This is a genomic window from Hoylesella nanceiensis DSM 19126 = JCM 15639, assembly GCF_000379965.1.
GTDB classification, from domain to species: domain Bacteria; phylum Bacteroidota; class Bacteroidia; order Bacteroidales; family Bacteroidaceae; genus Prevotella; species Prevotella nanceiensis.
Genome location: NZ_KB904327.1, coordinates 634,384 through 692,054 on the forward strand (window position 1 = coordinate 634,384; position 57,671 = coordinate 692,054).

Here is a 57,671-nt window from a genome sequence, read left to right on the forward strand (position 1 = left end):
TTATTCAAAGTATTTTCTTGCAGCTATGTGCGTTGGTGCCATGGCATTATCTACAGGAACATTTTTAAAAGTACATGCAAATACATCAGCAGCAGTGGTTGCTGGGCAGCCAGTTGATCTAACTTACGCTGCGGACAAGTCTCTTCCTGCAGTGGTATATATTAAATATGTCCAGAATAGTAAGGTGCAAACAGTGAATGTTGAGTCTGATCCTTTCTCTGATTTCTTTGGAGATCCATTCGGATTCTTTGGCAATCCACGTGGCGGACAAGGTGGAACTCAAAAGCGACAAGTGCAAACTCCAAAGAGAGAGGCTAGCGGAAGTGGTGTCATTATCTCTCCCGATGGCTATATCGTAACCAACAATCACGTTGTAGAAGGAGCCGATCAGCTTACTGTTACATTAAATGACAACCGTGAATACAATGCAAGAATCATCGGTACAGACAAGAATTCTGACCTTGCTCTTATCAAAGTAGATGGCAAAAACTTACCCGCTATTCAAATAGGAAACTCTGATGACCTCAAAGTTGGCGAATGGGTGCTTGCTGTTGGTAACCCTTTCAACCTCAACAACACTGTTACTGCAGGTATTGTTAGTGCCAAAGCACGTTCTTTAGGTGCGAATGGTGTGGAGTCATTCATACAAACTGACGCTGCAATTAATAGTGGAAACTCTGGTGGTGCACTTGTAAATACACGTGGAGAGCTTGTTGGTATCAATGCAATGCTCTACTCTCAAACTGGTTCTTACAGCGGTTATGGATTCGCAATTCCAACAACTATCATGACAAAGGTTGTGGAAGACCTCAAGAAATACGGTACTGTTCAACGTGCAGTGCTAGGTATCATGGGTGCAAATGTGCTCGACTGGAAGGACAAACAAAAAGAAGAAGGTAAAGATTTGGACCTTGGAACAAACGAAGGTATATATGTTTCAAAGGTTGAAAGCAATAGTGCTGGCGAAGCTGCAGGCTTAAAAGAAGGTGATGTTATTGTCGCTGTAGATGGTAAAAAGGTTACAAAAATGTCTGAACTTCAAGAGCTCATGGCAGGAAAACGCCCTGGAGACAAGCTAACTATCACTTATCTTCATAACAAGAAGAAAGAAAGCAAAACCGTTACACTTAAGAATGCACAAGGAAACACAAGCATTGTGAAGTCTGCAGACCTTGATGTTCTTGGCGGAAACTTCCGTACTGTAACCGAACAACAAAAAAATGAGCTAAAGATTGCTTATGGATTGGAAGTAATTAAGGTTAATGATGGAGCTTTGAAGAAGGCTGGAATTGGTAAAGGACTTATCATCTTAGATGTTAACGACACACCAATGAAGTCATTATCTGACCTCCAAAATGCAGTAAAATCTGCTTCTACGGCTAAAGATCCCGTTCTTTATATCAAGGGAGTATGGCCTACTGGCAAGAAAGATTATTTCGCAATACAAATCGGTCAATAAGATTTTAGTATCAATTTAAAACCTCAATAAACGAGAAGGCAGATTATTTTGCCTTCTCGTTTATTCTTTTTATACATCTAAACGCGCTAAAACAACAAGAAAAAAGCTACCAAAATGCTTAAAAACACCTATTCAGACAGTTAAGTATAAAGATTATATAAAATGATACAAATAAATCATTTAAAGTTCTTGTCAATATAAAATAAAATCTATATATTTGCAACTAGCACTAAACCTGCAGACAGATGAGACAACTAAAGATATCCAAATCGATTACAAATCGAGAAGATTCTACTCTTGACAAATACCTACAAGAGATCACACAAGAACGACTTCTTACCGCAGAAGAAGAGATTGCACTTGCTCGTAAGATTAAAGAAGGCGACAAAGACGCCCTCCAAAAGCTTACAAGAGCGAACTTACGCTTTGTTGTTTCAGTTGCAAAACAATACCAGCACCAAGGACTTAGCCTTCCAGATCTTATCAATGAAGGCAATATTGGTTTGATAAAGGCTGCAGAAAAGTTTGATGATACAAGAGGTTTCAAATTCATTTCGTATGCAGTTTGGTGGATTCGCCAAAGCATTATGCAAGCTCTTGCCGACCAAAGTCGTCTTGTTCGCTTACCACTTAACCAAGTTGGATCAGTAAACAAGATAAATAAAATATCAAATAAGTTTGAACAAGAGTTCGAAAGAAAGCCTTCTATTGCAGAGATTGCAGAAGAAATTAACTTGTCACAAGAAAGAGTTTCAGATGCAATTAAAGGCAATAACCGCCACGTTTCGATGGATGCTCCATTAACAGACGGCAACGATAACGGATTAGCAGACCTACTTCAAGGCAACGAAGGTCCAGATATTGACACCCATTTATTATTAGAATCGCTTCGTGAAGAATTGAAGTTGGCTTTAAATATATTAGATGAACGTGAGCGTTTCGTTATTGAAGCATTCTATGGAATCAACCAACCGGAGATGACTCTTCAAGAAATTGGCGCTAAAAAAGGATTAACAAGAGAACGAGCACGCCAAATTCGAGAGAAAGCTATAAGGAAATTAAGAAAGAATACACAAAATAAGCTCCTTAAAAGTTATCTCGGCAAATAAGTAAAAAAAGGCGAATTAGACTGTGGTCTCTCACTAATTCAGCCCCAAAGAGCGAACCAATAGAATTAAAATAGAACTCAATTTAAAAGAAAGAAAATAATAAATTGCTGACATAATCGTATGTTTTAAGATTAGAAGTTCATCTAATATTTTCTAGGAACATCATCTTTATAGCAACAGAACATTGTTCTGCGATTTATTCAGCAGGCATATTCAATACAAATAATTATTTATGACAATTGCAATTAACAAGAAGTTAGGTCTTCTTTTATTATTCTTCATCTGCTTTATCAGCGGATTTGCAGCAACAAAACAAACCAAAATATACATGTTTGGCGTTGCAACTTCATTCAATGATTCAACATTATACATTACAGAAATTCAAGAAATAAGCGGTGCTTATATCGATAGTAAAACAAAATTTCTTGTTGAAAGAGACAATTATTCATATCAACTAAGAGATTATCTTAAAGGTATTGGCGAGCAAACTCCGACAGCTACCACCATATTTGCTATCGAAAAGAAAGAGATTGAGAAGAAATACTTGGTTATAAAGAAGAAATATTTAGATCCAGGATTATACCAAGTAAAGCAAATCAACAACGCAAGTTTCACATTCAAGTCCATTACTCCCACTACAACAGAATAGCTTTTGCAATGTAAACTCATTGCTATTTGCACTCAAAGGCTATGCTTTTATGCTGTAATAGCAATACTATTGCAACCTACTTACTAAAGCATTGTTTCAAAAGTAAATAGGTGCTATTTTACAAGTGGAAAAAGATTATAAGCATAAGACATTATCACAATCAATGAAGAAACAAGATATTCACGATTTTAATATCGCTGAGTTAGATATAAGAATTATCTTCGAAGGTGATGGAACGAACAATATTAGTCTCATTCCATCATTTAGTCCTTTTGTAATCAAAGAGTCAAAAGGAGAAAGATTGTTTACTTTCACGGTTTTAGATGAATTAGAACCCATTGCAGAAGACAAGTTAGACAATATCAGAAACTTTGATACTGGCAATGGAGATACCAATGTCGACAAGATCATTGATGGTGGTTATCAGTTCAGTATCAAGAACATCAACAACAAAGAATGTTGTTTATTGATAACCAACGATGATTTTACAGAATGTCATTGCAAACTATCTGGAACCTATACTATGCGTAGTTTTGGTTTAAATAATGCCCTTATTCTTATATATGCCTTTGCAGGGGGATTTAAAGATACCTGTTTAATACACGCATCTTTAGTAAGGCAAAACGGCTACGGCTATGCTTTCATCGCTAAAAGTGGAACAGGTAAGAGCACACAAGTTAGCTCTTGGCTAAGATATATACCCAATTGCGACCTCATGAACGATGATAGTCCTGCAATACGAATCATCAACAACGAAGCATTTATATACGGAACACCATGGAGTGGCAAAACTCCTTGTTATAGAAAGGTAAAAGCTAAGCTTGGAGCAATTACAAGAATAGACCGTGCTTCGGCAAACTCTATCGACCATCTACGTCCCGTTGAGGCTGTTGCATCAGTCCTTCCCGCTATATCTACAATGAAATGGGACAAGGTTATCTATAACAATACACACAAAATCATATTCAAATTAGTAGAATTAACATCACATTACATACTTCATTGTTTACCAAACGAAGAAGCAGCACAAATATGTCACAAAGCAATAGCCAAATAAAAAAACTTCAATTAAGCAATAAACAATTCCTACCCGAAGTTATAAAAGTAATTCAAGAGGGACATACTGCAACCATTAGTCTACGAGGTTACAGCATGCGTCCATTCCTTGAAGACGGAAGAGACAAAGCTATTCTAACCAAACCAACCAACATTAAGGTTGGAGATCCAGTGCTTGCAGAATTAACAGGTCAGCAATATGTATTACATAGAATCATTACAATCAACGGAAACGATGTCGTTCTACGTGGTGATGGCAATTACCTTTGCGAATATTGCACCCTTGATGACATCAGAGCATCAGTGGTTGGATTCTACAGAAAAGGCAGAAAAACAATCGATTACACCAATCATTGGAAATGGAAAACCTATTCTTTCTTTTGGACAAGACTGTTTCCTATCCGCCGTTATCTGCTCTATATCTACAGAAAAGTATTCCTTTAAAAACATCATTCATCAACAATAATATAATAAAATATCAATATGAAGACAAAGAAAGATTTCTCATTAAAAGAAGTTTGTGGCGAATTTATCCTCATTGCAGAAGGAAAAACCAACATAGACTTTAGCGAAATCATCAGCATGAATGAATCGTCTGCGCTTTTATGGAGAGAGATTGAAGGCAAAGAGTTTACCGAAGAAACTTTAAGAGATATTCTTTTAGAGCATTATGAGGTTGAACCTGAAGTGGCATTAGCCGACGTTCAAAAGCTAATTCAAACATGGAGAAACTCGCATTTAATTGAAGAATAAGCAGAATTACATTCTATTTACAGCTCCTTTCCTCGTGAGATGTCCTACAAAATCAAGTAAGATATAAATGAAGAAAGGAGTTTTTATTTTACTATCTCGCCAAAACACATTATCAATTCACCACTAACGAGCCTCAAAAGAAACGAAATCGATTTTAATCACACACAAAAACAAGAATATTCGTACTTTCATCATACTTTCTTTTCTTAAAAAAACACAATACACTTGCATAAAAATAGTTTTTTAAAAGAATAATCTTATCTTTGCAATACTATCGAATAATAGTTTTAATTAATAAAATCAATAGTGTAATGATAAGTAGAACCACCATAAAACGCTGCTATGCGTGGATGTTATTAATAACATTCACTCTTATGTTGTCGTTAAGAGGTATCCACTATCATTATGAAACAAGTCACGATTGTGATGTAAAAACAACAGGAAGCACAGCCTGCACAACAGTCAAAGCAGTATGTAATGTCTGTGATTTCGTGTTCCAAAAAGCTAATGCTATAAAGAACACAGTTTATATCACACCAGCTCCTTACTCTATTGTAAAGTATCTGTCATTCGATACACCTTGTGTTTATCTTAGAATTTTATCGATAAACACCAATTCTCCACCATTCTTCTTAGCATAAAGCATAAAAAGAAGAATGTAACTTACTCGTGTTTTCTTTGTAAATATATCGAAGTAAATGATAGATACGTCCGTTTATACGGGTGTGCCTATATATAATTAAGGTGTAAATAACATCACACTTATTTACTTTGGGTATGTTATGAAAAGATGGCATCATTGTAAGTATTCTACAAACACATTAAGCTTAGACTTTAGCTCAATAGCTATTGGCTAACAGTTGTCGGCTTAAGAAAAACAAATCACATAATTTTTCTATTTCAAGATGAAACAAAACAAGTATCTACTGGCGCTCAGTATACTTGTTCTTTGGGGCTATTCGTCTCACACTTGCTTTGCACAAACACCTACAGAGCAACGTGAAGAAAGTTCCATTGAACTACACTTTAAAGATAAGGAAACCCTATTGCCTGTCTATGACGTAAATGTTTGGATTAATCAGGAGGCTATTCCAAGCAATAGTCAAGGCTTAATTGCACTTCCAAAAGGCATCAAAAAGACCGACGTTATAAAGGTTTCAAGCATTGGATATAAAACTATTCAATTGCATTTTGGCGATATAGAACAACAAAATGGTCAGAATGTCATTCTACTTATTCCCGATACAAAACGCTTAGACGAAGTGGTTGTTAGGGGAACTAAAAGCAGTGTGAGTGTTAACTCTGTGTCATCAACCATCAACTCACAAGCCATTCAAGGCGCAATGGGCAAATCTTTGGCTTCATTACTCGAGAATGTCAGCGGAGTTAGTAGTATTCAAACAGGTACAAGCACAGCTAAACCAGTTATACATGGTATGTATGGCAACCGAATTCTGATGATAAACAATGGCGCAAGACAAACAGGTCAACAATGGGGACTAGACCATGCGCCTGAAATCGATAAGAATAATAGTGCCAATATCAAAGTAATTAAGGGAGCAGAGTCTGTTCGTTATGGCTCAGAAGCATTAGGAGGAATAGTTGTTCTCGAACAAAAAACACTTCCATATCAAGTAGTTAAGCCTTCAGGAGCCATCTCAACACTTTACGGAAGCAACGGAAAACGCTTCAATATTGTTGCAGAAGCAGAGGGAACAATGCCTTTCTTACGGGATATTGCATGGAGATTACAAGGAACATACATCAATTCTGGAGACGCTTCAACAGCAAAGTATGTGCTAAACAACACGGGTTATCGTGAACATAACATGTCGGCAGCCTTAGGATACAAGCATGGTAAACTCAGAATTGAGGGATTTTACAGCTTATTTAATCGAAAAGAAGGTGTAATGCTCAGTGCTCAAATGGGTAGTGAGGACCTTCTTAAGAAACGTATTGCATTGGGACAACCTGCTGTTATCGAGCCTTTCTCTAGAAAGATTGATTATCCTTATCATCAAGTTACACATCACACTGCCATCGGAAAGATATATTATGATGCAGGAAAGTGGGGTAATTTCTATTGGCAAACAGCCTTTCAACAAGACGATAGAAAAGAAAATAGAGTGAGAAGAATGAATCTTTCAAGTATTCCAGCAACGAGTATGCACCTCACTTCTTTTCAAAATATGTTGAAATACGATGTCAACTATGGCGATTGGACAACGGAAGCAGGAGCTTCTTACCTACATATTCGCAACAAAAATAATGAGGGAACGGGTGTAGTACCTGTCATTCCTAATTATACTGAATATGATTTAGGTATCTATGCCATACAAAAATGGCAGCATAAGCAGTGGAATGCAGAGATTGGAATTCGTTTCGACAACCAAGAAACAAAAGCTTTGGGATATGATTACACAGGTAGTTTATACGGTGGACACCACAATTTTAGTAATGTTTCATACAACTTAGGTTTTAACTACCGCCCTTCGGAGAACTGGAGCTTTACTTCTAACCTTGGACTTGCATGGCGTGCGCCTCATGTTTACGAGCTTTATAGCAACGGAAGTGAGCTTGGTTCAGGTATGTTTGTAGTTGGAGACTCTACAATGCGCTCTGAACAAAGTACCAAATGGGTTACTTCAGCAGTGTATAAAAATAGCTTCATCAATGCAAGAGTTGACGCTTATCTTCAATGGATCAATGGTTATATCTACGATGAGCCTAGCAATCAGTTCATAACTGTTATCTCTGGAGCTTATCCAATGTTTAAATATAAGCAGACAAATGCCTTCTTTCGTGGTGTAGACTTTGATATTAGAGTTCAACCAACCAAAGCTATTGAATACCATTTCCTATGCGGTTTGATATGGGCGAATGATAAAAAAACCAACAATTATCTTCCTTTCATTCCTTCATTCCGCTTCGATCACGATATAACTTGGCAAAATATCAATATCGGAAAGATAAAAGCTTATGCACAATTAAAGCACCGCTTTGTTGCAAAACAAACACGTTTTAATCCTCAAAGCGACCTTGTAGCCTTCACACCACCTGCTTATAACCTCTTTGGAGCAGAGATTGGAACAGAATGGAATATTAACAATAACAACAAATTGCGCATTCATTTGGCAGCAGATAACATTCTAAACAAAGAATATAAAGAATATACCAACCGCTCAAGGTACTATGCTCATGACATGGGTCGTGATGTTCGATGCACCATTAGCTGGGTATTTTAAATTAACATAGAAATAAATTATAAACAAATAAATTTGACTATTATGAAGAAAAACATTTTTAAAGCATTCCTTTTCTCAGTGCTATCAATTGCATTTTCACTATCATTTATATCTTGTAGCAATGATCCTGATACCCCAGAGGATCAAACTAAGAATAAATTACACGAAGATCCTGCTAAGGTTGAGGTTGAACTTATTGAGTCTCATATGCACGGAAACTGGAATACTATTGAGACTTTAGGTGGTCCTCATCAAAATCCTGAGAGCAATGCAAAGTACTTACGCCGCATACAAAAGGTGACTTATGAACTTGTTCAGGGTAAAGGTTGGCAAGTAGCAGAGAACAGTGCGAAGAAATTCTACGTGATTCAAGCTGCAGAATATGGTACTCCTGACAACCAAAATCCTGCTCCAATCTACCTAATGTTCATAAAATACTATAACAGTAAGGGTGTACTTATGAATCAACAGTTTATCGATGGAGGTCAAGATAATATTCACCAACATTTCTTTGCAGTTGAAAATGTAAAAGATTTAATGACTGGCAATGCTAAGACTTCAAACATTTCAACTCTCGATAACATTGAATATAAATATGTAGATACCACTCCTTGGAATAAAACTGTTAAGAACGATGGTGCAAAACTAACAGGTTCGACTAATCCATTAGGCTTTAAAGGAGCTGTAAAATTCTTGCAAAACAGAACTACTTTTGATTTAAGAATCCAGCTATATCATGGTTATAGAGGAAAGAAAGATCCTAAAACACAAGCTTTCAGCCCATTTAATGCTCCTTCAGCATATCAAATTCAGCAAGGAACATGGGACATTAACTTCACTATTCCCGTTGTTGTTTACGCTAGCAGAGAAGAAAGTCTAGACGAACTTAGCGAAACATTAGACGCTAAGAACAAGCCTGAAAGCGAATATAGTGAATCAAGCAAAGAGTTTATTCATGCAATAATGAAGGCCTTTAACATCACTTGGCCAGAGGCAGTAGAAGACTATAAGACTCTATATTACACACAAGGACACGTTGAATCGGGTGCTATTTGGTTATAATATCACAATAATGACAACCTAAAAAGATATTAGGTTCACAATAAGAAAGTATTCAGTATAACTTAGCTCTCATTGTATTTCACATAGAATGCAATGAGAGTTTTTTCTTTTTATCCTTCTCTTACCTGCCAATCAGCACCTTACATGTTTTCAATAAGAATGTAATCTTTTTACTAAAGAAAAGTCATTCTTACATATTTTTTGTACATTTGCATCAATAAAAACAATCTACTTATGATGAAAAATAAAATTCTTGTAGCAGCACTACTAGCTTCTACCCTATCAATGAATGCCCAAACAGAAACTCCCAAGTGGGTTACTGATGTTAAAATTAGTGGTTATGGAATTCTAGATTACAATGTAAGCACTCAAAAAGGCAATCATTCGAATGCTTTTAACCTTCGTCTTGGACGTCTTTCTCTCGACGGAAAGTTCCTCAACGACTTTGCTTGGAAAGTCCAATTACAAGTAAATGGAAACACATCTTCATTGGGAAAATCTCCTCGTTTGGTTGATTTATTTGCAGAATGGCAAAAGTATGACTTCGCAAAGATTAAGTTTGGACAGTTTAAAAGACCTTTTACTTTTGACAATCCCTTACACCCTATCGACCAAGGATTCATGGGTGTGGCACAAAGTGTAAGCAGTCTTTCAGGTTTTAGCGATAGAACTGGAGAGCATGCATCAAACGGTCGTGATATAGGTGTTCAGCTTCAAGGAGACTTTCTCAAAACTGCTGAAGGTCGAAATCTACTTCATTACCAAATAGGTGTATTCAATGGAGAAGGTATTAACATGAAAGATGTTGACCAACAAAAAGACATTATTGGTGGATTATGGGTGATGCCTGTTGAAGGTTTGCGTATTGGTGCATTTGGTTGGACAGGCTCTACCACACGAAAAGCAAACTATACAGAAGAGGTTACTGTAGGAACTATAACCACAACACAACACGTTAGCAAAACAGTTACATTGCAAAAACGCAGATATGCATTGTCGGCAGAATATAAAAAGAACGACTGGACTGTACGAAGTGAGTTTATTCACTCTACAGGAGCAGGCTTTGCATCTAGAACTCCCGATGGAAAGAGCAAGCAATCTGTTGCTATTTCTAGCTTAGGAGACCAAGCAGAAGGCTGTTATGCTCTTATAATTGCGCCAATTATAAAGAAAAGATTGTATGCAAAAGCACGTTTCGACGCCTACACACCTACTGGCTCTTGGGGACAATCAAGAAGCCTTTACGAAATAGGTCTCGACTATGACATCGACAAACACTTTAGAATTGCAAGCGAATATGCGATCGTAAAAGATAAGATGTTGGCAAATCCTAACTACAACATCATGGATATTCAAGTGTCATTTAGATTCTAAAACCATTATAAATCAACACTAAACGCTATTACACTCAAGTAATTTATATGCTAAAAGCAAGAAACTTTATCAACAAAAGGAATGATTTTACCTACTAAAAGCAATGCAATTACAAGATAAAAGCAGTGAGTTTACAGTGCAAAAGCAATCCTTTTAAAGAGCGTTTGACGTTGAATTAAGAATAAATGGAGTTGCAACAACAATGCAACTCCATTTTCTTTTATACCTCTAAGAAGTTTTTTAGAAAAGAATAAGAGATCTTTTCTAATAATATTTCATCGCTTTTGTTTCCTAAAATCTTATTTTCATCACACAAAAGCATAAACAAAAAGCCCATAATATCTCTATTCCCCAAACAAGCTGAAAAGAAATACAACACAATTAAAGACTCATCACTAGTCAATCAACCTACCCTCTCTCAATAGCTCACTACAAAAATAGATAGAAGTACAAATAACATCGATACATCTTATTCATATATTTATGTATAGAACTTTCTTTTTTAGCTCTAACCAAATTCTTATTCTATATCAAAAGAAATTATTATAACTTAGAAATTCATTAAAAACTCCATTTAAAGAATTATTAAAAGCACTCAAACACCAGCTTTATTGGCAAAAAAGTTGTACTTTTGCAATCCGTTTATTATATGATTTAAAAGAATACTAAACAAGTATGCAACACGAAGACATTCACAAAGACCTAAAAGAAAAGGCAATTTTCTTAGCAGAGTATGCAGCAACTTTAGAGGCTGTTGGAGCACAAACCTCTCGTACTTCTTATAACACTAAGCGTATTGCAAAGTCGTTTGGCTACTGGTGTAATATGGTTATGCTTCCTAATTCGGTTAGTGTAACCCTACACAACGAAAACAGAGAACATTCATACACATACGTAAAAAAGACTCCTGAGCTAGGTCTTAACTTCAATATCAATATGAAATTGTCACATCTTTCATGGCTTGCATCAGACAATAACTTTTCATTAGACGAGCTTTGGACTCGCTTTAAGAAGATTGTTTCAGAGCCTAGAGAAAGCAGATGGACCGTTTTAGTACTTGCATCGCTTGCCAATGCTGCCTTCTGTAGATTGTTTGATGGTAACTATACCTCTATTGCTATTGTGTTTATAGCTACCTTTGTTGGTTTCTTTGTTCGTCAAGAGTTACTAAAAAGACACTGGCACATACTTGCAGTATTCACAATTTCTTCTTTTATTTCAACTATGATAGGCTCTACCGACTATCTTTTCTTCCACGGAGGAACTGAAGATATGTCACTGGGAACATCAATGTTGTATCTAGTTCCAGGTGTTCCTATCATCAATGGAGTAATGGATATGATTGATCATCATGTGCTAAATGGTATTGCACGACTAACAAAAGCCTTCATGTTAGTGGTTTGTATTGCAGTGGGATTAACCTTTACGGTTATTCTCTTAGATGTAAATCCACTTACAGTAACAAAGGTTAGCTATCCAAATGTATTGCTTGCAGCTGTTAAAGATGGTCTTTTTGCAACTATTGCTGGTTTAGGTTTCGCCGTAATTTCTAACCCTCCACGCAAAGCTTTGCTTATAACTGCCGTGCTTGTATGCGTGGGTCATGGTATAAGATATTTCTTAATGCACCACGAATCGTTGATGCTCGACCAAGTAACTGCATCTAGTATTGCAGGATTATCAATCGGTCTTCTTGCTATTCCTGCAGCTATGAAGATACACTATCCAGCAGAGGGATTCGCATTCCCAGCTCTTTTACCAATGGTTCCAGGTATGTTTGCCTACAAAGCCATTAGAGATTTGATTGGACTAGTGCGTACCCCTGACACTACAAACGATTGTGTTAATATGTTCTTCCACAACGCAACACTCACAATTCTTGTGATGATGGGTATGGTTGCATGCTGTGTTATCCCTATTTTCATATTCCATAAGCAGTCATACTCTGTAACTAGAGACGAATAATAGGTTAGAACAACAACTAGAAAGGAAGAATATTGGAAAGGCCATCGAATGAAATAAAAAGATGGTTTGTGCTCATAAAAAAGAGAATAAAGCATTCGTTTAAGTAAAAAAAATAAGGTATATTTGCAATTGTGATTGAATTAGAAAGACATATAGAAGTGCTTTTGCTGAATAATGACTGTGTTATTATTCCTAATTTTGGTGGATTTATGGTCCATCATGTAGAGGCAAGATATGATGAAAAAGACCATATCTTCTTGCCTCCATATAGAACTTTAGGATTCAATCCACAGCTAAAAATGAACGATTCATTATTAGCTCAATCATATATTGAGGCTTATGACATCAGCTATCCTGAGGCTATTAAACGCATTGAAAGTGAAGTTGATGAACTAAACCAGATACTTGACAACGAAGGCGAATACGAATTAAACGATATTGGCACCCTACATCGAAACGAAATGGGGTCTTTCGACTTCATACCTTGTGATGCTGGAATACTTACTCCCTATCTTTATGGTTTGAGTTCGTTTGAACTTGAATCTCTAAGTTCTATCAAAGCCAAGCGCAACAAGGAAGCTATTGAAGCTGAAAAGGAAACAACTAACATTCCTGCTGGCATACAAGCACTAGAGAAAGCCAATATCTTTGCTAACCAATCGTCTCTTTCTAACAATACAGAAGACGAGCAAGAAGATCAAGAAAAGAGTATTCGCATATCAATAAGCATGCTTCGAAACGCTGCAGCAGTAGCGATTTTATTCGTTGTTCTAATGCTTATCCCCACTCCTTTGTCTAACAAAAAGGACAAATTAATACAGAGTGAACTCAACACAAGTCTTCTTTATAAAATCATTCCAAATGATGTTATCACCGAAAAAGCAGGTGTAAATCCACTTGAGAAGATCGCAAGTAAGCCACAACCTGTAAGTACAAAAGAGGTTAAAGCTAAAGAAGTTGTTGAGGAGGTGAATACTCCAAAGAAACAAGAAACATTCTATACTATCGTTTTAGCAAGTAGAATTACTAAGAAGAATGCTGAAGCTTATACTGAAAGTCTTAAAAACAAAGGACTTGAAAATGCTGAAATGATAGCTAAAGGGGGTCATGTTAAGGTTATTTGCGGTAGATATGAATCTGAAAAAGAGGCATACAAAGCAATGAATAAACTTAATAACAACCCTGATTTTTCAGATTGTTGGGTAACAAAAATTCAAGAATAAGAATGAAAAGAGCAAGATGTCCTAAGTGCGACAACTATATAACTTTCGACGAAACGAAGTATCAAGCTGGACAATCACTTATATTTTCTTGCCCTGATTGTGGCAAAGAATTTGGCGTTCGCATTGGCGTTTCAAAACTAAAGAATACTCAAAAAGAGGAAGTTCTTGACGAAAATGCTAATGAGAAGGGCGCAGGTTCAATTGTAGTTATCGAAAATGTATTCCATTATAAGCAGGTTATTCCTCTTCAAATGGGCGATAACGTGATTGGAAGATATATGAAGAACAGTGGAATTAATTGTCCAATCGAAACTAACGACCCAAGTATTGATATGACTCACTGCATCATAAATGTGAGTAAAGATAAGAAAGGACAACTGAAATACGTTCTTCGTGATGGTCCAAGTTTCACTGGAACATTTGTAGATAACGAGATTTTAGGAGACAGAGAACGTCGAGTGATTGAAGAAGGATCGTTATTTACGATTGGAGCAACAAGCATAATCCTTCGCTCTGCACAAGAAACTGAAGAATAATACTTATCTCTTTAGATTCAAACAAAGAACATAAAACAAACAAAATACAATAAAACTCCTCTATAACATCATTGGTTATAGAGGAGTTTTTCTTTATATCTCTGCTTAAGAACGGCTTTATCCCAAGCGAGATAATATTTCTTTATAATAGAAGAATTCTTCTATTATAAGCAAAAAGTGCCTCAATAAGAAAAGAGCAACAGCTTTCTTACTATTACATTAGAGGTAAGAACACAAAAAATCCCATGAATATTGGAAATCAATATGCATGGGATTAAGTATTTTATTTTGCGTAAGCAACAGAGCGAGTCTCACGAATTACAGTGATCTTCACTTGACCTGGGTAGGTCATCTCATTCTGGATTTTCTCTGCTATCTCACCACTTAGCTTCTCACTTTCATTGTCGTCCATTCTATCTGCACCAACAATGACACGCAACTCACGTCCTGCTTGGATTGCATACGTTTTAGTTACACCTGGATAACTCATTGCTATAGCCTCAAGGTCATTCAATCGCTTGATATAAGCTTCAACAATTTCACGTCTTGCACCTGGTCTTGCACCGCTAATAGCATCACATACTTGTACAATAGGAGCTAAAAGAGTATTCATTTCGATTTCATCATGGTGCGCACCGATGGCATTACAGATGTCAGGTTTTTCCTTATAACGTTCTGCAAGCTTTGCTCCATAGAGCGCATGAGGCAACTCACTCTCCTCATCGGGTACCTTTCCAATATCATGAAGCAATCCTGCTCTCTTCGCTTTCTTTGGATTTAAGCCTAATTCTGAAGCCATAATAGCACAGAGGTTGGCAGTTTCTCGTGCGTGTTGTAATAGGTTTTGACCATAAGAAGAACGGTATTTCATCTTACCTACAATACGAACAAGTTCTGGATGCAATCCGTGTATACCTAAGTCTATAACTGTTCGTTTTCCAGTCTCAATAATTTCGTTTTCTAATTGTTTCTTTACTTTAGCCACAACTTCTTCAATTCGTGCGGGATGAATTCTACCATCAGCAACCAATTGATGAAGAGCTAATCGACAAATTTCACGTCTTACTGGATCGAAAGCAGAAATAACGATTGCTTCGGGAGTATCATCTACAACGATTTCAACACCTGTTGCAGCCTCAAGAGCACGGATATTACGGCCTTCACGACCAATAATACGACCTTTTATCTCATCATTTTCAATATGGAAAACGCTTACTGAGTTTTCAATTGCAGTTTCTGTAGCTACACGTTGTATGGTTTGAATAACAATTTTCTTAGCTTGTGCATTTGCATTAAGCTTTGCTTCATCCATAATCTCATTGATATAGCTTGCAGCATTTGTCTTTGCTTCGTCCTTTAAGCTCTCAATTAGACGATTCTTTGCATCCTCTGCGCTCAAACCTGATAGCTCTTCAAGCTTCGCACGCTCTTGAGTTTGCATCTTTTCTAATTCTGCTTGCTTTGTAACAAGAATCTTCTTTTCATTGTCGACACGAACTTGTGCTTGTTCAACTTCTTGCTTTCGTCTCCCAAGTTCTTCTTGACGTTGATTCAAAGACAGTTCTCTTTGTTTGAGCTTGTTTTCGCTTTGCTGTATCTTTTGATTGCGTTGCTGTACTTCACGCTCTAACTCTGCTTTCTTATTAAGAAACTTCTCTTTCACTTCAAGTAGTTTCTTTTCCTTTATAACCTCAGCATCCTTAGTGGCATTGGCTATCATTTCATTGTATTTTCCTTTTATAACGTATCGAAAAAGGAAAAAACCTGCGCAACCACCAATAAGTAATGTGATGATTTCCGTAATCAATGTTCCGATCATTTATTTTATACTTTTAGTTTAATTCTTTAATTACTAAAATGTATAACGGCACAAGAATAAAAACAAAATAATATTATTGTTTTACAAAGCATCAATTAACAACGAGCCAACTCGCCATCAATGGCTTATTCATAATGTTATTTTTCTTTCAATGCTGATTCGATATCAGAAGTCAATTTCTCAAGAGTTTTAGTCAATTCTCCTTGATCATATCGTCCAGATTCACGCTCATAGCGGAGCGCAACATCAATAAGAGCCATATAAAGCAAATCTTCTTTGCCTATTGCATCTTGATACTTATTGGTGTAAAAGCCTATAGTATCATTAATTAATCTGGCAGCTTGTCGATAATACACTTCTTCTTCAGGAGCGATTTCCACAGGAAAGTCTCTATTATATACCGAGAGTGTTATCTTTCTTTTATATTGACTAGGTTCAGACATCATTGAAACTATTTTTCACTCAATAGCGTAATACATTTGTTTACATCACGAATTAATTTTGCAAGTCTCTGTTGTGCCTTTTCAACATCAACGTCTGAAACTTCAATCATTCGTGCTATTTTTAGACTTTGGTAATCATTCTGAGCTTGAGAAAGATGCTCTTCAAGAGTTTTTATCTTTTCTTCTTGACCTTCAATCATGGCATACAATTCTGCATTCTCCTTTTTAATGTCTTTATATTGGAGAATGAGTTGCTGTATTCTTGCAGCAAATTGAGCTAAGACTTTCTCATTATTGGTCATGAATGTTACATTTTGAATACAAAAATAGGGTAAATATATGAAAACAGCAAATTATTTATTATAAAATATTTTATTTACCATTATCATCTGCTTGTGGTTTAGATTCTTTCTTTGCAAGCATCACTACTTGATAAACAAAGTCGGTAATCCACTTTTGCGAGTACCCTAATCGTTTGTTTGTTTGGCGTATTCCCACCACAGTTTTCATCACTCCAGGCTCGGAAAAATCGTTTTTATTGAAGATATCATTAACGGTTTTCTCGGTCATTGAATAGATGGCACTCTTAAAGAATGATGGAAGACGAAGTTTAAACTTCATCAAGTTGCCAGTTAACATTAAGAGATCTTGACTTAATGTCTGAAATTGAAAGAGATAAGTTTGTACATCTTGCAATTTATGGCAATTGCGTCTAATACTTTGATCAATTTCTTTAAAGAAGCTATCATCAGTATTATATATACCTTGCATCATCTTTTTACAAGCTGACTTCTCACCTACTCCAAGTTTATTACCTTGTGTTGGCACTTTTAAAGTGGTTTTAAAAGTACGCAAATCGGGCAACATAGCAAGATTGGTTATACCTACATTGGCTGCAATCGAGGCTTGAAAATACACTCTAACCAATGTCATAAAGTCTTCCATTCCGCCTGTTTTATTTTCTTTTGGTTTACTTCCAAACAGTTTAGATATAAATCCCATGACTATTTTATAATGTTTTATTCGAATATTCGATACTTTTGAACAATTAGAATGAATAGTCCTCATTACCCCATGTCCGTTTCATTAGCAAACAACGCTTACAGGTAAAAGGTTTAAGAACGATTCTTTTGCAAAAATACAATAAAAAGTTTAACCTACAAAATATTATTTTACCTTGTTATATAGCATTTATACGTTATTTTAATTATTTTGCAAGAGGAAATCGATTAGTATCTATACCATTTCTACTTGCATCGTCATTTTAGATATCGAACAATGCAAAACTACACATAAACTACCCTCCTCACTTCAAACTACTTTTAAATTTAAATACAGAGAAAAGTATTGTTACATTTTTTACGTATTTAAGTAAATATAATAGTTAAAATGTTTAAAAATAAAGAATCTACAAATAAAGACTACGCTCAACATTTTAAACTTACAAACACTTCGTTTCAATTAGAAGAATTATAAAGCATTTCAATCTAACACACTAATCAAAAGAGAACCATACCGATTTAATCTATATCATTACCATATATTTATAACGCATTATCTTTCAATACTTTAAAAACTCATAATCTACAATTATATTCTAACTCTATCATTATTATCACTGTTTCATTGTGCAGATCCGCCTCAGAATACCTAAAATTAAGAGATAAAAGCAATGTTCATACAAGTAAAAGGAAATGTTTTTATAGTTCAAAAACACTACTTTTATATAACAAAAGCAATGCTTTTAGTATCTGTTCTCAAGCTATTCTCCTTACCAACTATGTCGTTCTAGAAATACAAAAGGATACCTTTTCCCTACAAATCACTAAGATTCTCCTCTAATACCTTTCATTTTAAGAGCGAAAATGAACAAAATTACACTTAACTACACTATAACCCACCCCAACATCACACAAGTCAAGATGTGAAATATTGCTAATTTATTTTATAACCTAAACATTTATTTCCCAAAAGTCCAAATAATATCTCTAAGGAGACTTTTCTTTTTACTCTTAAAATAAATAATGACAAATACAAAAAAAATCCTTTATAAATCGTAACTCTTTCAAAATTTATCATTACCTTTGTGCACATAAGTTTTTAGAAATAATAAAGAAAGAATTCAACTATCATTGTATTACATCTCATTTGAGGATATTTCTGATTAAAACAATACTGAATGAAAGGAATAATTTTGGCAGGTGGATCAGGTACTAGATTGTATCCTATCACAAAAGGAATAAGTAAACAGCTCATGCCAATCTATGATAAACCGATGATTTATTATCCTTTATCGGTGCTAATGCTTGCAGGAATTCAAGAAATTCTTATCATTTCTACCCCTTACGACTTACCATCTTTCAAACGTTTACTTGGCGATGGAACTCAATGGGGCGTGCAATTTACCTATGCAGAACAGCCTTCTCCAGATGGATTAGCGCAAGCTTTCATCATTGGAAAAGAATTCATCGGTAACGATAGTGTATGTTTGGTATTAGGAGACAATATCTTTTACGGTGCTGGCTTTACTGGATTATTAAAGAACAGTGTTGTTGAAGCAGAACAAAACAATAACGCAACAGTATTTGGTTATTATGTGAATGACCCAGAGAGATATGGGGTTGCAACTTTCGATGAGAATAACAACTGCACAAGTATTGAAGAAAAACCTCAAAACCCTAAGAGTAATTATGCTGTTGTGGGACTCTATTTCTACCCTAACAGCGTGGTTCAAGTTGCTCAAGCCATTAAACCCAGCGCACGAGGAGAATTAGAAATCACTTCAGTTAACCAACACTATTTGGCACAAAACGAGTTGAAAGTGCAAACTTTACAGAGGGGATTCGCCTGGTTAGACACAGGAACGCACGAAAGTTTATTTGAAGCAAGTGCCTTTATCGAAACAGTTGAGAAACGACAAGGATTAAAAATTGCTTGCATTGAAGAAATAGCTTACCTAAATGGATGGCTAACAAAAGAGCAACTCATTAGTTTAGCGCAACCAATGATAAAGAACCAATATGGCCAATACTTATTACATTTGGCTCAAGAATAAATAGATAACAAAACAGATTCATAGATACAACAAAGAAGAAGATAACTAGTAACAATGTGATACTTAAGAAATGATTCTCGAAAAAGATTGATAACACTTTATAAAGAATAGTATCACGCATTAAAAGAAGAAATTAAATAAAAAAGAATTAATAACGAAGTATGGAAGAAAAAATCGTTTTTGACCAAGAAAATAAAGAAGAAAAAGGGAATTCTTTATTAAACTTACAGGCCTTAACCACTTCATTATTCCTTAACTGGAAGTGGATTGTTTTCTCAGTTCTTATATGTCTTGGATTAGCACAAGCCTATCTTCGCTACACAACTCCAATCTATCGAGTTTCAGCAAAGATGCTAATTAAAGAAGAAGAACGCACAAGAAGTAGTAGAAATAGTTTACAAAGTGCGACTAACCTTGGTATGATCACCAACTCAACAGGTCTTTTTAATGAGATAGAAATCATTAAATCGCACGACTTAGCTGAAGCTGCAGTAAGAGATTTAAAGCTTTATGTAAATTATAATACAGACGGAAGAATTAAGAATCTCATTCTTTATGGCAATCAACCAATCAATGTTGACATCGATCCTGCAAACCTTGATAGACTATCAAGTCCTATTTCTTTAGCCATAACTCGCCAAGGAAACAACTATCATGTCAAAGGTTCTTTTAGCCTTCCAATAGGTACTGAGAAGGAAAGTGGTCCTTATTCTATAGATAAGGTACTTACAAAACTACCTCAAACCATTAACACTCGTGCTGGAGTTCTTAGTTTCCGCCGCAATGGAATCTATTCTATTAACGATGGTGCAACAATGTTTGTAACCATACAATCACCTTCAGTAGCTGCTTATAAATATGCAGGTGCATTGACCATCACCCCAAATAACAACACAACAACAATTGCACAAATCTCTCTTACCGATGAGAATCCACAGCGTGCAAAAGACTATTTGGTTCAACTTATCAATGTTTACAACCGTCAAGCTAATGAAGATAAAAACGAAATAGCAAGAAATACAGAAGAATTTATCAATAGCCGTCTTGAGAAAATCAATGCAGAATTAGGTGCAACTGAAGGTGCTTTAGAAAGTTTCAAAAAGAGAAACCGCATCGTTCAGATTGATATGAACGCTGGACAAGCTATGGGTAACGCTGATAATTACGAACAAAAGCTTACAGAAGCTAATACTCAAGTGTCTTTATTGAATAGTATTAGCGACTATATGAATCAATCTGGCAATAAATATCAAACACTTCCATCTAACGTTGGACTAACAGATCAAAGTACAACAGAGCTAATTAATAAATATAATGAATTAGTACTTGAGCGCAACCGCCGTTTAGGAAGTGCCTCAGAGACTAGCCCTGTGGTAACAAGCATTACCACTCAACTAGACGAATTGAATGGAAGTATCCGCCGTGCAATGAGCCAAGCTCGTAAAAGTATGGAGATTCAACGCAACAGTATCGCTTCTCAATTCGGACGTTATCAAGGTCAAATAAGCGCAACTCCAGAGCAAGAGCGCATTATGACACAAATTGGTAGACAACAAGATGTGAAGTCTGGACTTTATTTGATGCTGCTTCAAAAGCGTGAAGAGAACTCTATTTCACTCGCAGCAACTGCAGATAAGGGTCGATTAGTTGATGCACCAAGCTCAATGGGTAAGATAAGTCCAAAGAACAACATTGTCTTTATCATTGCATTAGTGATAGGTTTGGCTATTCCTACCTTAATTATTATGTTGCTACAACTTCTTAACTACAAGATTGAAGGACACAATGATGTTGAAAAACTTACAAGTCTTCCAATCCTTGCAGACGTTGCAGTGGCTAATGATACCGCAAAAACAAGAGGTGACATTGTGGTTCATGAGAATCAAAATAACCAAATGGAAGAGATCTTTAGATCGATCCGTACGAACCTACAGTTCATGTTAAAGGAGAACGAAAAAGTGGTAATGTTTACCTCTACCACATCAGGTGAAGGTAAAACATTCAATGCTGCGAACCTAGCAGTGAGCTTTGCGCTCCTTAATAAGAAGGTTATTCTTATCGGACTTGATATCCGTAAGCCTCGTCTTGCAGAGCTATTCGAAATCGATAACCACACCAATGGTATCACAAACGTATTGGTTTTAGATAATCCAACAAAAGAAGATATCCGCAGACAGATCCTTCCTTCAGAGGTAAATAATAATCTTGACCTATTAATGTCAGGTCCTATTCCTCCTAACCCTGCTGAGCTTATTGCTCGTCCATCGTTAGATAAGATCGTAAATCTATTGAAAGAGGATTATGATTACATTATTATTGACACCGCACCAATCGGTCTTGTAACAGATACTTTACAGATTGCACGTGTTGCAAACACAACTGTTTACGTATGTCGTGCAGACTATACTCCTAAGGATAGCTTCAAGTTCATTAACGCTTTAGCAAAAGAAAACAAGCTTCCAAATATGAGTTTGGTTATCAATGGTATCGACATGTCGAAGAAGAAGTATGGTTATTACTACGGATACGGCAAGTATGGCAAGTATGGTAAATACGGAAGATACGGCAAATATGGTAATTATGGTTCTTACGGAAGTTCTTATGGCGACTATGCAAATAGCCATTACGGAGACAAGAACGATACTTCTGTAAAACGATAGTAGTCCATCTCAATTATAAATTCACATTATTATAAATATAAGTATGATTATTGCCGTAGATTTTGATGGAACAATTGTAGAACACAAATATCCTGAAATAGGACAAGAAGTGCCCTTTGCCATCGACACACTCAAAATGCTTATCAAAGATCAGCACCGCTTAATACTATGGAGTGTTAGAGAAGGAGCTCTCTTAGACGAAGCTGTTGAATGGTGTAGAGCAAGAGGTGTAGAGTTCTATGCAGTGAATAAAGATTATCCAGAAGAAGAAAAAGAGAAGAACAACCACTTCTCTAGAAAGCTAAAGGCTGACTTTTTCATTGACGATAGGAATGTTGGTGGACTACCTGAGTGGGGTCAAATATACCAAATGATTAGTCAAAATAAGACTTACAGACAACTTATTAGAGAACAATTGTCAGTAAACCAAGAACCACCTAAAAAGAAACATTGGTGGAACTTCTAGTAAACTTACAATCAACTCAAAGGCAATTCATTACAAATTGCAGAGTCTTATAATATAAGAACAAACAAAATAGAGATGTATTCTTTATTCTCAGATAAAAGGAGCAATTTCTTCCGACCTCAAAGTAGGTCAAAAAGATATTGTTCCTTTTATTTATTTTCCCAAATATCTATATAGAACACTAGCAAAATACGCAAATCGAAATCTTTTATGTTAACAATCATAAAAATAAAATGACAAATCATATTTATAGTTTAAAAGTTTGTACATTTGCAATAACTAAAATATAGACAAGACAAACAATCTAAACAAATAGAAAATACTTTGATACTAGAAAACCCGTTGCGACAAAAAAGGAACAAAACAAACAATTTAAAGAAACAAACAAATTACTATTCCTAAAGCAATAAGTTATTAGTTTACAAAGATTTATCTATATAGAACCAATTATTCTATATATATTTGTATCACCAAGAAATTGTTTCATGTCTGTAAGTAGACATTGAATCACTTAATAGTGTATTCAAAATTAGATTTAACAAGCAACATTCTAAATAAAGAATGGCGCAAGTTTCAACTAAATAGAAAAGAAATTAAAACGAAATATTAAAATTAAGATAGAAAATAATCTACAAAACTACGCGATTTATGTTTAATTATATCTCCCAAAATGTGATGAACAATCACAGCCTTAATAATTCAATATCGCAATAGAACACTAGAGTACAACATCATAGAGGTTACATACATGCTGTTGTGCTCTATCTTTTTTATCCCCAGCAACATTCTTACTCAATTATAAAATATGCTTTTAACCTCCAAAAGCATTGCTTTTACCTTGTAATATCATAGCTTTTTCAACCTAAAAGCTATCCTTTTTACATTCCAAAGAAGTAAAGCTATAACTGAAAGACAAGAATATATCATTTAAATTATTAGTCATTACATCTTAAAAGACAGGCTTTGAACGTTAATTAAAAGTCAAATCAGCCAAAATGTGCGCCGTTTTTAGTAAATTTGCACTAAATAACACACCTGATTAATGATAGTTTGCATAGCAGAAAAGCCAAGCGTTGCTCGTGACATTGCTCATGTTTTAGGAGCCAATTCATCACGAGATGGATATATGGAGGGTAATGGTTATCAAGTAACTTGGACCTTTGGACACCTTTGTACCTTGAAAGAGCCCAACGATTACACAGAAAATTGGAAGCATTGGAGCCTCAGTTCACTCCCAATGATTCCCGCTCGCTTTGGCATTAAACTCATTGATGACAAAGGAATTCATAAACAATTTGCCGTTATTGAAAAGCTGATGAAAGAAGCAGAGATGATTATTAACTGCGGAGATGCTGGACAAGAAGGTGAATTAATTCAGCGTTGGGTTATTCAAAAGACCCAAGCTACTTGTCCAATAAAGCGTCTTTGGATTTCATCTCTTACAGAAGAGTCTATCAAAGAGGGGTTTAATAACCTCAAAGACGAAGAGATTTATCGCCCTTTATACCTTGCAGGACTATCAAGAGCCATTGGAGATTGGATCTTAGGAATGAATGCAACCCGCTTATATACGCTCAAATATGGTCAAAATAAGCAGGTTTTATCAGTAGGAAGAGTTCAAACCCCTACGCTTGCGCTCATCGTTAATCGCCAAAAGGAAATCGAATCATTCGTAAGTGAGCCTTATTGGGTACTCTCAACCATATATCGTAATACCCTATTTACAGCCACTTCGGGTAAGTTTACAAGTAAAGAAGAAGGCGAAAAGGCTTTTGCTGCAATAGAAGATTATAATTTTGAGGTTACAGATGTACAAAAGAAGCGAGGCACAGAAGCTCCTCCCCGACTCTTCGACCTAACCTCTTTGCAGGTAGAATGTAACAAAAAGTATGGCTATTCGGCAGAAACCACACTCAATTTGATACAGAGCTTATACGAAAAAAAGTTCACAACATATCCTCGTGTCGATACTCAATACCTCAGTGATGATATCTATGCCAAGTGTCCTAATATCCTTCAAGGTTTAAAAGGCTATGAAAATCTTCTTCAACCTCTTATGGGCAAGAAGCTCATCAAAAGCAAAAAGGTATTCGACAACTCAAAAGTAACCGACCACCACGCCATCATTCCCACTGGAGTTCCTGTACATAACCTCAGTGATATGGAAAAGAACGTTTATCAACTCATTGCTAAACGCTTTATAGGTGTGTTCTATCCCGATTGTAAAATTGCCACTACAACAGTCTTAGGCATTGTTAATAACATCGAGTTTAAGGCTAATGGCAAAGAAATATTAGAAGAAGGTTGGCGAGCAATCTATGTAAACGAGGTGCAACAAAACAATGACGACGAGAAGAAAGAAGGTGAAGAAGAACGCACTTTGCCCACTTTCACCAAAGGAGAACAAGGCAGTCACGAACCAACTCTAAGTCAAAAAAACACCACTCCACCTAAATTGTACACCGAAGCCACCCTTCTTAGAGCGATGGAAACAGCTGGTAAGTTTGTAGAAGACGAAACATTGCGTCTTGCTCTCAAAGAGAATGGAATCGGACGACCATCTTCTCGAGCTGGAATTATAGAGACTTTGTTCAAGAGAAACTATATTCGCCGTGAGCGAAAGAATATTCTTGCCACACCAACAGGTGTTCAACTCATCGACACTATTCATGAAGAACTCCTTAAAAGTGCTGAGCTTACAGGTATTTGGGAGAAGAAATTGCGTGATATTGAGCACCAAAAATATGACCCTGCATCGTTTATTGAGGAGCTAAAAGAGCAAATGAATCAGATTGTTCAACAGGTTTTAAGCGATAACTCTAATCGAAGAGTGTGCGTAACCACGAAAGAAGACCTCAAAAAACGCATTATTCAAAAGAGTAAAACCAAAGCAACACAAAAGGCAAAAGATACTAAGAAAGAAGCTAAGGAACAATCTTTATCCCCTACAAACATTGCAGGAACAGTGTGTCCACAATGCAAAGAGGGTATCATTATAAAGGGAAAGAGTGCTTATGGCTGCTCTAATTGGAAGAATGGTTGCAACTATCGCATTCCATTCGATGAAAAGTAAGTATCCAAAACACAATAAAAAGCAATAAAAAGCGTCTTTATCATAAAACAGATATTGTGAAACATTATATCAATTACATATTATTATTCCTCTGCTTCATATGTTTCTCGTGTGGAGCAGAACGCAATATTAAGAAAGGCGACAAGCTTTTTGCCATCGGAGAGTATTATGATGCAGCCGAACAATACCGTCAAGGTTATGCTAAAATACCTGCAAAAGATCGCTCTTTGCGTGGTCAAACGGCCTCAAAAATGGCTTTTTGCTATCAAAAAATCAATTTTACTCAAAAGGCAATATCAGCCTATAACAACTCAATGCGATATAATCAGCAACTCAACATATCGCAAAGAACCAACTATGCACAACAACTTTTAAAGGCAGGGAACTACAAAGAAGCCATCAAAGAGTTTAAAGCTATCCTCGATACGCTACCTCAAAACACTATAGCACAAAACGGATTGCAATCGGCTCAACAAGCTATTAAGGCAAAAGAAATAGGCTCTAAGTATATAGTTAAGCGCATGGACGTATTTAATTCACGTCGAAGCGATTACTGCCCTATGTTCCTTGGTAACGAAATCAATCGACTTTATTTCTCATCTACACGCAATGAGGCCATGGGAGACGATACAAATGGAATTACAGGAACAAAGAATGGCGATATATTTGTATCGGAAAAGAATGATAAAGGTGTATGGAGTAAGCCCGAGCCAGTGGTTGGTGGGCTCTATACAGCATACGATGAAGGAGCTTGTTGCTTTTCTCCTGACTTGCGAACAATGTACTTAACGCAATGTGCTAGCGACCCTTCTTATCCTCGTTACGCACAAATTATGACCTCAAATCGCAGCGATGCATCGTGGTCGAAGGCTAATCAGCTTAAAATAACAAATGATACACTCTCTACTTTCGCCCATCCCGCCATCTCTCCTGATGGTAATTGGCTCTATTTTGTTAGTGATATGCCCGGAGGTAAAGGCGGATTGGATATCTGGAGAGCCCAACTTACCAGCTCTGGCATAGCAAGTATTGAGAATTTAGGCGACCCGATCAACACAGAAGGTGATGAAATGTTCCCTTGTTTCCGTCCAAATGGCGACTTATACTTCTCTAGTAATGGTCATGTTGGATTGGGTGGACTCGACATTTTCATTGCAGCTATCAATCAAAATGGTCAATATGAGTTGCAACACCCTAACTATCCGCTCAATACTTCAGCAGATGAGTTTGGCATTACCTTTGAAACAGTGCACAATAGAGGCTTCTTTTCGTCTAATAGAAACGATGCCCGAGGATACGATCACATTTATAGTTTCGAGTATCCAGAAATCATTCAAACCATAAAAGGCTGGGTTTACGAAGTCGATGGCTATGAACTTCCTGCCTCACAAGTGTATGTTATAGGTGATGATGGAACCAATAAGCGTCTCATAGTCAAGTCAGATGGCTCGTTTACAATAACTGTTAATCCAGGAGTTAAATACCTTATATTAGCTTCTTGCAAAGGTTTCTTGAACCACACTGAAGAGATTGAGATTACAAATAGTAGCGAATCGAAAGAGCATGTCTTGCAATTTCCATTGGCATCTATCACTGCTCCGGTGCTAATTGATAACATTTTCTATGATTTTGACAAAGCAACTCTTCGTCCAGAGAGCACCACTTCGCTCGACGAATTAGTGAAATTGCTCAACGAAAATCCTAATGTTACAATAGAATTGAGCGCTCATACCGATTATAGAGGAAGCGAAGAATATAACAAAAAGCTATCGCAAAAGAGAGCAGAAGCTGTTGTTAACTATCTAATTGCACACGGAATAGCTTCAGATAGGTTAACTCCTGTGGGCTATGGTAAAGAAAAACCAAAGAAAATAAAGAAGAAACTCACCGAAAAATATCCTTGGTTAAAAGAAGATACTGCATTAACTGAGGCATTCATACAATCACTTGACAAAGAAAAACAAGAGATTTGTAATCAATTAAACCGTCGAACTGAATTCATTGTGCTACGCACTACTTATGGAATGTTCGATGAAAAAGGACATATTAAGTCGACACCTAAGAAACAAGAAACAAAGAAGAGCACCTCAACAACAGAGGAACCCAATATCTTCTTCGAATAAAAGACAGCCTTTTAGCGTCGCTATTTAAATTCAAAATGAGCCACTAAGGGTAAATGATCACTATATCCTTTATGGTATTTTGCACCTACATAGCACCTAAAAGGCTGTTTTCCTCCATATTTTTCATCATCACATAGAAGAAAATCAGCATCATTTATAAAGCAATCTAACCAATATTTCTTCAGCGATTCACTCACAAAAATATGGTCTAAGCTATCCCATTCACCTTTATATTTATAGGTTCCCTTTGTGCCGTTCAATCCTTTTGCGTTCGCAGAGATATCGAACAAGCCATTATTAGATAGCATTTCGAGCGACAAATTACCCACATAATCATTGAAATCTCCTAATATTACAATATTAGGATTCGATGAAGTAGAGAGAATTGAATCTGCTATTTCATTAATTTTCTTGGCTACTTCGCACCTAAAAGCCCTACTAAAATGCTCTCCTCCCATTCTACTTGGAGCATGAACCACCATAATATGCAAAGTATCAGCATTGAACACACGCCCCGAAACATATAAAATATCTCGTGTAGGGCGCATTCCTTTTATCGGATTAACACGCACACTATGACATTGAAGTAATGAGAATGTAAAAGGAGAATATAGCAAAGCCACATCAATACCACGCAAATCGGGCGATTGAGTCATGACATATTGATATCGAAGTGTTCTAAGTGGAGCACGAAGTGTTAGATCTCGCATAACAGAATCATTCTCCACCTCGCATAATGCCACGATATCTGGCAACGACCAGCTTCCTTTCCAGTCGCCACACGACACCAGTGATTGTGATAAATGATTCATCTTACACCAGTATTTATGAGGATTCCAATGGCGATAAGACGTTGGTAAGAATTCATAATCATTCTTTAAAGAATCATGTTGACAATCAAACAGATTCTCACAGTTGAGCTGTACGATAGTAAAAATGCCCAACACCAGTGTTGATAGATTCATAAGTATGTAGTAAGTTCTATTTTATAGTAAAGCGATTCTTATGCTTTGAGCGTGTAGGAACACCGCTTCCCATTGTAGTAGAAGAAGAAGCACGAGCCACTCCACGATATTGTGCCCATCGATTGTGTATTCTTTCCACATAATCAACAGTCTCAGAGCCACGCATATAGCCATATTTCACAACAGGATCTCGATAATATTCAGGTTGTTGAAGCTTCAAGACAAACTCTGAAACATCAGCCCATCGATATGGATCTTTACCGTTTTTCTTTGCAAGAGCCATCGCATCACGAATATGGAAAGGCCCTCCATTATAGCCAGCAAGCGTAAATGACATCCTTTCTAACGGACTCTTCACATCATTAAAGTGTGCTCCTAGCTGTGATAAGTATTTTGCTGCAGCCGCAATATTCAGCTCTGGGTTGAAAATGTCTTCCATTTCAAGACCAAGATGTTTAGCCGTTTTAGGCATAATCTGCATCAATCCCGATGCACCTGCCCACGATCTTGCATTCGGATCGAATGTAGATTCTTGATAACATTGTGCTGCAAGCAATCTCCAATCAAGTCTTGCGACAGGTGCATAACGCTGAAAATAAGCGTCATAGTGCGATATTACTCCCCCAGCTCTATTCAACATAGGAGAATACACCTTACGAACTACACCACGATTAGATAGCAACAGACGCTGTTCTTTTTGCAATTGTGCAATAAGCGTAGGTTTAAACCATTGCTTTAAGCTGTCTGCTAGCTCTGTATTACCATTCTTTACAGCCCATTGTGTTTTCAAACTATCGACTGAAACACCACAAAACTGCACATTTTTAATATCTTTTGGAAGAGAGAAAGCAATGATATCACCCTCGTCTTCATTCAATTTCTTCACCATTTCAAGCGTGTCTCTACACAATTCGACACGCAAAGAGACTCCCAAATGCTGTGCAAATTTCTCGCACAACAAATACTGCAGACCCATACCTCGACCGTGATAATCATAATAAGTATCAGGTCCTGAGAGGGTTAACATAATCAATTCGCCACTCGAAAGAATGTCTCTCAAGCGGAACTGATTACCAACTGCTTCGTTGTTCTGCGTTAAAGGCGTCCCCCAAGGGGTCATTTCCACTTTTGGTTTTTGCTTACAAGCCCCTAAAACCATGCAGAACAGCAATAAAAACAAATATTTTAACTGCATAAATAAGTCTTCACAAAAGTACTATTTTTCTTGCACATATAAGCGAAAAGGGATATATTTGCAATATATTTTTACGTAAAAAGAAGAATGAAAAGCATCAAGGAACTTGCCAGACCCAATGTGTTTGCGTTGTATAATGAGAAGAAAATCGACACAACACTACGTGATTTAGAAAATGACATCTTTCTAGATAAGAACGAAATGCCCTACAACAACACTCTAAGTAGATATTCGTTCGAAAGCAACACCCAGTTAAATACCGCTTTAACAAAGACCTTTGGCATAGCCCCTCAGCAACTTCTTGCCACCAATGGAAGTGTAGAAGCCATTGATTTGCTTTTCCGTTCTTTCTGTATTCCACAGCAAGACAATGTTGTTTGCTTATCTCCCACTCGTTCATTTTATAGCACTTGCGCCTTAGTTAACGACATTGAGGTAAAAGAAGTGATTCTCGATGCCTCATTTCAACTATCGCATAGCGACATACTTAAAGAGATAAACGACAACACTAAGATATGTTTCATCACCAGTCCGAATGCTATTTCGGGTATATTCTTCGACATTAACGAGCTAAAAGAGCTATTAAACAAAGCGAATTGCCTTGTGGTTGTAGACGAATCCTATGGCTATTATAGCGAAGAAAACAGCTGTGTTCAACTCATTAACAGTCACTCTAACCTCATTGTCATCAACTCTATGAGTAGAACATGGGGCTATGCATCGTTAAGAATTGGCTGTATTATGGCACAAGCTGATATCATTTCGCTTTTGCAAGTGGTGCAACTACCCCACACCATAAGTCCAAGTAATGCCTCAAAGGCCCTCAATGTGCTTTCTGATAGATATGAAAAAGAAAATTGGATGCGCATTTGGGTACCCGAACGCAACAGACTTATGCAAGCATTTGCATTGCTAAAAGATTGCGAAAAGGTATTTACCACAGGCTCAAACTATTTTCTTGTGAAGTTTAAAAATAGTCTTGAGGTATATAGATACCTACAAAGTAAGGGGATAAAGGTGAAATATGTCGACCTACCTCCAGCGTGTGAAGACTGCATAAGAATTTCTGTTGGAACCAAAACAGAGAACAGTAAGCTACTTTCTACATTGCGACAATATTAAATTTACGTTGGACATATAATTGAATAGCATTGAGTTTACACCGCAAAAGCACTGCTTTTAAGTGATAAAAACTATACAATTATACGACAAAAGGATTGCTTTTAGAAAATGAACGAAAAGTACTTATCAATCAACACTTTAGCTATACTCTTCAAATTCCATTCGTAGTAAAATAGAAATGCGCTGCAACCTCCAAGCGTTTGCAGCGCATTTTAGATATATCGACTTATAAAATATACTTTGAAAAGATTGTAAGAAGAATGAAACTAAACCTCAAATTCAAGTCCATCATAAGCAAAATAAACATTACTTGGTAATCGTTTCGATGCTTCAACGTGCACACCTATCTCGTGAGTAACATGAGTTAAGAATGTTTTCTCTGCACCAATCGACTTTGAAAAAGCTATGGCTTCGTCTATTAATTGATGAGAATGATGTTCTTTCTCCCATCTTAATCCATTCACAACCAATACTTTTACACCTTTCAATAATTCTTTTTCTGTATCATCTATCGTCTTCATGTCGGTGATATAGGCCCCTTCTCCAAATCGATAAGCCAGTATGGGCAACTTACCATGATATACTTTGATGGGCAATACCTCTACCTCATTCACCTTAAAAGCCTTTCCACTCTCAATAGTATGCAGATTTAAGCGAGGTACTCCTGGGTAAAGTTCATCGGTAAAACAATAAGGCATGGTTTGTTTTAACGCCTTAGCTGTTGACGAATTGGCATAAACATCGATGTCACCAAATTGACAAAAGGGGCGAAGATCATCAATTCCTGCTACATGATCGTAGTGAATATGAGATATTAAAACGGCATTAATGGGTCTAAAAGGAACTTGAAGAAGTTGCATTCGTGCATCAGGTCCACAGTCTAACATTATTCTTGTGTTGGCAGTTTCTATCAAAGCAGATGTGCGATAACGCTTATCTTTACTATCATTACTTTGACAAACAGCGCAATTACAACCTAAAACGGGTACCCCATTCGATGTACCTGTACCCAAAAAGCGTAATTTCATCATTATTAAAATTGAGCAAATTTAATGAGAAAACATCGTGAATAACTATAAGATGTTTACCTCTGGGTGAATGGTTATGCCAAACTTACTTTGTACATCGTTGCATATTGTGTTGCAAAGCGTTAGAATATCGTTTCCACTTGCACCACCTTTATTTACCAACACCAATGCTTGTTTGGCATGAACCCCTGCATTTCCAAGTGTTTTTCCTTTCCAACCGCATTGTTCTATGAGCCAACCTGCAGGCACTTTCTCGTGCTCTTCATCAACAAAATAATGAGGCATGTCGGGATATTGGGCAAGAAGTGCTTCGAAAGTAGAGCGTGATACGATTGGATTCATAAAGAAACTGCCCGCATTTCCTTCTTCACTTGGTTCGGGAAGCTTGCTCTTTCTTATTTCAATAATCACGTCACGAAGTTGCGATAGTGTTGGAACTTCTATTCCTTTCTCCACTAAAACGGCTTTAATATTACCATAACGCACGTTAGGTTGAAACACTTTTTTTACCAGATAGGTTACATGTGTTATGAAAAAACGGCCTTTCCAAATAGTCTTAAAGTTACTTTTTCTGTAGCTATAATTACAATCTTCGTTTTTTAAAGTAACTCTTTCGCCATTCGAAAGGTCTATGGCTTCAATGCGATAGATCACGTCTTTTGCCTCAGAACCATAGGCTCCGATGTTCTGAACGGCGCTTGCTCCAACCGTTCCAGGTATATATGACATGTTTTCTAAGCCACTCCAACCATTCGAAACACAATAATCTACCACATCGTCCCAATGCTCTCCTGAACCACAACGCACAAAAATACCTTCTGAACAAGGCATTGTTTCGATGCCTTTTATATCTGAATGCAAGATAGTTGCAGGATAGTTTTGAGTGAACAACAAATTACTTCCCTCGCCAATAACAAGAGTTGGCAAATCGGAGTCTGTTCTATTGGCAATAAATGAATGTATTTCTTCAGCTGTCTCGAAGCTTACAAAGCGGTTACATTCAACGTCTATACCAAATGTGTTATGTGATAATAAATTATAATTTCGAAGGTCTTTCATCACAAGTGCTTATGTACTAAGTTTTGTTAGTTTCCATTTTCCGTCCTTTTTCTTAAAGGTTAGCTCGGTTTCTAAGCCGTTAGCAATACCTCTAATCAAAAAGATTTTTTGAGAACTCTCGGTATATTTCTGTCCGTAAAGGATGTTATAAAGGAGTCCTTGAGGTAATTCTGGAGCAAAAGCCGACCATTGTTCGGGTTCTAAAGAGCCCGTAATGTTCTTAAAATCATCATCAGGATCGGGACCAACAAATGTCAATGGGCTATTAATACTTTCTTGTTGAAAAGCTTCATCAGATACAAATTTCTTGTAAAAGCTTAGGAACGAAGAGTTTTGATTGTTGCCAATAGCTTTCACATCAATAGATGTCATCATCCATTGACCATTTATTTTGTTAAAAACATATTGCTTAACGGTACTCGATTCGAGATAAATCTTCTCAACAACAACATGCTTTATAGCTGTATCTTTCGACAATTCGAGTTGTCGTATGTTATCAAGAATAAGCGTATAAAACTCTTGTCGCATAAAGAAATGATCTATCTTCCACTGATTTTTCTGTAACATTGTAGTCTTATTTCCTTGCACTACAGGCAAAGGAAATTGTATTCTCTTATACTGAAGCTTTTTATTTCCACAGAAATTGAAAAAGAAATCGTCGAAAAGTTCATCGGCAGCTTTAGGCACAGGCGCCTCTGCAATGACCTCTTCTACTGAGTCTTGCGCCACAGTATCAACGTTAACAGTATCAGCTGCGATTGAATCTGAAACTGGTTTCTTATTAGAACATCCCACGAAAGGACAACACATAGCTGAGACAATAGCTATGAAAAGAATAAAAAATAAAAACTTTCTCATCATAATAGCTAAATAGAGACTCTCGAGTCTCTTCTTATTTACAAGTGCAAAACTACAATTTTAATTCGATATATTTCGTATTTACATAGTAAAATATTACCTTTGCATTGAAAAAATAAAACATATGATTACAGAGAAGATAGAGAAACTTCTTGAAGAAGTTAAAGGCTTGTCTACCAACAATGCCGAAGAAATAGAACAACTGCGCATAAAATATCTTAGCAAGAAAGGTGAGATTTCACAGCTAATGAATGACTTTAGAGAGGTACCTGCAGAACTTAAGAAGACTGTTGGTATGAAAATTAATGAACTAAAGCAATTAGCTATTGATAAGATTAACGAGCTAAAAGAAAACACAGGCTCTGCACAAACACAGAATAGTCTGCTCGATCTTACTCGTACTTCATATCCAATCAAGCTCGGTACACGTCATCCTCTAATGCTTGTACAGAACGAAATCATCGAAATTTTCCAACGAATGGGTTTCACTCTCGCAAGTAGTCCTGAGATAGACGACGACCTTCATGTCTTCACTAAATTGAATTTCGCTGCAGATCACCCTGCAAGAGATATGCAAGACACCTTCTTTATTGAAGCAGATAGCGAGAATGTAACCAACAATGTCATTCTTCGTTCGCACACATCTAACGACCAAAGCCACTATATGGAGACACATGAGCCTCCTATTAGAGTAATTTGTCCAGGACGAGTGTTCCGTAATGAGGCTATAAGTGCACGTGCTCACTGTTTCTTCCATCAAGTAGAAGGATTATATGTTGATAAGAATGTGAGCTTTACTGACTTGAAACAAGTGTTGCTTTCTTTTGCTCGTGAGATGTTTGGAGCCGACACTAAGATTAGATTAAGACCCAGTTATTTCCCATTTACCGAACCTTCTGCAGAGATGGACATATCTTGTAACATCTGTGATGGAGATGGTTGTGGATTCTGTAAGCACACTGGTTGGGTTGAAATTCTTGGTTGTGGAATGGTAGATCCTAACGTATTGGAAGCATGTGGTATTGACAGTAGCGTTTATACAGGCTACGCTTTCGGTATGGGTGTTGAGAGAATCACTAACCTTAAGTATCGTGTTAGCGACTTAAGATTGTTCTCTGAGAATGATACTCGATTCTTAAAGGAATTCGAATCGGCAAAATAAAGAAGATCAACTTGATACAATTATAAGAAATCCCTCAAACAAATAAATACTGTTTGAGGGATTTTTCTTTTCTTATTCGATGTAAATCGGAAAGAACTTAGGAATATTCTTTTATACAATAAGCACCTTCGACTCTCACTACTACATAGTTTCTATCTTGCAAAAACATTGCTTTTACAAGGTAAAAGGATTAACTTTGGTGCGTAAAAGAGCTGTATTTAGAGTATAAAAGGACTGCTTTTATATCGATACCCTTTTACTTATTATCTTCAAAGATAAAGGCTATACGACAAACATCGGTTTCTTCTTCTGACGATTCATCGCTCTTTGTCACTCTAATGTGGTAATGGTCCGCAGACACTTCTTCTTCATAAAAATGTAAAGTGCAACCATAATAAGCCTCTATAATATAAGCAATCTCTAATCTACGAAGCGCTTTCTTGCCCCAATAGTCTAAAGAATAGATGTCAAGGGCATGCTCTAAATACTTCATACTGTTGACGTGTCCATTCATATCAATGTCGCTATAAGACACTTTCACTGACTTAATACGATTGGCTTGCTTGCCTATCTTAACATGAGAAGGATTGTCTATGGGACATTCTTTCTCCTTTTCTACATAGTTTAAGATCGCTCCTTCGTTCAATTCTAATAGATCTGATGGTTTACGAGTATCGGTATCTATCAACGCCCAGATACTCTTTCCATAGCCGAAAACCTTTCCTTCTGGACTAACAACTGAATAATTACGAGTTGTAAAGAATTTCATTATTCCATCAACCCATGTCTCGATATAAAATTTATCGTACACTTTGGGCATCTCTTGCATCTCTAAAACTAAGCGAGAAAGCACCCATGTCTTGTGTTGCGGTAAGAGTTTACTCATTCCATAGCCTCTTTCATCAGAATGAAAGTCAGCTGCATTCAGCATGTGATTACCTAAATGACCTGGGAAAAGCATTCCCTTGAAGTTACAATGAAATGGCTCGGCCAAGAATAAATATCGACCAACCTTAGGCAATTTGTTATTTTCCATAATTCAATACTTTAGCACTTTACTTCTTTTCCCATTATAATATGAGGATTTTCTTTATCTTTTATTCTACATCTACCTTATAGAAAGAGGCCAAAAGCAAGAAGTTAAAATCTAAATCGTGAGTTCTATCTCCTTTCTTCACAATGATCCATCTTGCTATAAACAACCCATAAGAGTATAATGCACAGAACACTTCGCTTATATAAAAACATAATCCCGACACTTATTGTAAGCATCGGGATTAGTCGATTTAATTAAAAATGTTCTTATTGATAATTATTCTTATTTCGCGTTGTCGTTAAATGTAGCAACACGGTTGAAAGATACTTCTTCGAATAGAGTATCTGTTACACCCATACCCTTTGTTGTTAGACGGCTAGCAGCAATTCTGTATTTCTTAACAAGAGCTGTCTTAACTGCTTCAGCACGTGCTGTAGAAAGTTTTTGGTTGAATTCTGCGTTTCCTTCTGGAGAAGCATAACCTCTAATTTCAACCTTAGCTGTTGGGTGATTTCTCATGTAAGATGCGATCAACTCGATTGGAGCGTATTGTGCAGGGTCAATAACTGACTTACCTTGACGGAACAATACTGTTGGTTGCAAGTTAGTAACAGTTGTTTCTTTTACTTCTTTTATAACAGCAGTTGTTGGTCTGTTATTAGCATCTTGTAGAGCCTTTTGAAGGTCTGCAATACGTGCATCTTTACCGTTAAGTTCTGCATCTTTTACGTTCAAGTCATTGCGTAGACCGTTGATTTGAGCATTCAAACCATCGATTTCAGCTTGATCACGTAATTGAGAAAGTGTGAAGTTGTGTGATCCGTTAGAACCTTTGAACTTGTAGATCAAACCACCATTCAATTGAACGAATGAACGACGAACATCGAAACGTACATCGTCTCTTCCGCCGAATCCGTTAAGTGCGTATGTGATTGAAGGTTCTACGTAGAATTGCCATTGCTTGTCTGAACCGAAGTTGAAAGCAAAGTCAAGACCAAGTTTTGATGTTGCGAAGTTTGTTGGCTTAACATTCTTGTTGTTGAATGTGTGTGCCCAACCTAAACCATATACAGCAACTAGTTCGAAACCACGTGGTGTTCCATTGTAACCACCAAACCAGTTAGAAAGGTTTGTTGTACCTAACAAAGAAGTATTGATGAACTTTACAAAAGTATTTTCTTGACGATTTGGTTTTACTGCGAAGTAAGCATTGCTCTCAACAGCTAGACCAAATACTGGAGTGAAGTTGCGACCGATACGTAAACCTGCGTTTGCATTAAGATCGCTTAACCACTTGTGACCTTTAGTAAAAGTCATAACACCACCATTTACACCAACATACATGTTGTCAAATGTTTTGCTACCTGTCACTGTTTGTGCAGAAGCAGATGCTGCCAATGTAGCGGCAGCGAGCATTAATCCTAATTTTTTCATTTCTCTCTAAGAATTTTGTTTGATAATAATGTATCCTTAACTAAATCTGTTGCAAAGTAAAAGAAAATTATTGAGACAACAAAATAAATTCAAGAAAAAATCATCTAAACGCCCTATTTATAATAGTTTACATTCATTTTTTAATCTATTTAACACGAAATTAGTGCTGCACAAGACATTTATAAGTGGGAATTTCGTTAAAATTCACCATTTCTGAGCTTTAAAGCACATACACTTTATGTTATTCTTATTTACACATTATTATATTATATGAATTTCAAAACACGTCCAAAGCGATACCATACAACAAGAATAATAACCCCAAACAAGGATACTAAATTCCCTTCTATTCCTAAAAACATTACTTTTGCCACTTAAAAGCATTGATATTACCCTTTAAAAGCAATGCTATTACAATGCAAAACCTATGCTTTTACTTCCCACAAAGCCTATACCCCACTCCATCAGCATCCACATCAGACCTCAAGAAGCATAAAACCTGTTATTATTCACATCTTAAATAAATAATAGATTTAAGTCTACTATATTTTAAATTAATGTGTTAACTTTGCACCAGATAGGCTCTTTGCCGAAGAAAAGATTGTAAAACGAATAAAACAAGTACTCAAAACCATGCGTTCTGATGTACTTTCAGAAGGCAAGACCTAACACGAAGCAAGAGATAAAGCGATTTAAAAGCCTCTAATTGCTTACTTCAATCAAAATAGATTAACACATACATTATCAAAATATTTAAGAAAGACGAATATGGAATTTGAACTCATCGCCAAAACCTTTATGGGATTGGAACAAGTATTGGCACAAGAACTCACTCAATTAGGCGCAAACAACATCACCATAGGCAGGAGAATGGTTGCCTTTACGGGAGATAAAGGACTGATGTATCGTGCAAATTTCCAACTACATACAGCCATCAGAATATTAAAACCCATCAAACATTTCAAGGCAAACTCTGCAGATGACGTGTATGAAGAAATCAAAAAAATAGACTGGAGCCAATATATTGAGAAAGGAAAGACCTTCTCTGTTGATTCTGTTGTATATTCTGAAGAATTTAGAAACTCTCGTTTTGTGACCTATAAGGTTAAAGATGCCATCGTAGACCAATTCAGAGAGAGCACAGGAACACGTCCAAACATTTCGATTTCGAATCCCGACATTCGTTTAAATATCCACATTGCTGACGACAAAGCTACTCTTTCACTCGACTCAAGTGGTGAAAGTCTTCACCGAAGAGGTTACCGCCAAGAAACAACCGAAGCCCCATTAAATGAGGTTTTGGCCGCAGGTATGATCCTAATGAGCGGTTGGAAGGGCGAAACAGACTTCATTGACCCTATGTGTGGCTCTGGAACTCTGCTCATTGAGGCTGCTCTTATCGCAAGAAACATCAACCCTGGTGTGTTTAGAAAGGAGTTTGCGTTTGAGCGTTGGAATGATTTTGATAAAGAACTATTCGACAATATTTATAATGATGATAGCCAAGAGCGTGATTTTGAACATCATATTTATGGCTACGATATCGACATTAAGGCTGTAAACACAGCTCGCTTAAATGCAAGAGCAGCTGGACTTACAAAGGATATCACTATCGAAGAGGCTGACTTCAAGAACTTTAAGCAGCCCGAAAATCCTGCTATTCTTATCACTAACCCACCTTATGGTGAACGTATCTCAACACCAAACCTTCTCGGAACCTATAAGATGATTGGCGAAAGACTTAAACATCAATTTGTTGGTAACGATGCTTGGATATTGAGTTATCGTGAAGAATGTTTTGAACAAATAGGACTTAAACCCTCTATTAAGATACCTGTATTTAATGGTTCACTAGAATGTGAATTCAGAAAGTATGCCCTTTTCGGAGGAAGAATGAAAGATTTTAGAGAAGAAGGTGGAATTGTAAAAACTGAAAGTGAAAAGAAACAGATGGCTGAAAAACATCGTTTCAAGAAAAATAGAGAGTTTAAAAAGAAGATAGAAGAAGAGGAAGAGAACGAAGTTTCAGACATTCGATCATTTAAATTCCATTCTCTTGAGCGCAAAAAGCCCTCATCTTTCCGTGATAAAGACGACGATGAACGCCGTGAAAGACGTGGACACAGATTCTCTAAAACCGATAAATCTGGTAATAGAAAAGATCGTCAAGAACAACGTCGCAAGATGTTTGGCTCGTCAAAGCGTGGCAATAAACCTACAACAAAATAAAACCTAAACTATGATGCTTAAAGGAAAAATCTTGAAATCACTGCTCATTGCAGCATTAACGTGCTTTAGTTGGCAAACATCTATGGGACAAAAGACATTTACATTGGAAGACCTTAATTACGGAGGAACGAACTTTTACAACATGAGAGTTCAAACTCGCTATACTAATTGGTGGGGAGATGAACTCATTAAAGGTGATGTTGAAGCTTGTTACCTTGTTAATAAACAAACAGGGAAAGAGCAAGTATTGTTCGAATTGAAAGATGTTAATGCCCTATTAGATAGCGACAAAAGCCATCAAGTACACCATTTGATGAGCTGTACTTTTCCTTATAGCAACAAAACTCTTGCATATATCGTAACAGGTAAGCAACATCTGCTCTATGATTGGACAAAGAAAAAGATTGAATGGATTCAAAATAAAGAAACAACCGATGTACAATCGTGGAACGCCCAGTCTCTTTCTACAGCCTATATCCTTAACAATAACCTTTTTGTTAGCGATAAAAAAGGCAATAAAACTCAATTAACTACCGACGGAAGTAGTGATATTGTATATGGAAAAGCAGTGCACAGAGACGAATTTGGAATATATAAAGGTTTGTTTTGGAGTAATGATGGAGAGCAATTGGCATTCTATCGTATGGACCAAAGTATGGTAGAAACCTACCCACAAGTAAATGTTTTCACCCCAATAGCAACTCTTGAGCCCGACAAATATCCAATGGCTGGTCGCACAAGTCATAAGGTTACGGTTGGGATATATAACGCATCAACAGGCAAAACAATATATCTTGCAGTAGGAGATCCTACAAATCGCTACTTCACCAACATACAATGGAGTCCCGATAACAAGATTCTTTATCTCATTGAGTTGAACAGAAAGCAAACAAAAATGCAGTTAGATGCTTATGATGCTGCAACTGGTAAGAAGATAAAGACACTCTATACCGAAGAAAGTAACAAGTATGTACACCCTGTAACACCTATCACTTTCCTTCCATGGAATAAGAATCAATTCATTCTTCAAAGTGAAAAAGACGGCTATAACCACCTCTATTTATTCAATACTAATGGTGAATTACAACGCCAAATCACTTCAGGTAAGTGGGTAGTGCTAGACCTTATGGGCTTTAACAGCAGTAAAAAATATGCTTATATCCTATCAACTGAATGCAATCCAATACAAAATAACATCTTTGCAGTGGATATAGCAAGTGGCAAACGCACTCTTCTCGATAACGGAAAGGGTTGTCATGCTAACACGTACGGTGAGAATAACAAACATCGTTTGGCTGTATCTGAGTCTGGAAAGTGGATTATTGATAATTATAGTGAACCACAAGTGCCTCGCAATATCAATATCATCAACACCGAAAACAAAAAGACTTTAACTTGGTTTACAGCTCCAAACCCTTGGAAAGGCTACACTGTTCCTGAGTTTACTAGCGGTAGCATCAAGGCTGCAGATAACCAAACGGACCTTTATTACAGAATGGTTAAGCCTACAAACTTCGACCCTAACAAGAAATATCCAACGATAATATATGTTTATGGCGGTCCTGGTGTACGCAATGTAGAGGCTCGTTGGAACTATAGTAGCAGGGGTTGGGAAACCTATATGGCACAAAAAGGATACTTGTTGTTTATCTTAGACAACAGAGGTTCAAGCGATAGAGGACTCGAATTCGAACAAGCTACTTTCCATAAGCTTGGAGTTGAAGAGATGAAAGACCAAATGAAGGGTGTCGACTTCTTAACCTCTCTCCCCTATGTAGATAAGAATCGCATTGGAATTCACGGCTGGAGCTTTGGCGGTTTCATGACAACTAACCTCATAACTACCTACCCTGAGGTGTTTAAAGTAGGCGTTGCAGGTGGTCCAGTCATTAATTGGGAGTGGTATGAAGTGATGTATGGCGAGCGTTATATGGGCACTCCACAAGACAATAAGGAAGGTTATAACAACAGCAACCTATTGAATAAGGCTAAAAACCTTAAAGGTAAGCTTCAGATAATCATTGGTATGAACGACCCTGTTGTGGTTCCTCAACATGCAGAAAACTTCTTAAAGAGCTGTATTGACGCAGGAACTCAACCCGACTTCTTCATCTATCCAGGTGAAGGACATAACATGAGAGGTCATTCAAGCGTACATCTTCACGAGAGAATTACCCAATATTTTGAAGATTATCTCAAGCCTTTAAAAGCCAAAGAATAGTAAACAACGAATAAATAATATATTGATCAGCATATGAAAATATTACTTTTAGGAAGCGGTGGACGTGAACATGCCTTAGCATGGAAGATTGCACAAAGTCCAAAAGTAGAACAATTGTTCATTGCTCCAGGCAATCCTGGAACTCAAAATGTAGGAACTAACGTTGCAATAGGCGTAAACGACTTCGATAAGATCAAAGCTTTCGCTCTCGAAAAGCAGATCGATATGATTGTAGTGGGACCTGAAGATCCACTCGTAAAGGGCATTTATGACATCTTTAAAAACGACCCTTCAACAAGTCATATCGCTATTGTTGGACCTTCAAAAGAAGGTGCTCAGCTCGAAGGTAGCAAAGATTTTGCTAAAGCTTTCATGCAACGTCACAACATACCAACAGCTCGTTACAAAACAGTTACAGCCGAAACACTTAACGAAGGTATTGCTTTCTTAGAGTCATTAAAGGCTCCTTATGTTCTTAAAGCTGACGGATTGTGCGCAGGAAAAGGTGTTTTAATCCTTCCAACACTTGAAGAAGCCAAGAAAGAACTACAAGAAATGCTTGGCGGAATGTTTGGAAATGCCTCTGCCACCGTTGTTATTGAAGAGTTCTTAAGCGGTATTGAATGTTCTGTTTTTGTGCTTACAGATGGCAAGAACTATAAGATTCTTCCCGAAGCAAAAGACTATAAGCGTATTGGAGAAGGCGACACAGGCTTAAATACAGGTGGAATGGGTAGCGTAACTCCTGTGCCTTTTGCAACAAAAGAATGGATGCAGAAAGTTGACGAGCGCATTATTAAGCCTACAATAGAAGGACTTGCGAGCGAAAATATCACCTATAAAGGATTCATTTTCTTTGGTCTTATCAATGTAGAGGGCAACCCTATGGTGATAGAATATAACTGTAGAATGGGTGATCCCGAAACTGAAAGCGTGATGTTGCGCATTAAGAGCGACCTTGTTGATTTGCTCGAAGGTGTTGCAAACGAAAATATTGAAACCAAAGAGATTGTTTTCGACGAGCGTTCTGCAGTGTGCGTAATGCTTGTTAGTGGCGGTTATCCTGGCAATTATGATAAAGGATTCGTTATCAATAACATTGAAAAGGTGGAAGATAGCGTTGTTTTCCATGCAGGAACTACCACAAACAACAACGAAATTGTTACCAGTGGAGGACGTGTTATTGCTGTTTCTTCATACGGACAAGATAAGAACGAAGCTTTAAACAAGAGCTTTAAGGCTGCCAATACCATTACTTTTGAAGGCAAATACTTTAGAAGTGACATAGGAAAAGACTTATAGAATGGCAATAAGAAGATTACAAAACAAAATTGCAAACAACCGATTGTCGTTATTGTTCACGGCTCTTTATGCCCTCGCAATAACGCTTCCAACAGCCATAACAACAGGAACGATATGGGTGCAGCTAGCCATTATAGCTGCATCTACCTTGTTAATGGTTGAGCTCAACAATGCTTATGCTTTGATAAGAGAGTTTAGTAGGATGGTGTCGTGCAGCTTTTTGATACTCACCATTGCTCACTTTCAACTCATCTACTCTTTAGAAGGAAGCATTGTGCAAATTTGTTTTATCTTCTTTTACCTCTTTCTCTTCCGTTCCTATCAAAATAAAAGATCGCCTGGGTGGGTCTTTTATGCCTTTATGTCATTGGGAATAGCAGGAATATTCTTTCCACAAATCGTATTTTTAGTACCTCTTTTGTGGATAATCCTTTTCTCTAAAGTACTTGCAGGCAGTATAAAAACACTCACAGCATCAATATTAGGCTACCTAACTCCTTATTGGATTATAGGCGGTTACTTGGTTTATAAAGACGAGTTATCGGTTGGCTACGATTATATTGCACAGCTAACACAATTCGAACCCATCTGCATTTATAATCAGATAGAGTTTAAAGCCTATCTATTCTTTGGATTCTTAATGCTTTTAACCTTAGTAGGAACCATTCATTTCCTACGCAACAGCTTCCTCGACAAAATCAAAACACGAATGATTTACGAAGCATTGATGGTTATAAACATTGGTTGTATTGTGTTTCTTATACTGCAACCACAGCATTATTCATTCCTCATTCGACTCATTATCGTTAATACATCGCCTTTTATTGGGCATTTTATCACACTCACTCGCACTCGTTTAACCAATATAACATTTATTGTTTTCACTCTCAGTGCAGTGGCATTAACTCTTTATACTTTATGGATGCCATAACAGATCTTCTCGTAAACTATGGTTATTGGGGCATGCTTCTTTCAGCTTTTCTTGCTGGAAGCTTCCTACCTTTTAGTAGTGAAGCCGTTATGGTGGCTCTTCTTGCAGCTAAGTTAGACTCTTGGCAGCTCATCATCTACGCAACAATCGGAAACGTCTTAGGTGGAATGTTTAACTATTGGTTAGGCACTTTCGGTAGAATAGACTGGATTGAGAAGTATTTACACGTTAAAGAAGAGAAGCTTAAACGCACCCAACGCTTTATGGAAGGACGTGGAGCATGGATGGGTTTCTTTGCATTTGTACCCATTGTTGGTAGCGCAATTACCATTGTTTTAGGCTTAACACGTGCCAATATACCCATTTCTGTAACCTCAATAACAGTAGGAAAGTTCCTACGTTATGTACTTTTAGTTTATGGTGCAAGCCTATTTTTTTAAGAATATGAAAAGAACTTTCTTTTATTTACTGATATGTTTAATGGCTTTTTCTGCCTGCAAACAAAACAAAACACAAGACTCTTCGCTCGTATTTGTAACCATCGAGCCTTTAAAATACTTCGCTAATGAAATAGGTGGAGATAAGTTTAAGGTAGAAACAATGGTTCCCAAAGGCGGAAATCCTGAGACTTACGAACCTACAGCGAAGCAAATGATGCGTCTTTCGCAATGTCCTATCTTTATTAAGGTGGGCAATATTGGTTTTGAAAGAACATGGAACGAACGACTACATCAAAGTGCTCCTAACACAATGTTCATAGATTCATCTGAAGGAATCAGTCCAATTGAATCGTCAGAGCATGTAGACGACCCACACACATGGATGAGTTGCGACAATGCTATCGTTATAGCACGACACATTTGCAATGCTTTTAAACAACAAAAGCCTGCCGACAGCACCTATTTCAATCAGAATTTAAATCGTTTCATTGCCAAGGTCAATCTAACTGATCAAGCAATTAAGGGAATGTTGTATAAGAGTAACACCAAAGCATTTTTGATATACCACCCCACCCTCACCTATTTTGCGCACAACTATCAGCTCATTCAAATTCCAGTTGAGGAGGAAGGACGTGAGCCAAGCGCAGCACAATTAAAGCAAACGATTGTCTTTGCCAAGAAGAACAACACAAAGATTATGTTTGTTCAGAAAGAGTTTGCCAACAGAAACACTCAAGTTGTGGCTGAGGGAGCAGGCGTTAAACAAGTGGATATCAACCCACTGAGCTATCAATGGCACGACGAAATGATGAAGATTGCAAAGGCTTTACAATAGAATTTCCTTGCAAACGAAGATTTCTCACAACATAAGAAAGGGAGAACAGATGACACCTATCATTGAAATAAAAGATTTATCGGCTGGTTATAACGGCAAGACTATCATCGAAAACATATCGCTCACTGTTTTTGAGAACGACTTTTTGGGTATTATTGGACCCAATGGAGGCGGAAAGACAACACTTCTTCGCACCATTCTTGGTCTACTAAAACCCTATAAAGGCACCATATCATTTTTCGACAATGGCGTTCCTTGCGATAACATTGCAATAGGTTATCTTCCTCAATATAGTAAGATAGATAAAGAATTCCCTATCTCTGTGTACGAAGTGGTGCTCTCTGGACTTAGTAAGAACAAACCTCTTTTTAGATCATACACTAAAGGACAACACGAACAAGTGAAGCAAACGCTTGAAGAAATGCAGCTAATGCCTTTCGCACAACGCCCTATTGAAGCTTTAAGCGGAGGTCAGTTGCAACGTGTTCTACTTGCCCGTGCCATTGTTTCAAAGCCTAAATTACTGGTATTAGACGAGCCAAACACTTACATAGACCGACGTTTTCAAGACCAAATGTATGAGATGTTGAACAATATCAATAAGCATTGTTCCATCGTTATGACTAACCACGACATTGGAACGATTCTACAAAATGTCAAAAATATCGCTTGCATGAACAAGCACTTACACTACCATTCTAACACTGAAGTACCCGAAGAATGGATTGAAGAACACTTTGGTTGCCCAATAGAAATGGTTGCTCATGGAGATATCCCACACCGAGTACTTAAAAACCACAAATAAGTTTCGGAACAAAAGCAGTGATATTGCAACCTAATAGCAATGTTATTATAAAGCAAAAGCAATGTTTTTAGCCTCTAAAAACATTGCTTTTATATTTACATATCAATATGTCTTCGTTTTAAAGTCTTTCTACGACTCTCCTATTTAAATAAAAAAGAGAGATATTGTAACTTACTTATTTTATCTTTACATTCCACTCAAAAGAAACGAAAGTAGCCATGCTGTGAGTTTAAAGACCACCATTAACAGAGCTGCAATTGCTACAATGAGTGCCAATATGGTTAAAGCTGCTTTCCAGGCTTCACGTTTCACCTTACTAATGATAAAGGCATCGTTATTTATAAAGCCATCAATAAGTATCATATTCCGCTTATTCGACTGATGAAGGAAGTCAATTACATCTCCAATAAAGAAGGGCAAAAGTCCTAAGAAGATATCACGCAAAGCGTTATTTATGATGGCAAGCGTCAAAGGAAAAGAGCGCAATTTTACTGAACTGAAGTATATGTGCACGCAAGAGAACATGGCTGCCACCACATCTCCAATTCCATAAGGTAAAAAACCTATCACTCCATCTAAATAATACTTATCGAGTACTACCGATATTCTTTTCATTAAAAGATAAAGAGAACTGCTTTTAAGGCGTTCTTTCCTCATTTCTGCACTGTTCATATTGCTCTATTGTTTTGATGTTTCGCATTAAACCTGAATATTTTGCACGTTTAACGGCACTTCCTTTAAATAACTTTTGATATTGTTCTATCGTTAAATTGCTCCAACTCTCTTTGGTCATTGTCAACAATTCTGCTTTAGGATAAAATTCTTCTATTGTTGTTGGCGTGCTTTTTCTATTCCATGGACACACTCGCAGACAGATATCACACCCATAGATATTGTTAGAAAGCTTAGAGGCAACCTCTGTTGAGATATCATTTCGATTTTCTATGGTTTGATAAGAGATGCAAAGAGCAGCATCCATTTCAGTATTTTCCTTGATAGCTTTAGTGGGACAAGCGTCTAAACACAATCGACATCGTCCACATTTGCTTTCCATTGGCTCGTCATACTCTAACTCTACATCTAAGAATAGTTCTGCAAGGAAAAACATGCTACCAGCCTTTGGAATGATGAGTTGGCGATTTTTACCAATCCAACCCAAGCCTGCTTTAGCTGCCCAATAACGTTCTAGCACAGGAGCTGTGTCGCAAAAGATTCTAAATCGAGGGTGTTCTGTTTGCAAAATTGGCTCACCTTCGGGCTCTGCAGGAACGAAATGAAGATTAGAAGCCAGCTGACGTAGCTTTGCTTTCACCACATCATGGTAGTCGAGTCCATAGGCATAAGCAGCCAACTGATACTCGTCTTCAGGAATAAAAGAATGAGGCGTGTAATTAATAGCAAACGAAACGATACTTTTTAAGCCTGGCATAAGTAGTCGAGGATCAAGTCGTTTCTCGGTATTGTTGTTCATATACTCCATACCTGCATACTTCTTATCCCCTAACCAACTACGAACATGCTCTTGAGTAGCTTCATCTACTCGTTCAGCTCGTGCTATTCCACAGGCAAAAAAACCAAGACGTTGTGCCTCGGCTTTGATATCATTCGAAAGTTTTAAATTCATATCCTTGTGCCTTCAACCACTTTATAGCTTCGGGTAAAGCATATTTTAATTTCTCAATACTTTTCAAAGAGTCATGAAAAGTAATGATAGAGCCGTTTCGAGCATATCGTTTTACATTGAGAAGAACGTCTTCTGCGGTCATCCATTTTGAATAATCACGAGTTACAAGGTCCCACATCACAATGCGATATTTACGTCCTAACCATGCATATTGGGTTAGTTTCATCCAACCATGTGGTGGTCTGAATAGGTGTGAACGTATATATGCGTTAGCCTTTTCGGTGTTGTAACTATACTCTTTGATCGAATGTCGGAACCCACTTATATGATTATAGGTGTGATTTCCTACCTGATGTCCTTCAGAAATAATTCTATCATACAGCTCTGGGTGCTTTCTTACGTTGTCGCCAACCATAAAGAAAGTAGCCTTAACCCCTTCTTCTTTCAGAATATCGAGTATAAAAGGAGTAGCTTCTGGTATGGGGCCATCGTCAAATGTCAAATAAACTGCATGCTCGTGCTTGTTCATTCGCCATGTTGCACGTGGATAAATCCACCTTAACCATTTTGCTGGCTGTTCTATAAACATATATAATTATTTCTTGCTTTCTTGTTTTAGTACAACTCAAAGAATAAGATTTAGTACTAAAGCATTACGCCCTTTAGGGCAGAATGATGATTGTATCACTTTTAAGATTACACCCATTTATATATAGGCTATCTCATTTCAACATTCACCTTGTATATACTAAAACCTAACTTGTTATTCCTGAGTATAAAAAGGTTGGTGATTCTAACAAGAAGGCTATTCTTTTGAGATACAAAGAACAACAACTTCGTGTTAGAATCATCAACTATATTAATTTGTTGAGTCGCTAACTGCAGTCATATCAGGTGCAGTTGGAGCGCCACCCCACATTTGAGAAGCGTTAGAACCCAATCGCTTTACAGCAATACTACGCATTGAAAGGAGGTCTTTTGCCCATCTTTCGGCAATCTTACCATCAACCATTTCCATTACCTTGTAGGTATCTTCTAAGATAAGGAATTGTGTTGCAATATCGTTTTGTGATAAATAAAGCATGTTATCATTTAGTGATAGATACCAACCAAGATATTGATAAGCATCTTTCCACACTCCATTTAAGTATTCTGTTGCCTTTGCTTTGTTTCCAACAATTGCATAAGCACGACCTAACTCGCTTGCTCCACTGATGTAAGTAAGTGGTACATTGTATGCAGAAATTTCTTTGTCAGCCTTCTCAAGTACCTTTATTGCACGAGCCTTGTCGTTCTCTGCAATTAGATGAGTTGCCAACTGAGCGAACAAACGACGATGAGTGTAACACATACGCATCACTGTTTCGTCGAGGTAAATACCCTTCTTAGATAGTCCGCCATAACGATAACGAGTCATAAGGTTGCGATAAACCTTATCAGTGTCAAAGTTCTTAGCTCCTGGTTTGTTTGTTGTGAAAGGAGTAATGCGATTTGCAAGTCCTTCTGTTACAAAATTATCACCAAGATTCATATAGTTTTCTTGACCCACAGTACTTGCAACATAAACAGGACGAACCCAGTTACTGTTAGCGATAATCTCTAACATCATAAGGTCTCCCTTATACAATGCACGCTTACCTGCAAGCGAAATAACCATCTTATCGGGAATAGAATCGCCTTGAAGCATCATTCCACTGCGACGAACAGCATCTTTATCTACTTTCACATAAAGTGTGTCTGTAGGAATAATTCGCATGTCTTTATCTTTTGAAAGTACCCAATATTTCATGATATTCTTCACTTCAAATGGATCATCTCCAAAGCGTTGACGTGCTTCTTCGGGATGTTCTTTAAAGAATTGAAGTACTTGTGCTTTTGCAGATGGTTGTACTTCGATATATGAATTGGTTCCTTCTACATAATCAAGACGTTTCCAAGAGATTGGAAGAGCTGGTGATTGGTAAGCTGGACGCTTCATTTGATCGATGTACCAATCGGTTTGTAGGTAGCTAAGATTACATACACGAGCATCTGTACGCTTTCCTTCTACTTCTTGATTATACCACAATGGGAAGGTATCGTTATCACCATTAGTGAAGACAATTGGTGCACCTTCGTCTTGAAGAGTCATTAAATAGTTATCACCAAAGTCTCTACAAGTGTATCTTCCACTACGATCGTGGTCGTCCCATGTTTGAGATACCATTTGAATTGGCACCATCAATGCAAGTAAGCTGATGACTGCAGCAACAAGGGTATTATCTTTATTCAACTTACGAGTTAAAAGGTCGTATAGTGCTATAACACCTAATCCGCACCAAATAGCAAATGCATAGAACGAACCTGCATAAGCATAATCTCGTTCACGAACCTGCATTGGAGTTTGGTTGAGGTAAATTACAATAGCTAAACCTGTCATAAAGAAGAGGAAGAATACTACCCAGAACTGACGAATACCACGTTTTCCTTTATAAGCTTGCCAGAATAAACCAATCAAGCCCAATAAAAGTGGAAGACAATAGAATACGTTGTGCCCCTTGTTTTCTTTTAATGTATCAGGGAGTTTACTTTGATCGCCAAGACGCCAGTTATCAAACCAACTGATACCTGTGATCCAGTTGCCATGCTCTAACTCGCCATTTCCTTGTATATCGTTTTGTCTTCCTGCGAAGTTCCACATGAAATAGCGCCAATACATAAAGTTGCACTGGTATGAAATGAAGAATCTTAGATTCTCTAATTGGGTTGGCATCTTCACCATCACACTCTCTCCGCAACGGTCATAAGGTGTTTCTGTGCCTTCTACTCCACCCATCCACGATTCATAAGCATCTGCATGAGATGAACTATACATACGTGGGAAGAGCATATTTTGTGCATATATGTACTTATCTTTGGTACCTGCAACAAAATAAGCATCTTTTTCGTCTTTCGATTCTTTTTCTTTTCTTTGATAAATGGGTGCTCCCTTCTTTACACGAGGAATACACATACCATCTTTTACATCAAGAGCTGGCTGTGACTGATAAGCTTGTCCGTATAATAAAGGACGATCTCCGTATTGCTCACGGCTGAGATAGTTACCTAAAGTGAAGATATCTTCAGGAGAGTTCTGGTCCATTGGAGGGTTAGCAGACGAACGAATAACAATCAGTGCGTATGAAGAATAGCCAATCATAAGCATCAACATACAAAGAAGCATTGTGTTCTTTATGCGCAAAGACACAAATGGAACTCTCTTTTTATCTACTGTTTTGCCATAGTTTAGAGCGAAATAAAGTACAACAAGCACAATGAATCCAATGATTGCTGCACTTATTCCATTGCCATAGAAAGGTATACCAAGCATTCCTACTGATGCAACAAAAAGTAAGTTGGCACGTTTTTCATTCTTACCTTGGTAAGTTTCATAAACTGCCCACACAACTGTTGCGATAAGAAGAATGATATAAATAATTTCACCTGTATTGAAAGGACAATGTAATACGTTTACGAAGAAAAGCTCGAAACAACCTCCAACAGTGATAATTCCAGGTACTACACCATATAACACTCCTGCAACAATAACAAAAGAAGCAAGTAGTGCTACCAAAGAACCTTTCACATCGATTGAAGGGAACTTACGATATGCATATACAAGGACAATTGCTGGAAGGCACAAGAGGTTTAGGAGGTGCACACCAATACTCAATCCTGTCATATACATTATTAATATGAGCCATCTATCGCTATGTGGTTGGTCTGCTTGGTCTTCCCATTTTAGAATCATCCAAAATACGATTGCGGTGAAAGCAGACGAATAAGCATATACTTCTGCCTCAACTGCTGAGAACCAAAAGGTATCACTAAAGGCATAAATAAGCGCACCCACAACCCCTGAAGCCTCAACGGCTATGAACTTAGCGGTGGTGAGTTCTTCCCAAGTATTGATAACTAACTTACGTGCAAGGTGTGTTATCGACCAGAATAGGAACAGAATTGTTGCTGCACTAAACAATGCACTCATCACATTAACCATCTTTGCTACCTGAGAAGGGTCGCTAGTTAGCTGAGTGAATAGGTTAGCTGTAAGCATAAAGAAAGGTGCCCCTGGTGGGTGTCCGACTTCTAATTTATAACCTGTTGTAATGAATTCGGGACAATCCCAAAAGCTTGCTGTGGGTTCAATGGTTGAGCAATACACAAAGGCTGCAATAAAAAATACAACCCAACCCAACGCATTGTCTACTAAACGATATTGTTTCATTTCGCCTTTTAGTTTGTTAATTTAAGCGTTTCTCAAAATTATAATTTCTTGCAAAGTTAGGAAAAAGCAAATATAAAACAAAGTATTACATCGAGTTTTTAAACAAATATATTGGTTTTCACCTTATTTATATGTAAGAGTATGAGCTCGATGTGGGTTGAAAGGGGGAAGAAAAGAGGATATACTATTAAAATTAAATTATGAGAAAAGATATTCTATTACTACTTAAGCCTTAACAAAACGAATATACCAATAACATTATAAATCCTAATTTATATTCTTTTTCTCCAGCCCAAAAGAACAAATATAAAAAACGCCTGATACTGGTTTACAACATCCAACATCCATAAAATAACAAACATCTATAAACATTTAAAGGTTTTATGCTTCACAAATAGAGTCAATTCCTTTGATTATATTATTTTTTTCCGTATATTTGCAAACGAAGAATTACTCAAGAGGTGTCTTCATATTCAAACAAAAGAACCAATAGAACAAAGCTTTAAACTAATGACTAGCACTATATCTGAGTAACAACACTTAGATTTAAATTCTAAGACATATATTCTACTCACTTATGAGTGATATAATCAATTACTTGCTTTCAGATATACGTAACAAAAAGTTAGAAAAAAGAAGAAAAGTAACTAAAAAGATAAGGGTAACATTATCTTCAAAACAAATAAAAAGTAGAAATTTCAATAAGAAGATACTATATGAAATATGATTATTTAATTGTAGGCTCAGGTTTATTTGGTGCAACCTTTGCGTATTTTGCACATAAACAAGGTAAAAAATGTTTAGTTATAGACAAACGTCCACAACTAGGAGGAAATCTGTATTGCGAAGAAAAAGAAGGAATAAATATTCATAAATATGGCGCCCACATATTCCACACACACAGTAAACGAGTATGGGAATTTGTAAATTCATTGGTAGAATTTAATAGGTATACAAATTCTCCTGTTGCAAATTATCTGGGACAATTATACAACTTGCCTTTTAATATGAACACATTTTATCAAATGTGGGGAACTAAAACACCAGAAGAAGCAAGTGCAAAAATTGAAGAACAAAGACAAGAAGCTCTAAAAAAGATAAATGAAGCAGGAATTAAAGAGCCTAGAAATCTAGAAGAACAAGCTCTTCTTCTTATTGGGAAAGATATATACGAGAAACTAATTAAAGGTTATACAGAAAAGCAATGGGGAAGAAAATGCACTGATCTACCTGCATTTATAATAAAACGTCTCCCAGTCCGCTTTGTTTTCGACAACAATTATTTTAATGACAAATATCAAGGAATTCCTGTTGGAGGTTATAATAAACTGATCGATGCTCTATTAGAAGGTGTTGAGACTAAAGTCAATACAGACTATTTCGAAGATAGAGAATATTGGAATAATATTGCTGAAAAAATCGTATTTACAGGGAAAATTGATAAATATTTTGATTATCAATTTGGAAAATTAGAGTATCGTACTGTTAGATTTGAGGAAGAAATCCTTGACGAGGCAAACTATCAAGGCAATGCGGTTGTTAATTATACTGAAAGCAATATTCCTTATACACGAATTATCGAACATAAACATTTTGAGAAGTTCGGTCAAGAGGTTTATGAAACAAATAAGACTGTCATTTCAAAAGAGTATTCAACAGAATGGAAACCAGGCATGGAACCTTATTATCCTGTAAATGATGAGCGTAATACAAAACTATATCAAGAATATAAGAAATTGGCAGATAAAGAAACAAACGTTGTATTTGGAGGTAGACTTGCTGAATACAAGTATTATGATATGGCTCCAATAATTGATCAAGTAATGAAAATGTTTGAATAAAATCAATAATCTTCATGTCTCAACCTACACTCAAAAAGAATTTAATATTGAGTACTGCTTATGAAATACTTAATATTATTACCCCTTTCATTACAGCACCTTATATTGCACGAGTCTTAGGAGCTGATGGAATTGGTATTTATAGTTACACCAATTCCATACAACTATACTTTGCAATGTTTGCAGCTTTAGGCATTATGTCATACGGAAAGAGAGAGATTGCAAGGAATAGAGACAACATGCTTGAGAAAAGTCGTTTGTTTATTGAGTTAGAAATTCTGTTACTCTTTACAACTTCTATAATTCTTCTTGCATGGTGTACATGGATTTTTATAACTCCAACATACAAGATATATTATCTAATTCTATCTTTTTCGTTATTAAATACTATTTTTGACATCTCCTGGTTTTATGCAGGCCTAGAAAGATTTCAATACATTGTTTATAGAAATACTTGTGTAAAAATTATTACTATCATCTTATTATTTACGATGATAAAAGAAGAGAGTGACCTTTGGAAGTATATTCTACTCGTAACAGGTTCCACATTTATAGGCTCTTTATCAATGTGGCTTCCTTTAAAAAGAGAAATAATATGGTTAAAGCCTAAATTAAAAAATATAAAGGTACACTTTAAAGAAACATTAGTATATTTCATTCCTGCAATTGCAACTTCAATATATACAATATTAAATAAAGTTCTTATTGGAGCAATTACATCTAACCCAAGCGAAAATGGTTACTACGAACAAGCCACAAATATTATCAATATGGCAAAGTCAATAACCTTTTCCGCTTTAAATAGTGTATTAACAGCTAGAGTTGCATATCTATTCATGCAAAATAAAATTACAGAAATCAAAGAAAGAATCAAAACGTCTATAGAGTTTATTCTTTTTATGGGCTTTGGATTAACCTTTGGAATGATTGGTATCTCCAAGGTCTTTATTCCAATTTTCCTTGGACCTGGATATGATAAGACCGTAATTTTGTTACAACTTCTCTCTCCTATCATACTCATTATAGGTATAAGTAATTGCCTAGGCTCCCACTATTATACTCCAGCTGGATATAGAGGAAGAAGTTCAAAGTATTTAATTGCAGGTTCTATTGCAAACTTAATTTTCAGTTTTTTGCTTATTCCAAATTTAATGAGTACAGGAGCTGTAATCAGTTCGCTTATTGCTGAATCACTTGTCACTATATTATATTTAAAATATTGTGATGGATTCTTAAGCTTTAAATTCCTTTTAAAGAGTAGTTGGAAAAAGCTACTTGCTGGTGGATTTATGCTTTTTGGAATGTATATAACAATGCAAGTAATTAATAATAGATATATTGCATTAGGACTTATGTTTATGATTGGAGTCATAATATACATAGCTTCCTTATGGATTTTTAAAGACAAGTTTATTAGAGTTATTGCATTAAACCTTATAAAAAAGAAATTATGATAAATTTAAAATTACATATTGACGAGTCATTTTATAAGGAAGAGACAAGGGATGGCTATACTATTTCACCTGAAATGAAAAAGTTATGGGCTGTTGAACTAGATCTTTTAAATGAATTTATGAGCGTCTGTAAAAGAAATAATATTCGCTTTTCGGCTGACGCTGGAACCATTTTGGGAGCTGTTCGACATAAAGGAATGATTCCTTGGGATGATGATATTGATGTTATGATGCTTAGAGAAGATTATGACAAGCTATGTAAAATTGCATCAAAAGAATTTACCTACCCCTATTTCTTTCAAACAGAAGATACTGACAAAGGCTCTTTAAGAGGTCATGCACAACTTAGGAATAGTGCTACTACAGGCATCTTATACGCAGAAAAAGAATACAAATATAAATTTAACCAAGGTATTTTTATTGATATATTTCCTATAGAAAATCTTTCAGAAGACACGAAAGAAGTTGAACAACAGTGCAATCGAATTGCACTGTTAAGGAAGAAATATCTTAAATATGCCAATTGGACAGAAGAAAGATATGTACGCCCTCACAATAAGCTTAAAGCTTTTATAAAGAAAATATACTATATTCTTATGCAACCTTATGTAAGATACATTGAGAATCCTCATAAGATTTATAAGGAGTATGAGAAAGAACTAACAAGATGTAAAGATACAAAGACATCAAAGATTTCAAAACTCGCATTAGGAAAATACGAAAATCGCCGCATATGGAATAGAAAAGATTTAGAAGAAACAATCGAAGTTCCTTTTGAAATGCTAACAATTCCAATTCCTAAAGGCTACAAAAATATACTCGATACATTCTATGGGTCTTGGCAAGAATTTAAAATAGGCACTTCAACTCATGGAGAGATTTTCTTTGATGTAAACAATTCATATCACAAATATATAAATGAAAAAGAATAAATTAAAAATATTTCTTATACTCCTCTTCCTTATTTGCATAGGAGCTATATTCGTTAAGCGAGGTGATCAAATATATGAATATACTCTTAGTCTACGAAAAGACTTTGCAAGACAGAGAGAATATAAAAGAATGCATAATGAAGATGTTGACATATCTTCATTAAAGCCATTAATAGATGAGAAAGATGCATGGTATACAAAATACCATTATATCTGTCATGGTGGTGGAGGTATAGATGGAAAAAGCTATAGCAATTCACTAGAAGGAATGGAATTAGCCTATTCTAAAGGAAACAGAGTGTACGATTCAGATATGACTTTCACTAAAGATGGTGTTTTAATTTTACGACATTCGTGGAATGATAACCTTGAACAGACAAATGTTCCCATGGAGGAATCTAATTCTTTTGTAGATCAAAATGGACATACCCAACATCTTCTTAAAGAAAAAGTAGTTATGTCCTATAAAGATTTTATGAGCAATAAGATATATAAAGAATTTACTCCTATGGATTGTAAAGCAGCCATCAACTTCTTAAATACTCATAAAGATGCATACATCGCTCCAGATATGAAAGATGATCCAGTTCTTTCTTATACCTATCTTGTAGAAGAAGCTAAAAGACAAAATGCAATAGAGACACTAGATAGGATTATTGTCAACATCTATGAATATGCTTTATATGACAAGATCCTTAAAATATATCCGTTTAAAAACGTAACAATAAGGCAACACTATGTCCATCCAAACAATTACAATGAACTAATTGCTTTTTGCATAAAAAACAATATCCACGTTGTAAATGTTTCATCAAAATACGCTTATGATGAAGGAATTAAACGAATTCAATCAAAGGGGATTCGTGTATTCATTGCTGTTGC

Annotated in this window: 46 protein-coding genes (2 of these 46 only partly in view); 31 read left to right on the forward strand and 15 right to left on the reverse strand. The window is 36.5% G+C overall.

The features are described from left to right. The 13 genes from A3GM_RS0102655 to A3GM_RS0102715 form a co-directional block, all read left to right on the forward strand. On the forward strand, positions 1-1,459 hold the 3' portion of the coding sequence (locus A3GM_RS0102655; RefSeq protein WP_018361839.1) for a Do family serine endopeptidase. It extends 8 nt beyond the left edge of the window; the window shows 1,459 of its 1,467 coding nt (coding positions 9-1,467); its start codon lies beyond the left edge, outside the window; it ends in the stop codon at positions 1,457-1,459. A gap of 245 nt (positions 1,460-1,704) precedes the next feature. Continuing rightward, positions 1,705-2,568 (forward strand): sigma-70 family RNA polymerase sigma factor, encoded by an 864-nt coding sequence (locus A3GM_RS0102660; protein WP_018361840.1) that lies wholly within the window; start codon positions 1,705-1,707, stop codon positions 2,566-2,568. Positions 2,569-2,800: 232 nt separating this feature from the next. Further along, the gene (locus A3GM_RS0102665; protein ID WP_018361841.1) at positions 2,801-3,217 is read left to right on the forward strand and encodes a hypothetical protein; all 417 of its coding nucleotides are present in this window, start codon (positions 2,801-2,803) and stop codon (positions 3,215-3,217) included. Positions 3,218-3,380: 163 nt separating this feature from the next. Beyond that, complete coding sequence (locus A3GM_RS0102670; RefSeq protein WP_018361842.1) at positions 3,381-4,274, forward strand: hypothetical protein; 894 nt, start codon at positions 3,381-3,383, stop codon at positions 4,272-4,274. Beyond that, a complete protein-coding gene (locus A3GM_RS0102675) occupies positions 4,250-4,717 on the forward strand; it encodes a S24/S26 family peptidase (RefSeq protein WP_018361843.1) in 468 nt (155 codons plus the stop codon). Before A3GM_RS0102670 ends, A3GM_RS0102675 begins: the two co-directional genes overlap by 25 nt. Positions 4,718-4,756: 39 nt before the next feature. Then, positions 4,757-5,026 carry a PqqD family protein gene (locus A3GM_RS0102680; protein WP_018361844.1) on the forward strand — a complete coding sequence of 90 codons (270 nt, stop codon included), beginning with the start codon at positions 4,757-4,759 and terminating at the stop codon, positions 5,024-5,026. Positions 5,027-5,337: 311 nt separating this feature from the next. After that, positions 5,338-5,667, forward strand: a complete 330-nt coding sequence (locus tag A3GM_RS0102685) for a hypothetical protein (RefSeq protein ID WP_026216095.1) — start codon at positions 5,338-5,340, stop codon at positions 5,665-5,667. Between the two features lie 264 nt (positions 5,668-5,931). After that, on the forward strand, positions 5,932-8,271 hold the full coding sequence (locus tag A3GM_RS0102690) for a TonB-dependent receptor (RefSeq protein ID WP_018361846.1): 2,340 nt from the start codon (positions 5,932-5,934) through the stop codon (positions 8,269-8,271). A gap of 42 nt (positions 8,272-8,313) precedes the next feature. After that, complete coding sequence (locus tag A3GM_RS0102695) at positions 8,314-9,333, forward strand: hypothetical protein (RefSeq protein ID WP_018361847.1); 1,020 nt, start codon at positions 8,314-8,316, stop codon at positions 9,331-9,333. A 234-nt stretch (positions 9,334-9,567) separates the two neighbouring features. Further along, positions 9,568-10,707, forward strand: coding sequence for a porin (locus A3GM_RS0102700; protein ID WP_018361848.1), 1,140 nt, complete (start codon positions 9,568-9,570; stop codon positions 10,705-10,707). Between the two features lie 675 nt (positions 10,708-11,382). Then, on the forward strand, positions 11,383-12,672 hold the full coding sequence (locus A3GM_RS0102705) for a threonine/serine exporter family protein (protein WP_018361849.1): 1,290 nt from the start codon (positions 11,383-11,385) through the stop codon (positions 12,670-12,672). A gap of 131 nt (positions 12,673-12,803) precedes the next feature. After that, entirely contained in the window at positions 12,804-13,895 is a 1,092-nt protein-coding gene (locus tag A3GM_RS0102710; RefSeq protein WP_018361850.1) for an HU domain-containing protein, read from the forward strand. A 2-nt stretch (positions 13,896-13,897) separates the two neighbouring features. Further along, complete coding sequence (locus A3GM_RS0102715; protein WP_018361851.1) at positions 13,898-14,431, forward strand: FHA domain-containing protein; 534 nt, start codon at positions 13,898-13,900, stop codon at positions 14,429-14,431. A gap of 283 nt (positions 14,432-14,714) precedes the next feature. Here the strand turns inward: A3GM_RS0102715 and rny are convergent, their stop codons facing one another. The 4 genes from rny to A3GM_RS0102735 form a co-directional block, all read right to left on the reverse strand. Further along, positions 14,715-16,250 carry a ribonuclease Y gene (gene rny / locus A3GM_RS0102720; protein WP_018361852.1) on the reverse strand — a complete coding sequence of 512 codons (1,536 nt, stop codon included), beginning with the start codon at positions 16,248-16,250 and terminating at the stop codon, positions 14,715-14,717. A 137-nt stretch (positions 16,251-16,387) separates the two neighbouring features. Then, positions 16,388-16,696, reverse strand: a complete 309-nt coding sequence (locus tag A3GM_RS0102725) for a cell division protein ZapA (protein ID WP_018361853.1) — start codon at positions 16,694-16,696, stop codon at positions 16,388-16,390. A 5-nt stretch (positions 16,697-16,701) separates the two neighbouring features. After that, the gene (locus A3GM_RS0102730; protein WP_018361854.1) at positions 16,702-16,995 is read right to left on the reverse strand and encodes a hypothetical protein; all 294 of its coding nucleotides are present in this window, start codon (positions 16,993-16,995) and stop codon (positions 16,702-16,704) included. Between the two features lie 70 nt (positions 16,996-17,065). Next, a complete protein-coding gene (locus tag A3GM_RS0102735) occupies positions 17,066-17,695 on the reverse strand; it encodes a hypothetical protein (protein ID WP_018361855.1) in 630 nt (209 codons plus the stop codon). A gap of 1,177 nt (positions 17,696-18,872) precedes the next feature. Between A3GM_RS0102735 and rfbA the strand changes: the two genes are divergently transcribed. The 5 genes from rfbA (at position 18,873) to porE (ending at position 28,070) form a co-directional block, all read left to right on the forward strand. Next, positions 18,873-19,748 (forward strand): glucose-1-phosphate thymidylyltransferase RfbA, encoded by an 876-nt coding sequence (rfbA, locus tag A3GM_RS0102740; protein ID WP_018361856.1) that lies wholly within the window; start codon positions 18,873-18,875, stop codon positions 19,746-19,748. A gap of 161 nt (positions 19,749-19,909) precedes the next feature. Beyond that, positions 19,910-22,408 carry a GumC family protein gene (locus A3GM_RS0102745; RefSeq protein WP_018361857.1) on the forward strand — a complete coding sequence of 833 codons (2,499 nt, stop codon included), beginning with the start codon at positions 19,910-19,912 and terminating at the stop codon, positions 22,406-22,408. Positions 22,409-22,451: 43 nt separating this feature from the next. Next, positions 22,452-22,874, forward strand: coding sequence for a BT0820 family HAD-type phosphatase (locus A3GM_RS0102750; RefSeq protein ID WP_018361858.1), 423 nt, complete (start codon positions 22,452-22,454; stop codon positions 22,872-22,874). A 1,042-nt stretch (positions 22,875-23,916) separates the two neighbouring features. Further along, on the forward strand, positions 23,917-25,947 hold the full coding sequence (locus tag A3GM_RS0102755; RefSeq protein ID WP_018361859.1) for a DNA topoisomerase 3: 2,031 nt from the start codon (positions 23,917-23,919) through the stop codon (positions 25,945-25,947). Between the two features lie 53 nt (positions 25,948-26,000). Next, positions 26,001-28,070, forward strand: coding sequence for a PorE family type IX secretion system protein (gene porE / locus A3GM_RS0102760; protein ID WP_025829658.1), 2,070 nt, complete (start codon positions 26,001-26,003; stop codon positions 28,068-28,070). Between the two features lie 20 nt (positions 28,071-28,090). On the opposite strand, the gene A3GM_RS0102765 is transcribed toward porE, so the two are convergent. Together A3GM_RS0102765 and A3GM_RS0102770 are read right to left on the reverse strand one after the other, a co-directional pair. Then, positions 28,091-29,035 carry an endonuclease/exonuclease/phosphatase family protein gene (locus A3GM_RS0102765; RefSeq protein WP_026216097.1) on the reverse strand — a complete coding sequence of 315 codons (945 nt, stop codon included), beginning with the start codon at positions 29,033-29,035 and terminating at the stop codon, positions 28,091-28,093. Between the two features lie 16 nt (positions 29,036-29,051). Continuing rightward, positions 29,052-30,194 (reverse strand): MltF family protein, encoded by a 1,143-nt coding sequence (locus A3GM_RS0102770; RefSeq protein ID WP_018361862.1) that lies wholly within the window; start codon positions 30,192-30,194, stop codon positions 29,052-29,054. 123 nt (positions 30,195-30,317) lie between these two features. Here A3GM_RS0102770 and A3GM_RS0102775 point away from each other — a divergent pair, with 123 nt between their 5' ends. Beyond that, positions 30,318-31,352, forward strand: a complete 1,035-nt coding sequence (locus A3GM_RS0102775; RefSeq protein WP_018361863.1) for a pyridoxal phosphate-dependent aminotransferase — start codon at positions 30,318-30,320, stop codon at positions 31,350-31,352. A gap of 266 nt (positions 31,353-31,618) precedes the next feature. Here the strand turns inward: A3GM_RS0102775 and A3GM_RS0102780 are convergent, their stop codons facing one another. Genes A3GM_RS0102780 through A3GM_RS0102790 form a run of 3 tightly spaced genes read right to left on the reverse strand, consistent with a single transcriptional unit; the run spans position 31,619 to position 34,297 of the window. Further along, positions 31,619-32,380: an MBL fold metallo-hydrolase gene (locus A3GM_RS0102780; protein WP_018361864.1), complete on the reverse strand. Its 762-nt coding sequence runs from the start codon at positions 32,378-32,380 to the stop codon at positions 31,619-31,621. 45 nt (positions 32,381-32,425) lie between these two features. Next, positions 32,426-33,439 carry a UDP-N-acetylmuramate dehydrogenase gene (gene murB / locus A3GM_RS0102785; protein ID WP_018361865.1) on the reverse strand — a complete coding sequence of 338 codons (1,014 nt, stop codon included), beginning with the start codon at positions 33,437-33,439 and terminating at the stop codon, positions 32,426-32,428. Positions 33,440-33,448: 9 nt separating this feature from the next. Further along, positions 33,449-34,297 carry a DUF4348 domain-containing protein gene (locus A3GM_RS0102790; RefSeq protein ID WP_018361866.1) on the reverse strand — a complete coding sequence of 283 codons (849 nt, stop codon included), beginning with the start codon at positions 34,295-34,297 and terminating at the stop codon, positions 33,449-33,451. 124 nt (positions 34,298-34,421) lie between these two features. On the opposite strand from A3GM_RS0102790, the gene pheS reads away from it, so the two are divergent. Next, complete coding sequence (gene pheS / locus A3GM_RS0102795) at positions 34,422-35,459, forward strand: phenylalanine--tRNA ligase subunit alpha (RefSeq protein ID WP_018361867.1); 1,038 nt, start codon at positions 34,422-34,424, stop codon at positions 35,457-35,459. A 256-nt stretch (positions 35,460-35,715) separates the two neighbouring features. On the opposite strand, the gene A3GM_RS0102800 is transcribed toward pheS, so the two are convergent. Then, the gene (locus A3GM_RS0102800; RefSeq protein ID WP_018361868.1) at positions 35,716-36,495 is read right to left on the reverse strand and encodes an acyl-[acyl-carrier-protein] thioesterase; all 780 of its coding nucleotides are present in this window, start codon (positions 36,493-36,495) and stop codon (positions 35,716-35,718) included. A gap of 282 nt (positions 36,496-36,777) precedes the next feature. Beyond that, entirely contained in the window at positions 36,778-37,929 is a 1,152-nt protein-coding gene (locus A3GM_RS0102805) for an OmpA family protein (RefSeq protein WP_018361869.1), read from the reverse strand. Positions 37,930-38,697: 768 nt separating this feature from the next. On the opposite strand from A3GM_RS0102805, the gene A3GM_RS0102810 reads away from it, so the two are divergent. Genes A3GM_RS0102810 through A3GM_RS0102840 form a run of 7 tightly spaced genes read left to right on the forward strand, consistent with a single transcriptional unit; the run spans position 38,698 to position 46,692 of the window. Then, entirely contained in the window at positions 38,698-40,158 is a 1,461-nt protein-coding gene (locus A3GM_RS0102810) for a THUMP domain-containing class I SAM-dependent RNA methyltransferase (RefSeq protein WP_018361870.1), read from the forward strand. 10 nt (positions 40,159-40,168) lie between these two features. Beyond that, positions 40,169-42,379, forward strand: coding sequence for a S9 family peptidase (locus A3GM_RS0102815; protein WP_018361871.1), 2,211 nt, complete (start codon positions 40,169-40,171; stop codon positions 42,377-42,379). A 33-nt stretch (positions 42,380-42,412) separates the two neighbouring features. After that, positions 42,413-43,681: a phosphoribosylamine--glycine ligase gene (gene purD, locus A3GM_RS0102820; protein ID WP_018361872.1), complete on the forward strand. Its 1,269-nt coding sequence runs from the start codon at positions 42,413-42,415 to the stop codon at positions 43,679-43,681. 1 nt (position 43,682) lies between these two features. Beyond that, the gene (locus A3GM_RS0102825) at positions 43,683-44,612 is read left to right on the forward strand and encodes a hypothetical protein (protein ID WP_018361873.1); all 930 of its coding nucleotides are present in this window, start codon (positions 43,683-43,685) and stop codon (positions 44,610-44,612) included. Further along, on the forward strand, positions 44,600-45,052 hold the full coding sequence (locus tag A3GM_RS0102830) for a YqaA family protein (RefSeq protein ID WP_018361874.1): 453 nt from the start codon (positions 44,600-44,602) through the stop codon (positions 45,050-45,052). Before A3GM_RS0102825 ends, A3GM_RS0102830 begins: the two co-directional genes overlap by 13 nt. Before the next feature lie 40 nt (positions 45,053-45,092). Continuing rightward, positions 45,093-45,887, forward strand: coding sequence for a metal ABC transporter solute-binding protein, Zn/Mn family (locus A3GM_RS0102835; protein ID WP_018361875.1), 795 nt, complete (start codon positions 45,093-45,095; stop codon positions 45,885-45,887). A gap of 49 nt (positions 45,888-45,936) precedes the next feature. Next, entirely contained in the window at positions 45,937-46,692 is a 756-nt protein-coding gene (locus A3GM_RS0102840; RefSeq protein ID WP_018361876.1) for a metal ABC transporter ATP-binding protein, read from the forward strand. 186 nt (positions 46,693-46,878) lie between these two features. Here A3GM_RS0102840 and A3GM_RS0102845 read toward each other — a convergent pair whose 3' ends face one another. From A3GM_RS0102845 to A3GM_RS0102860, 4 genes are all read right to left on the reverse strand, one after another. Further along, positions 46,879-47,364 (reverse strand): DUF4112 domain-containing protein, encoded by a 486-nt coding sequence (locus A3GM_RS0102845; RefSeq protein ID WP_018361877.1) that lies wholly within the window; start codon positions 47,362-47,364, stop codon positions 46,879-46,881. After that, the gene (gene queG, locus A3GM_RS0102850; RefSeq protein WP_018361878.1) at positions 47,330-48,316 is read right to left on the reverse strand and encodes a tRNA epoxyqueuosine(34) reductase QueG; all 987 of its coding nucleotides are present in this window, start codon (positions 48,314-48,316) and stop codon (positions 47,330-47,332) included. The genes A3GM_RS0102845 and queG overlap by 35 nt, the downstream gene beginning before the upstream one ends. Continuing rightward, positions 48,294-48,905: a polysaccharide deacetylase family protein gene (locus tag A3GM_RS0102855; protein ID WP_018361879.1), complete on the reverse strand. Its 612-nt coding sequence runs from the start codon at positions 48,903-48,905 to the stop codon at positions 48,294-48,296. Before A3GM_RS0102855 ends, queG begins: the two co-directional genes overlap by 23 nt. Before the next feature lie 270 nt (positions 48,906-49,175). Continuing rightward, positions 49,176-52,562: a glycosyltransferase family 117 protein gene (locus A3GM_RS0102860; RefSeq protein WP_018361880.1), complete on the reverse strand. Its 3,387-nt coding sequence runs from the start codon at positions 52,560-52,562 to the stop codon at positions 49,176-49,178. Between the two features lie 716 nt (positions 52,563-53,278). Between A3GM_RS0102860 and glf the strand changes: the two genes are divergently transcribed. The 4 genes in view from glf to A3GM_RS0102880 are tightly spaced (at most 14 nt apart) and all read left to right on the forward strand, a layout consistent with a single transcriptional unit that may run on beyond the window. Continuing rightward, positions 53,279-54,403 (forward strand): UDP-galactopyranose mutase, encoded by a 1,125-nt coding sequence (gene glf, locus A3GM_RS0102865; protein WP_018361881.1) that lies wholly within the window; start codon positions 53,279-53,281, stop codon positions 54,401-54,403. A 14-nt stretch (positions 54,404-54,417) separates the two neighbouring features. Continuing rightward, the gene (locus A3GM_RS0102870) at positions 54,418-55,857 is read left to right on the forward strand and encodes an oligosaccharide flippase family protein (protein WP_018361882.1); all 1,440 of its coding nucleotides are present in this window, start codon (positions 54,418-54,420) and stop codon (positions 55,855-55,857) included. Continuing rightward, entirely contained in the window at positions 55,854-56,789 is a 936-nt protein-coding gene (locus A3GM_RS0102875; protein ID WP_018361883.1) for a LicD family protein, read from the forward strand. Before A3GM_RS0102870 ends, A3GM_RS0102875 begins: the two co-directional genes overlap by 4 nt. Then, a protein-coding gene (locus A3GM_RS0102880; protein ID WP_018361884.1) for a phosphatidylinositol-specific phospholipase C/glycerophosphodiester phosphodiesterase family protein crosses the window boundary here: on the forward strand, positions 56,776-57,671 show its 5' portion. The gene runs 97 nt beyond the window's last position; only the first 896 of its 993 coding nucleotides appear in the window; it begins with the start codon at positions 56,776-56,778; its stop codon lies beyond the right edge, outside the window. The genes A3GM_RS0102875 and A3GM_RS0102880 overlap by 14 nt, the downstream gene beginning before the upstream one ends.

What these genes read in the sequence shown, in the direction of transcription:
- A3GM_RS0102800 (WP_018361868.1), bottom strand. Translation starts at nt 36,495, where the DNA reads ATGGAAAATAACAAATTGCCTAAGGTTGGTCGATATTTATTCTTGGCC.
- A3GM_RS0102680 (WP_018361844.1), top strand. Translation starts at nt 4,757, where the DNA reads ATGAAGACAAAGAAAGATTTCTCATTAAAAGAAGTTTGTGGCGAATTT.
- A3GM_RS0102730 (WP_018361854.1), bottom strand. Translation starts at nt 16,995, where the DNA reads ATGACCAATAATGAGAAAGTCTTAGCTCAATTTGCTGCAAGAATACAG.
- A3GM_RS0102875 (WP_018361883.1), top strand. Translation starts at nt 55,854, where the DNA reads ATGATAAATTTAAAATTACATATTGACGAGTCATTTTATAAGGAAGAG.
- rfbA (WP_018361856.1), top strand. Translation starts at nt 18,873, where the DNA reads ATGAAAGGAATAATTTTGGCAGGTGGATCAGGTACTAGATTGTATCCT.
- A3GM_RS0102670 (WP_018361842.1), top strand. Translation starts at nt 3,381, where the DNA reads ATGAAGAAACAAGATATTCACGATTTTAATATCGCTGAGTTAGATATA.
- A3GM_RS0102870 (WP_018361882.1), top strand. Translation starts at nt 54,418, where the DNA reads ATGTCTCAACCTACACTCAAAAAGAATTTAATATTGAGTACTGCTTAT.
- A3GM_RS0102665 (WP_018361841.1), top strand. Translation starts at nt 2,801, where the DNA reads ATGACAATTGCAATTAACAAGAAGTTAGGTCTTCTTTTATTATTCTTC.
- A3GM_RS0102735 (WP_018361855.1), bottom strand. Translation starts at nt 17,695, where the DNA reads ATGGGATTTATATCTAAACTGTTTGGAAGTAAACCAAAAGAAAATAAA.
- A3GM_RS0102765 (WP_026216097.1), bottom strand. Translation starts at nt 29,035, where the DNA reads ATGAATCTATCAACACTGGTGTTGGGCATTTTTACTATCGTACAGCTC.
- A3GM_RS0102725 (WP_018361853.1), bottom strand. Translation starts at nt 16,696, where the DNA reads ATGATGTCTGAACCTAGTCAATATAAAAGAAAGATAACACTCTCGGTA.
- A3GM_RS0102695 (WP_018361847.1), top strand. Translation starts at nt 8,314, where the DNA reads ATGAAGAAAAACATTTTTAAAGCATTCCTTTTCTCAGTGCTATCAATT.
- A3GM_RS0102810 (WP_018361870.1), top strand. Translation starts at nt 38,698, where the DNA reads ATGGAATTTGAACTCATCGCCAAAACCTTTATGGGATTGGAACAAGTA.
- A3GM_RS0102700 (WP_018361848.1), top strand. Translation starts at nt 9,568, where the DNA reads ATGATGAAAAATAAAATTCTTGTAGCAGCACTACTAGCTTCTACCCTA.
- A3GM_RS0102705 (WP_018361849.1), top strand. Translation starts at nt 11,383, where the DNA reads ATGCAACACGAAGACATTCACAAAGACCTAAAAGAAAAGGCAATTTTC.
- A3GM_RS0102855 (WP_018361879.1), bottom strand. Translation starts at nt 48,905, where the DNA reads ATGTTTATAGAACAGCCAGCAAAATGGTTAAGGTGGATTTATCCACGT.
- A3GM_RS0102840 (WP_018361876.1), top strand. Translation starts at nt 45,937, where the DNA reads ATGACACCTATCATTGAAATAAAAGATTTATCGGCTGGTTATAACGGC.
- A3GM_RS0102685 (WP_026216095.1), top strand. Translation starts at nt 5,338, where the DNA reads ATGATAAGTAGAACCACCATAAAACGCTGCTATGCGTGGATGTTATTA.
- A3GM_RS0102805 (WP_018361869.1), bottom strand. Translation starts at nt 37,929, where the DNA reads ATGAAAAAATTAGGATTAATGCTCGCTGCCGCTACATTGGCAGCATCT.
- A3GM_RS0102770 (WP_018361862.1), bottom strand. Translation starts at nt 30,194, where the DNA reads ATGGTTTTAGGGGCTTGTAAGCAAAAACCAAAAGTGGAAATGACCCCT.
- A3GM_RS0102835 (WP_018361875.1), top strand. Translation starts at nt 45,093, where the DNA reads ATGGCTTTTTCTGCCTGCAAACAAAACAAAACACAAGACTCTTCGCTC.
- A3GM_RS0102660 (WP_018361840.1), top strand. Translation starts at nt 1,705, where the DNA reads ATGAGACAACTAAAGATATCCAAATCGATTACAAATCGAGAAGATTCT.
- A3GM_RS0102675 (WP_018361843.1), top strand. Translation starts at nt 4,250, where the DNA reads ATGTCACAAAGCAATAGCCAAATAAAAAAACTTCAATTAAGCAATAAA.
- rny (WP_018361852.1), bottom strand. Translation starts at nt 16,250, where the DNA reads ATGATCGGAACATTGATTACGGAAATCATCACATTACTTATTGGTGGT.
- A3GM_RS0102815 (WP_018361871.1), top strand. Translation starts at nt 40,169, where the DNA reads ATGATGCTTAAAGGAAAAATCTTGAAATCACTGCTCATTGCAGCATTA.
- queG (WP_018361878.1), bottom strand. Translation starts at nt 48,316, where the DNA reads ATGAATTTAAAACTTTCGAATGATATCAAAGCCGAGGCACAACGTCTT.
- purD (WP_018361872.1), top strand. Translation starts at nt 42,413, where the DNA reads ATGAAAATATTACTTTTAGGAAGCGGTGGACGTGAACATGCCTTAGCA.
- A3GM_RS0102715 (WP_018361851.1), top strand. Translation starts at nt 13,898, where the DNA reads ATGAAAAGAGCAAGATGTCCTAAGTGCGACAACTATATAACTTTCGAC.
- glf (WP_018361881.1), top strand. Translation starts at nt 53,279, where the DNA reads ATGAAATATGATTATTTAATTGTAGGCTCAGGTTTATTTGGTGCAACC.
- pheS (WP_018361867.1), top strand. Translation starts at nt 34,422, where the DNA reads ATGATTACAGAGAAGATAGAGAAACTTCTTGAAGAAGTTAAAGGCTTG.
- A3GM_RS0102830 (WP_018361874.1), top strand. Translation starts at nt 44,600, where the DNA reads ATGGATGCCATAACAGATCTTCTCGTAAACTATGGTTATTGGGGCATG.
- A3GM_RS0102775 (WP_018361863.1), top strand. Translation starts at nt 30,318, where the DNA reads ATGAAAAGCATCAAGGAACTTGCCAGACCCAATGTGTTTGCGTTGTAT.
- A3GM_RS0102745 (WP_018361857.1), top strand. Translation starts at nt 19,910, where the DNA reads ATGGAAGAAAAAATCGTTTTTGACCAAGAAAATAAAGAAGAAAAAGGG.
- A3GM_RS0102780 (WP_018361864.1), bottom strand. Translation starts at nt 32,380, where the DNA reads ATGAAATTACGCTTTTTGGGTACAGGTACATCGAATGGGGTACCCGTT.
- A3GM_RS0102750 (WP_018361858.1), top strand. Translation starts at nt 22,452, where the DNA reads ATGATTATTGCCGTAGATTTTGATGGAACAATTGTAGAACACAAATAT.
- A3GM_RS0102845 (WP_018361877.1), bottom strand. Translation starts at nt 47,364, where the DNA reads ATGAACAGTGCAGAAATGAGGAAAGAACGCCTTAAAAGCAGTTCTCTT.
- murB (WP_018361865.1), bottom strand. Translation starts at nt 33,439, where the DNA reads ATGAAAGACCTTCGAAATTATAATTTATTATCACATAACACATTTGGT.
- A3GM_RS0102755 (WP_018361859.1), top strand. Translation starts at nt 23,917, where the DNA reads ATGATAGTTTGCATAGCAGAAAAGCCAAGCGTTGCTCGTGACATTGCT.
- A3GM_RS0102790 (WP_018361866.1), bottom strand. Translation starts at nt 34,297, where the DNA reads ATGAGAAAGTTTTTATTTTTTATTCTTTTCATAGCTATTGTCTCAGCT.
- A3GM_RS0102860 (WP_018361880.1), bottom strand. Translation starts at nt 52,562, where the DNA reads ATGAAACAATATCGTTTAGTAGACAATGCGTTGGGTTGGGTTGTATTT.
- A3GM_RS0102825 (WP_018361873.1), top strand. Translation starts at nt 43,683, where the DNA reads ATGGCAATAAGAAGATTACAAAACAAAATTGCAAACAACCGATTGTCG.
- A3GM_RS0102690 (WP_018361846.1), top strand. Translation starts at nt 5,932, where the DNA reads ATGAAACAAAACAAGTATCTACTGGCGCTCAGTATACTTGTTCTTTGG.